Here is a 57,671-nt window from a genome sequence, read left to right on the forward strand (position 1 = left end):
GTGTGACTTCTCTGCGAAGCGATAAGAGATATGCTGGCTCGTCTCTTGCAAAGCAGTATCCCATTCAATATTAAACATTCATGCAAAAACCTGCAAGCCGATGGCTGTGGCCGCAGGTTTTGGTCAATAATGATGAAGTTAAACATAGGTTTGAAGCGTTTCATTCAGGCTGTGCAATTGTGTTCGTAGATAAAGGCTTCGCTGCAGGCTTTCCCTTCGTGGATTGATCCAGAACTGCACTGTCACATCCAATCGGAGGGCCAAGAATTGCATCATTTTTAATTGAAGCAACCGCTTTGGCGTAAGCCTCTTCATCCAGACAATATGCGCGATGAGCCACCTCAGGTGGTGTAGCAGCAAGAAAATCTGCCCCAAATACAATATCAGGCGTCGGCTGATCAAAAATGGTCAGCACATACACGTCATCTGTCTCTGCGATAAACCAGTGAAACCAGCCTTTGGGGAAAACACAAACCTGACCCGGCTTCAGATAATATGTAATGCGTTCGCGTGTGAAAGGATTAAACACTGAAGCTGTGATCTCTCCTGTGATCACGATCACCATTTCCGTTACATTGGTGTGCCAATGAGGCTGCACGACAGTGCCTTTGCTCAGATATACGTTAAAAAAACCATTAGCAATGGTTGGCAACTGTTCTCCAAAAAGCTGTGTGACATAATTCTGCGGGTCTCTTCGGTAGTTTACAACAGCATTGGAGTCTGCGGCTAGTGGAACGTTTGGGGATTGCAAGATCGGATTAATCATGAAGAAACATCTCCTCCTTAGGCATACATCTCGTTGTTGTACTGTATGCGGAGAAAACCACGATTAATACTGCATCCAAGCTGTACAACCTTAAAAGAAATTGCCTTGCCATAATCCATCGAGTCTAAACGATTTACGAAGCCTCAACTACTGTTCCGCAATATTCACAATCCGCTGATTGCTTCCAATCTGTAACCCTATGAAATTCTCATCGTTGTTCCACAATAGTCGCAATCCGCAGCCAGGTTCGGATACACCTTCACTTTCGCTCCGCATCCCGAGCAGTTAACTGAAACCGGTTCTTGTGGCTCATCATAGTCATCTTCATAATATTCGTCCTCGTAATACTCTTCTTCACGATCATAGTATTCATAGTATTGATCCGATTGCATTCTTGATTTTGGTCGAGCACACAGTTTAATTCCAGTAACGAGCACGACAACGCCAGGAATAAATAAAATAATCGTACTTATAATTGCTACATCTGCTCCCTGGGTTAACAACAATAAAGAGAGCAGTATGGTTAATGACGAGATAATGATTAGAATAATCCCGAAAAACTTTTTCACTCTTTTTCCTCCTTATGCCGGATTATGATTTATGGATTAGAATCTGTTGGTTTCTCTCCCGCAGTCGAGACTGTAGACGAGATATTTGCATTGCCAACCGCTCACTATCCATCACTTCTCCTGTCCCATACTGTGATGCCAATTCCTCATTCAACAATTCAATATCCATTAAAATTTGACGATCTGTTCGCTCCATCGAAGCAGGCGTTATTGGATCACTGTATTTCACCAGCTCGACCATCGACTCTACAGACTTTCTGTTTCTGTCATGATCTGCACTCAGATTCGATGGATTCTGCATCGTATTGAGCAGTTGCTCCAGCGCCTGTCCAATCGAACTCATATTAGCAGCGTTGAATTGCTCATGGCCCTCATGCTGGCTTGCCGACCGAATATAGATCAACAGAATAGCACACAACATGAAAGCGACAGCTGCTGTAACGACATGCAATAGCACAAACCAGCGCAGTCCTTGATCAGCAATCCCTGTGAACAAGCCATAGAAGATCACACATCCCACATAAATGACCAATACCGTGCCTATAGCGATGTAACCCGGGACGAACCTTCTAAACCGCTCCATATTTTGCATCACATAACGAACAAATAACCACAAAGCTGTAATCGCAGCATAAGACGCAACCAGATTAATCCAGAATGATATCCATATCAAGCCGCCAGCGAACACCGTAAATGAGACAAGAGAAGTCAGGACCAGGCATACGAGATAGATGACATCCAAAATAAATATATTGCTTCGTTTCATCATCCTAGGTCAGCCCTCCTTGTTGCAGATTGTTTCCGCATTCCAGGCAAAACTTCTGACCAGGCTTAACTTCATGCTGACATTGATTGCACTTTAGAACTAAAGCTTCCCCACAGTTACCACAAAATTTCGTATGAGGTGTGTTCATATGATTACAATGGGGACATGCGCTCGGCATCGGTTCTCTGCACTGAACACATTCAATCGCATGCTCTGCATTATCTGCTCCACATGAAGGACACGCATGGTACTTGTCACCACAATTCGGACAGAACTTGGTCCCCTTCTTCATCGATTGACCGCAGTTATTACAGTTGGTGGTAAAGGATTTAACAGCCAAGGACTTGCCACATTGACTGCAGAAGGCGCTTTGCTGCTGATTCGGATGATGGCAGTGCAAACATAAGTGTACAGAAGGTGTCTCTGTTGTCGACATCACTTTGGACATCTGAGACATCTCGCTGCTGAATGAACCACCCAAACCAACGCCCATGCCCATGCCAAGACCTGCGCCCATAATGTCGGACTGCATGCTTCCTTCATTTTTGGCTGCACCTTCAAGGGTATCAAAGGAACGCTCCTGCTGATACGTGTATCCGATAATATCCATCTCTGCTTTGCGAGCGAGGGCTTCCCGTAAACGAATGACGGATGGATCTTCTTCAGGCAGATTGACATTGTGAATGTATAAGTTGATCAGTTCGATGCCGAATTCTTCAAATGTAGAAGTAATCGTATCTGCAAAATGTCTGGATATCTCCGCAATATAAGCATTAATCTCTAACACACTTACTTTTCTATGTATTAAATAGGAGGATAACATCGAGTTGATGTTCATGATAATCAAACCACGGAAGTAATTGATTAGATTTTGCTGATTATACTCTGGCAGTGTGCCTACCAATTTGATTAGAAATTTTCGCGAGTCTGCAATCTTGATCCCCATCTGCCCAAAGGCTCTGACCGGAACGATAATATTATATTTGGGGTCCTGAATCTGAATCGGATTGGCCGTGCCCCATTTAACATCCAGAGCGTTAACCTGATTCACATACCATACTTCCGCTGCAAAAGGAGATTTCCCGCCGAACGGCAGATTAATCAATCGGTTCAGGATGGGGATGTTTGCTGTGCTTAACGTATGTCTGCCCGGCCCAAACAGATCAAGAGCCCTTCCATCCTTAAACAGAATAGCCTGCTGAGATTGATTAACAATCAACTGGGTCCATGTTCCCAATTCACTCTCTGGATGCTTCCAGGCAAACACATCAGGAGAGCCGTCATACTTGATTACATCAATAATAGCCATATGTGTGTATTCCTCACTTCAGATTTAATAACTTTTGCTTTGTCTTGTCTGTCTCTGATCACCATAAAATAACATTCTGCGTCAATTTTCACTATCTATCTTATTTTTTCATGTTTGAGCATTGCTATTTTACCATTTCTAACCTTCCTTCGCACTAGTATAGTTCATATTTAGTGAGAAATTTTTCCTATTTGAGCACCTTAAAGAGAAAACACGAAAAACCTCTTGCATTCCCAATGTTGTGAGGTAAGAGGTCTTCAAGTTATAGATTAAATTCCTGCTAATGCAGAAGACGTTCCACATAGACCGCAGGTTCGGCCAGAAATTGCTCAAACGAACACAAGGTACCGTGCTCTTTGTGTTCAATATCAGCGTAACCGATCATTTTTTTGCTTGGATTCCACACGATGAATAGATGAGAATACTGATCCAGGTTAGAGGATAACCGCAGCAGCTTCTGTCTACCCATCTTCATCTCAATCGTATCAGTCAATGAAAAAAATTCAATATACCCGACGCCAACCGGGCACTCCGGTAATTCCATTCTATGCGGACCTTCCGTTAAAAAATGGATCAAGGCCGCTGGCAGCTTATATGATTTTAACGTATACAGTTTATTGCTCAGCTCATGAAACTCTTCAGGCTCAAGCGCCTTCAGATACGTTGCCATTTCGCTGTTTTTCTGACTAACGGCAATCGTATAAGCCCGCTCCCCATCGGTTTCCTGCATCGTCACATCTGCCCCGTGTTCAACAAGATATGTAACCATTCGCATGTTATTCTGACGTACAGCTACGGTGAGTGGTGTTGCCTTGTATGGATATACCATATCCGGCTCGTTGTAGTTGACATCTACACCCTCGTTCAACAAATACTGCACGGTCTTCATATCATGATCAGACACTGCCTTGCGCAGCGTCTTGCCGCCATATTTTCGGATATCCAGCCCGAGTTCTTTCAGCACTGCAATATTCTTTTTATTGCCGTAGTAGGCTTCGTCATATGCACTTGATTTTACACGATTCAATCCGTTTAATTTGGCTCCTTGCTCATACAAATAACGAATTGTATCTGCCCCGCACCAGCGAGCTGCATAGAGTATAGCCGGATTATCTTTGGTATTAAGCTCAGCTCCACGCTCTACAAGCAGTCTGACCACCTTAGGCTGGTTACAGATCAATGCAAGTTCAAGCGGAGTAAGTTCAATATGATCGCTCAAAGATATGTTGTCTTCAAGGTCCATACTTTGATCTAAAAATTTTTCCACACCTGCAACATTCCCCTCATAGATGGCAAGAGCTTGGTCAGGCAATGTTTGGAACGTTCCTTGATTACCGATTTTATACAAAATTTTAACCTCCTTGTAAAATCACTTCGTCACATCACAACAATTCGCGTTAGATAAGAAAACTTTGAGATGCCTCACTGATTATGCTAACATAATGGGCAACGATTTCCATTTCTACATTCACAACTACACTTACAGGACCGCACAGAAAGGACCCTATGAATCTCTCAACTCTTCACCATACATTAGCAAAATCAATTCCACCGCTCGATCTGCGAAGCTGTCTGATCAGTATACGCAGCGAGATGGTCTACACGCATTATCGCAATACACAAGCGGAGACACATATCGCCAAAATCAACTCATGTACAAAGAGCTTTGTCTCTGCGCTCATCTGCATTGCTATGGATCAGGGCTTGCTCCCCGAAGCAAGCACACCGATATCCACCTTTTTCCCGCAGCTTGCCTCTGATCCTGATCCGCGTAAACCAGCCATTACACTGGAGCAACTGCTTACGATGACTGCCGGATTTAACTGGGACGAGTTCGGTGGTCAAAATTCGTTTCCACGTATGACACGAACCGGGCACTGGGTTGATTTTGCGTTAGAACAAAGCTTGCGTCATAAACCAGGTACACACATGGAATATAACTCAGGTGTCTCGCAAATACTTTCCGCCATCTTGATGCAGCATACAGAAATGAGCGTTGCCGCATATGCGGAGCGCTATCTGTTCGGCCCCCTCGGCATTCACGATTATGAATGGGAGCAGGACCCTCAGGGCGTGCATACAGGTGGATTTGGTATGAAGCTGCTGCCGGCTGATTTGCTCAAGTTCGGACAGCTTTTCCTTCAGCAAGGACGGTGGGAAAAAGAACAGCTCATATCCAGCGACCTAGTCCAACGTTCCACGCAGCCTTTTATCGATGTGTCCCCTCCCAACCGCGGCAGTTATGGCTGGCACTGGTGGGTGGATCAATACGAGCCTGCAAAAGTAAACGAGAACATTGCCGGAAGCCCGGCATTAGAGAACACCTCTGCAGAACAACATCGTCCGCTGCACTATTACTATGCCAGAGGATTCGGAGGGCAGTATGTATACGTTGTTCCCGAACTGGAGCTTGTAACCGTGCTGACCAATGATAAACGCAAAAAAGAAAAGCCTCCACTGGATGTATTTCCAAAATGGATCGTTCCAGAACTATGGAAGCTCGCTCGCTTATAAGGGGACAAATCTGCGGATTAGGGATACCTTTTCCAGCGATCTTCCCGGTAATTTACCGAGGATTTGCTAAAGCTGTATCCACGCTGCACTCGAAAGATATGCCCTCGCCTCACCCGTCATAGCTGTTAAGCTGGAACACGGGTAAGCGTGAGGGCCTTTTTATTTTTTCAGCATCTGCTCCACTGCCAGCGTTACCGGATATGGCCCCGACTCTTGATTAGATATGACTACAAGCTGCATGCCATGCTCCGGATATACACCCGACATAAACGACACGCCCGGATCGAAACCCATCACATGGTATTTAAATATCTTCTCTTCCTCAAGCTCCAGCCAGACACCCAGGCCATAATACTCCTCATCCTCATCATGCGCGTGTGGTGTTAACAAATAACTTGTCATCTTTTCACTTAATAATGTATGGCTCAGCAAAGCATCCCAGAAACGCATCATATCCGGTGCAGTCACATATGCCCCCCCATCTGCTCCTCCTTGTACGGGAATCGAAAAAATATTGCTCGTCCATCCCCCATCATCAGCGTCAATATAACCCGTAGCCGTATTACGCGGAAGCTGATCTGTGCGAAAATAACCTGAATCCTGCATACCGCATCGTTTGAAAATATGCTCCTGCACATAGCTGGCAAAGGAAACGCCAGCATGTTGTTCTACAATAAGCCCAAGCACGATAAACGCTGCATTGTTATAGTGGAATCGCTCCCCAGGCGCAGACTTCATCGGCAGCTGCTGGAACATGGGCAGAAAATCACGAAGCTGCTCCATTATGTATACCGGCCTGTCTTTCCACAGCTCCGAAAAATCTTGCATAACTTCCTCATCAAAGTAATCGGGTATGCCCGAAGTATGAGTCAATAATTGATGCACCGTGATCTGCGGGTCCCATGCCGGAAAAGTTACATTCAGAACATCCTTTAATCTGGACTCTAGTGAAAACTTCCCTTGTTCTGCCAACTGAGCTATACATACCGCTGTGAAAATCTTACATCCCGAAGCAATGCCAAAACGTGTATTCACATCATTCAGACGCTCATCGCTGCGATTTGCATATCCTCTCGCTAATTGAAACAGCATCTGACCATTCTGCTTGCACAGAACAACGCCTGAGAAATCGTTTTGCTCCATAACCTCTTTCACTTTTTCCACGGCCCTCTGATGATCCAGCATGTTGAATTCACCTGCACCTTCTTGTGATTAGTTGGTTCGTTCATCTCGCTGACCCGACTCTCTCGCATGAATCAAATAATATAACGAGAGATAGATTGTAATCAGGAACGTTGCAAAGAACATACAAAATGCCAAGGAAGACCGGCTAACACTTTCATGCATCAATTGCAGCAGCGTCTCGCGATTCGTTAGTGCATCCCAGCTGTTTAACCGATACACACGCCCAAGCAAAACGCCATAACTGGCAAGTGCCGTTCCTCCTAATACAAAAATCCAGGAAGCTGCACGCCCCAAGCGTTGATAGATCACACCCTGAAGCTGATACATGGAGAAAAAACCAATAAGCAGACCTGTCCATACAAACATCAGCACAACAACAAGATCATACCAGTAGTTGAAGCTCACACCGTTTCCAGTAACGTATCTTGCGCTTCTGGAGGACAGATGAAGCAAATCCGTAACGATATACGATGAGTTCGGGAAAAAGAGCAGCCACAGCATGCCGCTTGGAATCGCAAGCCATATCGCTAATTTCCATTTCAATCGGCTAAGCCCATAGGTTATGGATGAGAATACAAATGGAAGCCAGCCCAGAAACAGATTCCAGATCAGGAAGCGGAAATACCGCTGATTCAGCCAATCGGCCGCCACGTAGTATAAAGCCACCGTAACCACCGTGACTGCACTGAGAAAAATAGACATGTGCAACCCATTCAGTTTTTTCAAAGCCTACAACCTCACTTGTTGTAAAATCCAAATCATACTTCAAAATTTACATATATTTACCACCTTTAAATCTACTAGCATCATACCATATCTATCTGATCGATCTCCATTTTGTAAAAGACGCCAAAATAAAAGACACTCATCCGAGTGTCTTTATGCATGCATAATTTAATTTTTATAGCCAATGGTGATATAGACAAGACTCCAGTGAGAGGCGATGACGACGAACTTCACTTTTTCTGTGTTCTCATGTTCACAACTTTTCTGCTTGCGCTCTGACCGACACCAGTTTATCAGGGTTAACAATAAGATATATTCCCTTGATTCGCTCGCCTGAAGCATCCGTCTCCAGACACAGCACTTCGGTCAGCTTACCCTCTTTCATCAAGGCCAGTTGCAGCTCACCGTTAATCCAGGCAGGCAGCCATTCCCGTTCCCTTAATGTTTTAAGCACTCGTGGAGAGGTTAGAATGGCAAGTACCCCCTTGTGTACACTCATCGTTCTCATAATCGTACGCACAACGCCGCCTCCGTCCGCTGTAAACACAGGCTCGTCCGTCAGAAGCTCCAGCATCGCTGAAACGTCGTGCCGAAGAAAGGCCGTGGTGAAACGGCCAAGAAGATGCTGCTTCATTTTCCAATCCGCATTATACGACTCGGCTGCTGCTGCATGTTCAGGCAGATGACCTCTGGCACGACGATAGATTTGACGACAGTTACTCTCTGTTTTCCCCAGCCATTCCGCGATTTCCGCATAATCATACTGGAAGGCTTCACGCAGGACAAAAACCGCACGTTCCGTGGGAGATAGACGCTCTAACATGACCAGAAAAGCGTATGATATCATCTCTTTTTGCTCAAGCTCCTGCTCTGGTATATTGTTTGTCTCATACACACCCAGCGGCTCAGGAAGCCACTCCCCTACATAGTGCTCCCGTTGGTTACGGGCGGAATTTAATACATTCAGGCTGCGGTTCACCATCATTTTTCCAATATAAGTTTTCGGTTGCTTGATATCCTGATTTGTCATACTCTGTAATGTCATAAAGATGTCCTGAACAAGATCCTCAGCTTCTGTCACACTTCCGAGCATACGGTAGGCGATGGAAAAAGCGTAGTTTCTGTATTGCGAATACAACGCACCAACATCCAGAGAAGGCGCTTTTGTATTATGTTTATGTTGATCAACATAGAGTCTGGATTGCACATAATCGCCTCCTCTGGCTGAATCCGTTTTGAGTTCGGGTTAAAAACAACCCGGGTACATGCCTGTCGTAATCGCTATACGGTTCCAACTGTTAATCGAATTGATTGCCATAATAAGATCAACGATTTCATTTTCACTAAAATATTCTCGGACTTTATCGTACAGCTCCATGGAAACGCCTTGCTCCGATATTAACGTAATCGCCTCTGCCAGTTCAAGCATAACACGCTGTTGGTCTGTGAATAAGGGGACTTCGCGCCACACAGTGAGCAGAAGAATATGATCACCGTAGTCACCCAGCTTCATTAAATCCTTGGCATGCATGTCCAAACAAAAAGCACAGCCATTGATCTGCGACACGCGAATTTTCAACAACTCATACAACACCTTGTCTTCAAATTGCCCAGATACATACCGCTCCAACCCCATCATCGCTTTAAAAGCGCCCGGACTTACTGTCCTGTAATTCATTCGTACATTCATTTTTAATTCGCCTCCATCATTTGATCTACATGCTGAAGACAAACTGCAGATCAGGTTTGTGACATTGTGAGGGGAATTTGATATAAGAATTTTAAGAAAAGCACTCCACGTTATAAATGGAAGACATTTTACACAGACACTCCAATGGCAAAAAAACCTGGAGAGTCTCGCTTATCCCCAGATTTTTCTGTCTTCATCGTTTATGCTTTTTCTTCTGAATTCTGTTGCACAGGAAGCTCGGTGTAGTAAGGGCACCCTGGCTCATGGATAATACGGGGGTCAACCCACGTGCCCCAGTATGGGAGGCGATTTACATAAGGTGGTACATGGGGTGCGATGTTTGGCTGCACATTAGGCTGTGGATTAGGTTGCATGTTGGGTTGGATGTTGGGTAGAACATTAGGCTGCGTATTGGGTTGCACATTAGGCTGGATATTGGGTCCAACATTAGGCATCGGGTTTGAAGCAGGGGCCGTTTGCGTTTTGCAATCCGCGGGAGGGCCGATGATCACCGTTTTCTGTATGGGAGCGAGTGCCTCCTGAACTTTCTGTTCGTCTAGACAATACGTATGAGCCAGCACGTTGGCAGGAGTCAGCCGCAAAATATCGGAGCCAAATATCGCTTCAGGCACAGGTGCATCAAAAATGGCAAGCAGATGTGTTTGATCCGCTGTCGCTACTTCATAATGCCACCAGCCTTGAGGTACATTCGCGGTTTGGCCCGGTGTAATCTGGAAATGTAGCAGTTGGTTCGTAAACGGATTAATGAGGGAGACCACCGCTTCACCGCTAATACAATATACAAGTTCGGTTGCATTTTGATGAATGTGAGGTTCAACGACATTTCCTTTACTGAGAAAAATATCAAGCAGAGATGTGTTACCTAAAGTGTTCAGCTGGTTTACTGAAAGTGCGTTAATGTAGTTATACTCATCCTTCTTAAATAACGGATTTTTGCTTAGATCATAGGTGAATTGTGTGGTTGGTAAGGTGTAATCCATGTATGAGGTTGCCAAAATAAAACGCCTGCCCTTCGCTCTCGGTTTAGATGCCTATATCCTCAGCTTATGCCCATAGCCCATTTCTGTGAGCCCAATTCACTCCCTTGAATATTGCTGTGTCAGCTGCTGCCCTTGCCGCATAGGCTGATATCATCAATTCAGACATTGGAGGCTAGTTATATGTCGTATGTACCGGGTTCAACAACAACCCAACAACCTGTTACTTATGCGTATTATCCGCCACCACAGCCTTATCCTTATCCGTACCCTTATCCGTATCCACCGGTAGTTCCTGTTCCCCTGCCCTTTCCATATCCCATCGGGGGACCGGGGCCATGGTGGCATGGCGGATATCCGGGACACTACCCTGGGCACTATCCGGGATATCCTGGCGGCCCGCACATAGGCGGCCCTGGAGGACCTGGTGGTCCGGGCGGTCTCGGGGGACCCGGTGGGCCTGGAGGTCCCGGCGGGTTCCATGGTCATCGTTTTTTCCAATGGTAACATCTGAAAGTCCAAACGTTTAACCCAACAAAAGGCATCACGCAGGAGCTATGGATTAAGCTCCTACCGTGATGCCTTTTCATCTTCTTTATTTTCTAGCCACACCTCAATGTACAAGGTGCACTTAGTATTCAATAGCATCCAGAAGACTCAGGTTGCGGTTCGACATTTGAAGCAATTCTGTAAAGGAAGCAGCAGCATAATATACAAAGTCCGGATCATGGACATGCATAATAATCTGCCCGTATGTACCTTCCTCCGTCGGATCAAAATCAAACAACAGATAAATTGAACCGCCAGCCATCGCAGCAAAAGGAATCCAGGAGGTGTTGAATAAATACGGCTTGATCTCCGGGTCCAGCTCACGAATTTCTTCAGCCTTATAGTGCTCCTCCAGCCTCTCATCCACATCGCAGAAAAATCGCTTGGTCTCCTGCATCTCCTCCAGCGACATCAGATAAAACGGAAGACAGCGCCCCTGCTCCGCATCCCCTGGATACAGCACATGCAGACCGTAGCCACTACCATTGGTGTGACGGTAAAAAGCACGAAAATCCTCAGGCAGGCGAACATTATACTGCTGCTCGAAGCTTTCCAGTTCTTCCTCTGCCACCCCTTCCAGCTGAAGGTATTGGTCATATAACAGACGAATTTCTTCATCCTGAATTTTATCGTGCAACAGCTGATTCATCTCATCTCGTAATCTGTCCATCGTCATATGTAGCTCAGACTTCATACCCCTTCACCTTCCGTATTGCCTCTATTTTGTATATACTGCTCATATTCCCAGAAGGCCTCCTGCTCTCCGCCGTCTTCGACCAAAATCATGACTGCATACGAGAACATACTGAGCCACTGCTCCATTACAGCCACCTGCTCGTCCGAGATCAGATGATTACTGCGAAGCATGCCTGCCGGTTCAATCGCCCAGGCTCTCGCCAGATGAGTAATGCTCCATAAACAAGCTATTACCTCACGATTCAACGTCGAACGAGCAAGCTCCGGAGCCAGCACGCGTAATATGCCCATCAGCTCATGAAAGTTCTCTTCGATTAAATGACCGTGAAAGGGCCGAAGACTGCCCAGAAACCCATGCTCCACTTTAGGATGAGTTACATCATCACAAGCAAATGCATGGCATTTTAATAAAAAAACGGCCTCTTCGCGTTCCATTCTATCACCCTCCAGCCTGAAATCTCACATTCGACATTACCAGCGCAGCGGCTCCTCATCACGCCACAAAACATAACGCTCCAGTTCACGCAGTGTGCCTGTGCCTATGCCGTATTCATCCATACTTTGCGAACACAGATCAAGCAGATGCAGCATGCCGCCGTATGTTCCGACTGCAAGCTGTGATTGGTCAGGAGATACAGCCAGAGAATAGATCGTTGAGCCGACAAAATGCCGCCAAAGCTCCTGCCCTGCATTGTTGATGCAATATAAATAACCGTAAGCATCACCAATGATCATACCTGCTTCAATCTCAACCATCGTATAAACACGAGCGTTCTCGTCCATGATCGGCCATTCTTCCGAGTCCTCATGCCTCTCTATATCAGCTAATTGAACCTGAATGGTGACCCCGTTATAGAAATGACATGCATTAAACCAGACATGCTGATGATCCCGGCTGAATGCTGCACAATGCGGATAACTGGATTGCGGCTCAATCTGAACTATTTTGTTCATTTTCCGATCCATAACCGTATGGCTGCTCATTTGGCTACCCCATGCAATCCAGCGTTCGTCATACGAAACAGCAGCATGCCCCATGGATAAGCGGGTATCTTCATATTCGTACTCTTGAATCTCGGCAACATCCGGATGAAGAATCGTTGCCTTCGCCTGCTCGATCAGGTATATCCCCAATTCAGATTGAAGCAGTAACGTCCGCCCATGGTCAACAGGTATCAGCTTTTCTAACGTATATTCGGGATGCGTTGAGTCCGCAAGGGATTCAATTCCGGGTAAAACGGCCCTGATATTCTCCTGGATCTCACTCCAGTGATATAATGCCACCTGTTCTCCTTTCAGTCTGCGGTCAGGCTTACGGATGACACGGACCCCTTCGCTATTCGCGAGAGCAATGTACATTCCATCAGGCGAACTGCCTGCAAATGCTGCATTCGGGCTTCGCCACCAGCCTTGCTGATCCATCGTGTACACTTGACCTTTATTCGATGACAAACCTGTATTACAAAGGATCGTTCCCTCATTCAGATAACCTGCAACCTGAACCGCCTGCATCGAATTTTGAAAATGGTTGCTGAGCGGCCAGGTTGCTGCCGGCAATTCCTTGCGAAGCCGTTCCACTTCCCCATGAAGGTTGGCCTGCTTCACCATTTTCATTACTTTGGCACTGATCGTATGACGATTATCATCCGAAAGCTCGGATTCGTCTGGCTGCTCGCCTTGCAGCATGCTGCGGACAAATGTGTTAACATCGTCTGCATACCGCTTGCCTTCCATACGCCATTTTTCAGCAATCTCTGTATTAAGCCAGCTCATACCTCTTTTCCCCCTTATTCTGTTCGCTGCTTCACTTCCGCACAATAATGTGCCAGCAGAAACTGTCGTATCTCCCGGAGTTCCTTTATGTCCTGAGTTTCCTGCACTTCCTTTTTCTGATCCTCTGTCTCCTGTTGCCCTTCTGCTTCCTCAAAAAACAGTGCAATCTCTCGTCCATAGGCATAATTAAAGCGCACATACCCACCGATTGATGCTCGGAACAGCTTGCAGGTATATTCGTCTTCAATGACCAAATCCCACGAGAACTGCGATTGGCAAAGACCAGCCAGCTCTTTCATGGAAAGCCCGTATTCTTTACCCGCATAATGATAAAAAGTATACTTCCGCTTCTCATTCCATGGTTCATAATACGCGGGTCTGAAAGGCTTGTCCTTTTGATAATATCCGCAGTAGATTTGATCCAGCATTTCAGCGAAGGACTTATCGCCGCACGGCCACAGCGTTATCTGTTCATCATGCCGTGGAAGCCAGATCAGTCCCTCCACCTCTGCATGAACAGCCAGAAAGTCTCCATCCACCGAAGTCCCGATACACACACATTCCTGCAACTGCTGCTGGTTGATTGGTGTTTCGTCTGTATGCTCCCAAAGATCATATTCCACAAATGGCTTCAAAATCTCAGAATCGGGCCGTTGCACATTCATCCAGCCTGAATATGTACCCTCCCCATATTGCTGCATCCAACACTGATAGGCCAAAGGCAGACGAATGCTGTGCTTCTGCTCCACTTGCTGCAATTCTTGCATAGATACCGGCTTAATTAGATGAGACACGATATACATTCGACAATCGCTCCTAGCGTTGAATTTTCTGAGTTCCCACCAGCAAAATCAGAACCATAACCACTTAGGCCAGCTCTTCCTGAACAATTTCTGTTTCAATCCCTTTCCGATTACGAATACGGATCGCAAATGCATCATAACCGTTACGCTTGACCTCATTAAAATGCACACGTTCTCCTGTAATCAGCTCATACGTCCCATCTTCCTCGACATCCTCGCCAAACTCCTCATCCCAAGGCACGTTGTAGAACGCTGTCAGATGAACTTCAAAGGTATCCTCACCCTCAACGTCCAGATAAGGTCGAAGGGGGCGGTTGTTCACGTCTTTCTCGGGGTACGTCTCACACAGCATCGCATCATAGCCATGCTTCGCCGCATCAATCAGCAGATAACGTTCTCCTGTAACGGTATGTTCGGCATAAACCAACAACGGTGTCATATCATGCCATAAGATCAGATCATCCTCATCTAGGTTACCATAATAAAAAATATGAAACTGATCATGTCCATCACGTGCCTGGAGCTTGCCATTCCATTCCACCTCATGAGCCACACCTTCGTTTTCGCTTTTCGTCAGCCCATCCAAGTATGATGGTCCATGCAGTACACCATACATATTCATCATTTTTCCTCCATTTTGTTCATTCGAATCGTTACCACTTTATGCTCTTCGTCCACTGCCAATTTTACATCCACATGCAGCTTCTCGCGAAACAACGCCGTAATGTTCAGATACGGGTCACGAGCAGGTCCTGAACCACGGTTGCTTGTGCGGCTCATGCCTTGATGAATGATAGACTTTACCAGCTTGTCATCACCTTTGCCCGTTTGTTCATAGGTGTAAATCACGTCTCCCTCACGATCCACCAGTGTCAGGAGGGTAACAAAGTCTTTGGCATTCTCGTATTTATTCTCGGTTCGAACATACTTGTGCTCGGATTGCAGAAATTCCACTTGTCCGTCCAGAAACGGGTTATCTCCTCCGGGTTTAACCTCATATTCCCTGTACGCCAACTGGAACAAGTTTTCAAGTCCACTCGTATCCATACGATAGTAGAGCTGACGATCTTCTCCCTTTTTATCCATCGCTGCGAAGCTGTTGGTGATCAGCCATGTCTGATATGATTTCCCCTGCACATCTACAGCAATGGCATAATCGGATAACACCTTTTCTTTTTGAAATACACCATAAGTCTGCATAATAAAAAATCCAGGGATACACAACATAGCGATAATAAACAAAATAACACTGAACGTGATTCGTTTTTTCAATGCTTTCCTCTCCCCGATTCAACTAGTATCCACGATGTCTGATGCAAAGCTTAGAAGTTATGCTGCATTTTTGACAGCACACGGGTGACCGTTTCTCTGTTTTTGGCATCTTTAATATAAGCAGGAATGCTGTGCGAAGCTGTTTTGATCATTTTCCCTCCAGATTTCACCCGCAAATCGGCCGATACATATGCAATCAGATAATTCAGATGCTCCCTGTTTACAGCCCAAATCTGCTTGCCCCGTACATGATCCAGAAAATATAACTCCAGATCAAAGAGAGGATCTCGGCCATTTTGAATTTCACGATAATAACCTCGACTGGTTGGTCTTTTGTGCATCTCGGCCTGATTAACAGCTCCACAGTGCGGGCACGTAATATGTACCAGCGGATGGGATATCTGTTTCTTATCCGTTACCTCTACACTAATCCAACGCTCACATACAGCACAATATCCTCTGCCGATATATTCGTAGTCTTCTTCTTTGACCGCCTGAGCGTAGCACTGGCTGCATCTCCACTGCACTTCGCCATTAGCGCATTCGATATAAGCGTGCCCTCCACATTCAGGACATTTGACATCAATTCGTTCACCACGATGCAGTACAGCATAATAACTGTATTTATACGCCCCTTCATCCTCGAAACGTTTCAATTCAAAATCACCTCTTCTGTGAATCTGTTGCTGAATCAACCTCGTTTGCCCCATATTGTTCCATATAACCATCCCCCAAATTATATGAAACTCTCAACGCAAGCACAACAAATCCAGACTTGACCACTCAAAATAACATCCATAGTCCTACATAAGTGTGTGCCCTGTCACACCCATTACTACATTGATGTCGTAATCTGAATACAAGAGCAAGAGATTCATGCCTTGTGTATCCTCTTTTGTGAAAATTTCACTTTCGCGGCAGTTCCGGGAACACGATTCAGCCCAATGCGCAGAAAGATACCTTATTCCTCGACTGCGCCATAACGCATATCTTGTGAGGTGATTCTAACAATGATTTGTTCTCATGTGTCGAATGAAGCCTGCTTCGCCAAAGTGCCTTTATTTGAACATCTGGCCCCATCCGAGGCCAACTTGCTAACTTCCCTTTTGCAAACACGTCACTATCACAAAGGAGACTATGTCGTTCAGGAGGGTGAACGTTCAGACACACTTTATGTTATTCATCAGGGCAGTGTGAAGCTCTGTAAATACACCGAAGCTGGCAAGGAGCATATTATACGCTTTTTGTTTGCTGGAGATTTTTTTTGTCAGGACGCCCTGCTTCATCAAATGCCCCATCCATCGAATGCTGAGGTTTTGGAGAATTCAGCAATATGTTCTATACACAAGCATGGGTTTGATCAACTGCTCGCATACGATCCCAAGCTGGCTTATTCTTTTCTGCTGGCTCTATCGAAACGGTTACATGAAACAGATGAGTGGAACAGTTCTCTCCGTGCAATGACAACAGAACAAAAGATTGCCAAGCTGCTTCTGGACTTTCATATGCGTAATCACGCAAAACCCGAGATGCGCTTGCCTGTTTTCAAAAAAGACATGGCTCTGCTGCTCGGTATTACCCCGGAGACGTTAAGTCGAAAGCTGAGCAGCATGCAGCGTCAACGGCTGCTTCAAGTCAATGGCAGTGATATACGCATTTTGCAGTTGGAGCGTCTGCAAGGCATGATCTCCTGAACCTTTTATTCAGCAGTTTATGCAATATCCGGATTTAGCCTGCATTGTGAGCATCGTCACAGTGGGGATGTACCTTACTATATACAGTTATTACGATAGTACAGTTAAATAATATAGAATTATCAGGAGGTTATTTCTATGACTACCGTTGTTAAAATGGATAAACAAATCATTATGCATAAAATGCAGGAGCTGTGCTCGTTACTGCTTCAGGACCAAGGATATCAGGAGATGCGCAGTATGATCGATCAATTCGCCGCTGACGAAGAGGCCACTGCACAATATGAACGCTTTATGGAGCAGCATCAGGCTCTCGAAGAAAAAAAACGTCAGAATATCGAACTGCTTGAATCCGAGATCAAAATATACGAACAGGAAGAGCGTGCGCTCTATGATCATCCACTGATTCGCAGGTTTATCTACGCTCAGCGTGAGTTCAGTCAGCTTCATCAGCAGATCAGCCATTATTTTACCCAAACCGTAGAAATAAACAGGCTTCCTGAAGCCAAGGAGTCAGGTAAAGAAACATGCGGCTGCGGCGGAAGCTGCACCAATCATCATTAAGCTTTACAATTCGTTAACCAAAGACAGAGACATAAGCAAAGAGTATCCAGCGTTCAGAGCTTATCTGATGGTCGGGATACTCTTTTTGAGATACATATTAGGGACAATAGCTGTATAAACGACAGAAGGCTTATGAAGCTAAATATCCAGCAGCAGTGAAACCAGTAGCCCCATGGATGCGATCAGGCCAACAATCGGCCCCCCTTCCTCAAATGCCTCGGGCATCATCGTTGAGCAGAGCATGGCTATAATTCCCCCTCCCGCAAAAGCACCGATGGCTGCTCCCATCTCCTTCGGAAGCTGCTCCAGAAACAGGTATCCACCTAGTGCGGCGAGAGCAGAGATCAGCAGTACACAGACCCACATGAGCAGGATTTTCACCTTACTGTATTTGCTGTGCTGCAGCCCTACTGTACTTGATAATCCTTCAGGAATGTTGCTGACAAAGATGGAAACCACAAGCACAACGCTGACACCTTTACCTGCCAGCAAGCTGGCGCCTAGCATAATGGACTCCGGAATTGCATCCATGACAGTGCCCGTGAATATGCCCAGTCCACTTTGATTATCTGACTTTTTCTTGTTCGAGCGTTTGCGGTTCGATCCACCCTTTGCCGAAATGAGCAGATCAAATAACGTATACACCACAGCTCCCGCAGTAAATCCGACAGCCGTTGGCAGCATACCTCCATCATTCAGTGCATCTCCCAACAGCTCGAACGTGGCTGCACCGATCAACGTTCCTGTTCCGAAAGCCATAATCCAGCCGATTACTCTTTTCGGAATGTTCATAAACAATGCGGCAAGCGCACCAATCACAACCGCCGAGGCCGAGATGCCGCCCCACATCAATGCAGTCCACATTCAGGCAGCTCCTCTCTTATGCATATTATTCTATATCCCATTAACCCTGGCTGGCAGTTTAAAAACAATAACTGTATGATATAGTGACAGTCCCATGATGGGTGAATGTGGCGCAGTGCGGTCAGGTATGACGAGTGACTGTTTCGTGTGGCGAGGTTCTTGATTTTATGTGGGGTCGTGCAGTAACGTTTGGGATAGTATGTTGGAGATGTGGTAAAATGCGATGATATGTGACGAGGTACTGCAAGCCGGGTAACTTACGGGATATCTCGGCTTCACACAAGTAAGCCTGAAGAAATGTAAGTGAATGAATGTATCTTTCGGAGCTTGAGAGCGATTTCGTATATCCCCCACCTCTAACGATTCCCAGAAACGCTATTTGGGGCAAATCGCCCTTTTTTATTTTCTAACGATTTCAGGAGAGCCTATTTCAATCATTTGTTATGAAAATAGAGCATTTTATTCGATTTTGACCTAAATAAGCTCTCTGGAGATCGTTAGAATCTCAGAGAGCTTAAATTGGTCCAAATAAGCTCATCTGAGATCGTTAAAAAATCTATTGAGCATCCTCCCTGTTTAGCTACGCTTTAAATTATACGAAGGGGTATTCGTTATACTCTGGTGCGCTTCATATGTGGCTTATGGCATACTCCCATATTCCTCTGACAGTCTTGTACACCACTGATGCGTTCCTATTGGCTCCGATGTGCTTCATGCGTACTTCTGACATACTCCCTTATTCCTCTGACATCCTTGTTCACTGCTGATGCATTCTTATTGGCTCCGATGTGCTTCATGCGTACTTCTGACATATTCCCCTATTCCTCTGACATCCTTGTTCACTGCTGATGCATTCTTATTGGCTCTGATGTGCTTCATGCGTACTTCTGACATACCACAAGCTTCTGCCCACTCTAGTGCACTCTTAATGTGTTCTTTGGGATTTGCTGTACTCCAGACACACTCCCACATGCTTCTGCCACCTTTGTGCCCTACGATGTATCCTTATTTCTATAATTGCATATGAAGCACTCGGATGTGACTATGATGTTCTCTTGTTTATTTCTGTTGTGACCTATGTCACCTGACATGTACCAAAATCACGTTATGATAAAATGATGAATTCACAGCAGGATGAACCATATTCTGCACGACTCCAACTATTTCAACAATTCCCACCTTCATGGGACGCAGCAAGCAACCAGTAACAATCCGAACCATATCGCCAATAAAAAGATAAGCATTAACGGAGAGGATGAATATGAATGACCCGAGTAAACAAGGATACAGCCGCAGAATTTCTGCAGCAGTTCCCCATTTTCCAGGATCTCAGCCTCGAGGAATTGAAGCAGGTTGAAGAAATCGCTATATCCCGAAACATGAATCGAAAAACCGTAATTTTTAGTGAGGGCAGTGAGAAAGAGGCGGTTTTCTTTATCCGTACTGGCATTGTCAAAGCGTATAAAACCGATGAAAATGGGCACGAGCAGATTGTATCCTTTCTTAAAACAGGAGATATGTTTCCGCATACCGGCTTTTTCAACGCGCATCCCTATCCGGCCACCGCTGTAGCCATTACGGCTACAAGTCTGCTGGCAATTCCCGTCCGGCATTTTGAACGGCTCATGCTGAGCACGCCCTCCATTGCCATCAAAATTATGCGTGTGCTGGGTGATAAAATTCGGGAATTACAGGATAAATTACAGGTGCTCTCCGGGCAGGATGTCCGTAACCGAGTGCTCTCCTTTCTTCTAATGCTTGCAGAGCAGCATGGACAGCAGCAGAAGGATAAGGTTATCATCAACCTGCCGATGACACATCAGGAATTCGCCAATTCCATTGGAACGACCAGGGAAACAGCCAATCGACTGCTGAACCAGCTGGCAAAGGATGAATTATTGGAGGTTGATCGCAGCCGCATCATCATTCATGACCTGCAAAGCTTGAAGGAACAGCGGGATACCTGAGCTTGAGCCGTACATATTTTTGATATATTTGTGCAGAAAAGACCTTAACCTGATCCACCTGATTTAAGGTCATTTCGTTTACCTAAATAAGGCCAGATTATGACAAAACGAAAGGTGTGACCCGGCTCACACAGACACATACCCCGCTTTTTTATAATCAAATTGCATCATCATACACCAATCCAATCGGGAGGAATGACATATGAATACCTACACGGCAACCATTAATGCCACAGAGTACCCACCGCATTTGAAACATAAAGTGATCTTTGAGACGTTCGAGAGTCTTCAGCCTCAGGAATCCATGCTGCTTGTCAATGATCATGATCCCAAACCACTTCGCTTCCAGTTTCAAGCTACACATCCTGATGGGTATGACTGGGAGTATATTGAACAGGGACCTACCACATTTCAGGTCAAAATTACAAAACGATAGAATGGAGCTGAGCAGAAATGGCGCATGTGAGATCATGAATGATACCACACTGCGTCTCCTTTCTCATAACATTCACTTCAGCATAGAAAAAAGAGATCCCTGGCGGAGCCTGCAATTTCCAATAATCGATCTATTTTATTTTTTATATTAAATATCCTTCGCGTACGAAGCTTCCGGCACTTTGCTCAGTACCACAAATAACCGAACCTCCGCATCACTCGTATTATGGAACGCAAATTCAGTCTCCCCTCCGCAGGACACCACATCTTCTGATTGAATCTCGTACTCCTTTCCGTCCAGCATCAGAGTGCCTTTACCTTCAACAACGAGCAGCGTAAGGTCTGCATCGGGATGTTTGTGAACAGGAAGCTGTTGCCCTGGCAGAAAATGAAGCACGAACGTTACACCTCCTCCTGGTTGAGATAACACCCGTTTCGTGAAACGTTCTGTACTGTATGCTTTAACTTCTTGTAATGACGTGATACTCATGTTCATCTTCCTCCTGTATTTGTTCTGGTGATGTATTCATCTTAACGTGAAAAAACCTGCATCTCCTTGATTCAAATCAAGAAAACGCAGGCTATGGTGCACCAATTGGTTTACCGTCTTTTGATATATTCGAAAATATAGTACAGATCCATATTATAATAGAAGAAACATGTTCATATTACGAGACGCCCTCTCTTCTCGGCCAGGCCGATCGTGGCATGCACACCAGAGTTGAACTCCAGAAAATCCTGCTCCACACCGTCACTGAAAATAACTCCATCCTCCGGCATCTGTGAAACAATGTGCAGCGGCTGCTTGGCATGAATCTGTCCAAATACGAGACTTGCCGCAGTGGTGCGGCTCGGAAACGGCTCCCTGACGGTATAGTATAAATACGGGGCATCCCACGTAAATCCGCTCGTATTCGTGCTTCCTGCTGACTCTGCTGCCGATGCCGCTTCACCGCTCCCGGTACGGCTCAGCTGCTGCCAGGCTGCAGAACCTACAATGCCTGAGGCACCTGCGAGCACACTTTTGAACCATCCTGTCGATCCCATGCCTGTGGACACGATAATGCCGCTGGAGGATTGATGTTCACTTCTTGCTCCCAGACGCACTTCATAACGTGCCGATACATGTGTCTTTCGTCCAATAAACAGGTCATTGACACCGTACAAAACCTGTCCGTCATTCAGCTCAACCTTGGCAAGTGTCACCTCTCTCAGCGCACGCTGCTTGCGCATCACATCCGGCACGATGAAGCTTAGATCCTCCACTGTAAAAGGTAAAAGCACCCCATCCCACCGCATCGGGTCTGGATTCACACCAATCAGCGGCTGCTCGGTAACATATTTCAGTGTATTGGCAACCAGGCCATCCTGCCCGACCACCACGACAATATCTTGCTCTCCAAATATAAAATTCGGCACATGTTCCCGGTCAATCATCTGGACACGTCCAAGCTGACTCAATTGCTGCTGAGCAAGATGTATCGATTGTCGGTAACGCCGGTCTTCTTCGATGTAATCGCTAAAATCCGCACCAAGACGTTCGATGTAGAACTGGGCCTGCTGTACGGTATTGTACCGTACAATCAGCTCCTCCAGCCGGGTTCTGCGTTTGACCAGAACTAATTTGTGCTCACTCATGGGTTCATTTATCTTAACCATCTGTGATTTCTCCTCCCGCTTTCCCTTTGACTTGAGGATGATCTTTGTTTATTTCTTTGACTTCTTGACTGGTCTCACTGACTTGTTTCACCAGATTAGCTTGATTGTCTGACACGTTCTGACTTACTCGACTGGATCGTGTAAGCCTTGTTCTGGAAGCGGATAGATTCGTTTGTTTGCCCCATCCGAGAATCATCGTGCCGCACCTCCTTTGCCTCTGCCTTCTGCTGGTGCCATCAGACCCTGCAGCAGATCTGGCGAGATGTTAAGCTGTCCGATCTTACCCGCATTTTCGGCCAGTTCCTGGAACGCAAGTGCAATTAATTTATCCGAATTCATACCCATATTGGTCATGGCCTGCAATACATTCGGCTGCACATGCTGGAGCGAATTCATCACTGCCGCAATCTCATAGGCCTTCGCATCTGCCTCGGCATTCCGGTTCGCTATGGTGAGCTCAATCAGCTGCTGCTTGCGTTCCTCCATCGCGGTATTAAACTGGAGCTGCTCCTGCTCCATCTCGTTCTGCTTCTGCTTCACCGAGCGCTCTGCCTGCAATTGCGTTTCCCGAATCTGCTGTCGCTTCGTCTCCACAGCGATCTCGGTGTTCAGTTCATTTTCCTTCACTCGCCGCTCCTGCTCAATGGAAGCATTGCGCCGCACATACAACGCCTCGTCTGCCTGACGCAGAATTTCCTCTCTCGCCTGTGCTTCCAATGCACGCATCGTTTCCTTGTTGGGCAAAATCGCCAGAATCGACAGATTCATAAGCTCAACACCCAGCTTCTCCAGTTCCTCATGCTGCGTAACCTCACGCTTCATGCTGCTGGCGAGCCGTTCACTCGACTGAATTGCTTCTCTCAGCGGTAGCTGCTCCAGATATTTTTTGGTGAGCACCTTGGCGATCGTAATGACACGCTGATCCAGCTTACCGGGATCGTCCGACATATATTGATTTTTGCGTAAATTATACGTGTAATTCAGGCTCTGTGTAATTTTGCTGTAATCCATAATGCGATAGCTGAGCTGACCCTGCACAGTAACGGTCTGATAATCCGCTGTAATCTCTTCAAACATAAAGGGTACATCGACCGACGATACAGGCAGCACAACCACCGAAGTCGTCGGCTCATAATAATAAAAAGATAACCCTACGCCCTCGCGCTGCACTCTGCCGTTCTTTACCTTCATTACATATTCACTGGGTTGAAACTTTACGAATCGGAATCCAAACATGGCTCATTCCTCTTTTCATAATAATGTCGTTTTGATATTATCGAAATGATAACAAATGATTTTTATATTGTCAATATGACATTAACGACAATTATAAAAAAAGAGACCGAATCCGCGATTCGATCTCTTTTTTCTTACGGTTAAGTTATTTTGATCAAGCTTGAATCAAAATTCTTAGTATAACTTTTCCAGCAGCCTCGCTACCGCAACAGCTCCCTGCGCACGATTTGCGGTCTGTTTTGGACCAAAAGTGCTGTCAGGCAGCCCGTTTAATACGCCAAGCTCCAGCATGGAGACCACAGCCTCATGTGCATATCCGGCAATTGCGGTTTGATCTTTAAACACAGGCTGTCCGGCATCTGTTGCAGAAGCGATATCGTTCACGTCATTTGCTGCCAGCATCGCCCGATGCAGCATAACAGCCATATCCTGACGTGATATGCGATCATTTGCACCGAATGTCCCGTCCGCTCTGCCCTGAACAATGTTCATCGCAAGACCTGCGCGAACGGCATCCGCATACCATTGATCTGACTTGACGTCTGTCGGTAGCTTGGCTGAAGAATCAGTGTGATTCCCTTTTCCAATCCCTTTAATAAGCATCTGTAAAAATTGGGCACGGGTGAGTTCACCCTGCGGCTCAAAACGAGTATCACTCATACCTGCAATGATACCTTTGCTATAGAGATGTTGAACCTCTTGAACTGCCCAGGCATGCTGCTGCAAATCGGTTAAAGGCACTTTAACATTGGTAATGACGTAACTGCCAGGCTTGGATGGCTTGAATGCCATCGTAGCTGTAGTCTGCTCATACTTGGTATATGTCACAGGTTGCAGTTCACCATTCGTTGTGATGGAATTGACAACCATGACCGTATGATCTGCTTTGACAGGCTGCACATCGGACAAAAGCACTTCAACCGTTTTGTCAGCCCACTGGATCGACTTGTTATTGAGCAACATTTGCACATCAACCACAGGATAACTGCCGATATTTGCTCGCTGGGCAGCAGTCACTTGCTCTGCTGAGCCTTCTGCAACCACAATGTCAAACGTGCCTGCGGTCTCCGCAATCGTGAGCGGCAGGGACCGAAGCGGGATACGAACTGTCGTTTTGCCCACGACAACATTAATGGACTGTACTTCCGCCGATTTAACCCATGAAGCCAGCTGACTCGATGAAATCTGGAACGTCACTGCTTTGGAACTGTCAGGCACATCGGCCACCAGCTTCAAGGTACGTTTGCCTGCGTCCATTGATTTCAAAGCCTGAGCAAGCTCGGCTGCACTTGGACGCACTGCAAATTTGCCCTCTCCTGTGGCTGTTCCTTTTACGGTAATGGAACCACTCGTTGTTTCGTTACCAGGCGCCGGCTGCGGTGTTGCTGCCGGATTATTCGTACCCGCCGAAGATGAAGGCGAACCGGACGAACTGCCTGGCTGGGACGGCTGTCCCGTGCCCGGGTTTGCAGCCTGGCGTACGAGCTGCGCAGTGGCATCCTTCAGCTGTTGGTCCGCACTGGTTAACTCTTGCTCTGTAGCTTCTGCATCCAGCATCAGCTGCTGGGCTTGCTTCAGCACTTGGCTGAAAACATTCCAGCTGGAAGCCGTGTAATCGGCTTGTTTCAATGCTTCTACAGATGCTACGGTTGATTTCAAAGCAGTTCTGTCCGCCGGGATGGTACCATAAGCTTCAAATTCCATGAACCCGACCCATGAGGAACCTGCAGTAATCGTCACGCGAACGTAACGCCCCTCTGTTCCCTCGGGGAGAACGTGACTTGGGGATGTAGATACGACAACATCGCTGGTTGTATCAACAACCGTTTTGAAATGCTCATTATCATCGGATACATCAATTCTATATTTGATGCCACCGCTCCACATCGACATTTCAATTTTCCTTAGATCGGCAACCTGTTTAAGGTCCACTGTCCACCAGGTGTTCTCACCCGGTCCCTGATCTGTCCCCCAGGACGTGGTTGAATCATTGTCAATCGCGCCTTCCGGCGAGTTGTCCTTACCGCCACCATTTCCTGCACTGCTTGAAGCTGTAGCTGTTTTACCTGTTGTCAAGGCTTCCAGTTTGCCCAGATTCGTAAATGCTTGTTTCAACGTATCCAGTGCTGCATTTACCTGAGATTGCTTAGCATCTGTATTGTCTCTCACCTGGATAGCTTCCTGCAAAGCTTGCTGTAGAACAGACCAGCTGCGATGTGTATATGATGATTCATTTTCCAACTGCATCAGCTGAATATATTGGTGCAGTTCTGTTTTATCCACATCAGACAAGCCCTCGATAGCTGCTTCAAGATGCTCTGCTGCTTGATTTACATCTGTTTGTGTAGCTCTTGAATCAGCCACAATGGTTTTTGCATGTTCCAGCGCTTTGCTGAATACAGCCCATGTGGCTGCCGACCAGCTATTCTGTTGAATCTTCTCTGCTTCTGCAATTGTCGCTTTAAGTGGTTCAAGTTCCGGTTTAATCACGCCAAGCTGTGACATCACACTTTCCAATGATGCTGTCGCTGCATTGGTCTCCTCTTGACTCACACCACCTGATGTATACGCTTTAGCGTAAATCCCTTCAGCTGCATGAATTGCAGGAGCAAGATACCCCCACGTTTCTGGTGTAAAATCACTTTCGACAAGGGAGTTTGCCCGTGTCAGTGCTGCTGCAAGCTGCTGCCGATCTGTTGGCATCTGCACAAGCCCTCTTTTGAATACGTCGAGAGACCACAGAGCTCTGCCTTCTTTGGAATATCCGCCATTTGCCGGAAACTCATCATAATCAAACATGCCCTGGTTTTCCCACGCATCACCTTCGGTATCAATCCAGCCTACACCTGCCGGAATCCAGGCCGGCTCCCAGTAGAAGAAACCTGCCCCGCGATTATCAGGCACGTTTGCAATCAGATCCATAATTCCCGCAATCGCATCGTGCTGTCCTTGAATCGTGGCTGGGAACGTTGCCCCTCCAACAAGGGCTTGATCCGAGCCAATGATATTTCCATGCTTGTCCCCGTTTTTATAAGTGAACGGATAGGACGTTTCTGCGATAATAACATCTTTACCAAACGCTGCGGATACCTCATTCATCGTTCGCTGCACGTCGGCAAAAGTACCATGCCAGAACGGGTAATACGACAGTCCGATAATGTCATACTTCAATTCTGGTTCTGCTTTTTCCAGCTCTCCGAAGTACCATTTGATATCATTCGTCTTGCCGCCTTCAGCCAGATGAATCATAATTTTCGCCGGATCACCGCTGTTCCCGCCTGCTGCTTCAACTGCGCGTACAGCGTCAATTCCACTTTTCAGCAATGCTGCGTTTTCGGCAAAATTAACAGTAAGGTTTTTGCCGTTTAAAAGCCCGCTATTAATCTCGTTTCCAATCTGTACCATATCCGGCATGGCGCCTTCATCCTTTAAATCCCCAACGACTTCAACCGTATAATCGTACACGGCTTTCTTAAGCCCTTCGAAATCCAGATTCTCCCACGCTTTTGGAACGAGCTGCTGACCCGGGTGTGCCCAATCATCCGAATAATGGAAATCGAGCAGCACCTTCATGCCTTTTTGTTTAGCACGTACAGCCATGTTGATGACATCTTCCTTATCGTTATAACCACCCGATTGCTGTGGATCATTCCACAGGCGCAGACGTACATAATTGACACCGCGATCCTTGAGAATATCAAGCAAGTCCCGTTCGGTGCCGTTGCTGTCCAGATATTTTCCACCCTTCGCTTCAATCGCCGTGAGTGTTGAAATATCAACGCCTCTGACGTAATCGGAACGATACCCTTGTACAACAACCTTTGCTTCAGGTTTACGCTCTGTACCATATACAGCACCTGTTACAGTGAATTCACCTGCTTTCTCATACTGCGATGGGTCGATGCTGTCCCAGGTTACGGGAACCAGACCTGACTTTTGATTTGCGTAGTTGGCTTTGACCTCCGCAGGCAGAACCGGCGCACTTCGCGGCAGTGTGCTCACTTGAACCGAACCAAAACTCGTAATGTCGGCTGGCTCCAAGACTTCCGATTCTCCCCAGACTTTCAGGTCGGCTATTCCAGGCCAATAATTCTCTCCCAGATAAAATGGAATCGTTACTTTCACATATTGCACCGCTGTGCTCGTATTAAAATCGAGACTGATCGTTTTTTCCGCAATTTGATCTGTGTTGCTGGCGACTTGAGACCACGTGTTTCCATCTTCGGATACCTCAATCACATATTGAATAATTTTATCTTTTTGGTCATCCTCGTCTTTCCATGTGATTTCCGCTCCAGACAACACATATGGCCCTCCCAGATTAACCATCAACCAGTGAGGATCATTTGCTTTAGTTGGACCAGGCGCACTCCAATGTGTATTCACGTCGCCATCCACAGCTTTTTCTCTTTCTCCGTGATAATCCAAGTCTTCCGCACTCACCGTTACCGTTTTGTTCAGCGCCACATTATTTTTCGCTGCTTCTGCCGGCCTGGCGATCAGACCCAGATCACAGAACAACAACAATAAAACAAGACAGCCGCTTATGTACCTTTTGTTCACCCTTGATCTCCCCCTTTTAGTGTTTGTTTATGCTTGGATCAATGAATGTCATGAATCCTCCTCATTGTAAGCGCTTCATGATCATCAGCAATACGGCATTTTCGAAAGGAAACAGCAGTTTTTTTAACAATGTAGAATTTCCCATGCTTCTGTCCGCCTAGGCCTACCCTGATTTTCCAGCTGCAGGCAGGAGAAAAACAAAAAAATCTGCTCGTCCACCCTAAGGCAGAATCGAACAGATTTCAAATTTCGCTGCATAAATAAAGGACACTTTACTTCTAATGAAGTAGATCCTGCTTTTAATAAACGTCATTCTACTTCTACATGAAATGTATTCTATTTCTATAGAAGAAAAACGAATCTATTTTGCCAGCTTCAGCTCCAGGCGTACCTGAATATCATTTTCCGTGGAGAGTACAACCGAGTGTGGATTTTTCATGCCAAAGTCTTCAAACGTGACCATCGTTGTGCCTGACAACAGCACTTGATTATCTTGATAAGCGGCTTTGGCATCAAAGGTTACTTCCTTTTCAATGCCCTTGACCGTCAGGGTGCCCTTCATTTTCAGATCAACCGTCTGTCCCTCTGTCCATTCAGCAGGCATGCCTTCAAATGACGTCGCTTTAAATGTTGCCTGTGGATATTGCGCCATATCGAAGAAATCTGCGCTCTTCACATGCTCATCCCGCTGACCGTTGCCGGAATCGATGCCATTCATCTCGATCTGTCCCTCAGCTGTTGACTTCGCTGGATCTTGATCGTTCAGTGACCATTTCCCGCTCACCTGCTCGTCCACAAAGTTCACTGTTTCCTGAGAAGTCGTTACTGAAAAATAAACCTTCGAGCCTTCGCTGATGTTCCAGTCCCCGCTCAGCTTTTCAGCACCTGCTGCTGTATTCTCCACCGTTGCTGACGAGCTGCCGTCCGACGTTGTCGCTGAAGCTGCTGTGCTTGCAGGAAGTACCTGCTCAATCTCCACATTATTTCCCAGATAACTATTCGTAAAGTAATAACCGCCCCCACCAATAATGGCTACTGCTGCTACTCCTGTAATGATCCATGTTTTTGTCTTTTTATTCATCTCTATAATTCCTCCAGTACAGTATGGTATGGTTAATGGCTCTTCATTGATATGGATCATACCAGTCTAATGTGTCAGGAAGAAGTCAAGATGCGATTTATTTACAACTTTTTTCAAAAAGTGAAGACAGCATTGGCTTTATGCCTCACCTCATGTAAAATCAGTACACAAGCTTCATGTGAAAGGAGAACACCCCGTTTGAAATCTATACTCATCGTAGAGGATGAGCAGGCAATCGCACGCGTTCTGGCTGCTTATCTGCGCAAAGCTGAATTCGAAGTACATCATGCAGCAGACGGCCAGTCGGCCTTAACTCTTTTTGACACCGTAGCCCCTTCTCTCGTCTTGCTCGACGTTATGCTTCCGGGGATGGACGGATGGGACCTGCTGCAGCTGATTCGGGAAAAAAGCACATGCCCTGTCATCATGTTAACTGCACTAGACGATATTACACACCGGCTGAACGGACTTAATTCCGGTGCCGATGATTATATGAGCAAACCTTTTGTACCTGAAGAAGTGGTCGCAAGGGTTAATGCCGTGCTGCGGCGAAATCCGCACTGGACCTCCGGGGGCGAGGACAAGCGCTCGTTTGGCAACCTGGTCATTGATCTTGCGGCCAAGCAAGTGCTCCTGAACGGTGCCGAAGTGGCATTAACACCACGGGACTTGTCCCTGCTTATTTTTCTGTCCGAATACCCCAATCGTACGTTCACCAGAGAACACCTGATCGAACAGGTATGGGGCATGGATTACGAAGGCAGTGATCGGGCAGTAGATTTATCAATCAAACGACTGCGTCAGGCACTCTCCCACTGGACGACCGATACAGGAGAGATACGCACGCTGCGAGGAATGGGGTATCAATTTTGGGTCGCCAATTAACTTCGAACAAGCGTAAACGCACGATTTCTATTTTGTCACACTGGACGCTGCGTTATTTTCTGATTTTATGTATCGGCTTTTCGATTATTGCGGCGGGTGCACTCTATTGGATACGCACAACATCGATCGAAAAAAGTTTGAAAACAGCTGAGCTGCTCGGTTGGGAGATTGCTGATCGAGTGGCCGTCAAGGGCAATCAGCTTTGGGTTCCACCTGATCTCAATACGATCGTAAGCAGCCGTGAGAAGCTGTTCAATACGGATCATTATTTCTGTGTCATGGTGCTGGACAATAATAACAAGCTGATTTTCTCCCAGCCTAAAATGAAGCAGGAAGATGTACACTACCGGCTCTCCGATGACTATCTTAAACCACGTAACAGTAAATACGCTGGAGTAACGGTTGATATTACAGACGGGAATCAGACATTGGGTAAAGTATGGGTCATGCAGTCCAAACAATCCATCACGTTTAGCCCTGAAACGATAGGGTTTGTTGCACTCATTTTTGGCGGTCTGATTCTATGCGGCTGGTTTACCATCTACCTGTTATCCAGGAAGCTGTCGAGACCGATTCGTCAGGTTGCTTATGCAGCAGAGCAAATACGTGGCGGCAATTATAAGGTAAGCCTCGATATTGACACCAGGGAGCGGGAGATTAACGAGCTTGTAGGTTCTTTTGGTGATATGGCAGCACGTCTGCGACAGCTTGAAGAGTGGCGAACACTATCACTGGCGGGTGTAAGTCATGAGCTCAAAACCCCCGTTACGTCTATTAAAGGACTTGTAATGGCTGTGCGAGATGATGTAGTCAGTCCACAGGAGGGCAAGGAGTTTCTCGATATTGCCTTGAAGGAATCAGAACGTATGGAGCGTATGATCGCCGATTTGCTGGATTACAATGCAATGACTGCAGGCAGTGTTGCTGTTCGAAAGGAACGAACCGATCTCAAGCTGCTTGTTGGCGAAATTCTCTACCAATGGAAGATTGCATATGAAGATCAGATGCCGGAGGTTCAACTGCAGACTCCGCCTGACTCTCTGTACGTTGTCGGTGACGCTCTTCGCATCCAGCAAATTGTTGTCAATCTGCTTAATAACGGTCTTCATGCCACAGCTCCCGGACAACAAGCCCGGTTCCATATCGTTTTGCATGCAGATGAGCGTCTTTTACACGTGGACGTACAGGACAATGGTACGGGCATTTCGATGGAGGATCAGCCGAACATTTTCGAACGCTTCTATCGTGGTGAGCTGAAAAAACGCCGCAATCGCGGCTTGGGTCTCGGGTTAACCTATAGCCGCCTTCTTGCTCAGGAGCAAGGCGGTGAGTTAACCTTGGTATCCAGCAGTCCGGAAGGCAGCACATTCCGCTTGAGTCTGCCGCGCTGGGTCGCACTGCCTGAAGTGCTCACATCTGAAAAAACATATCGTTCCCCGGTCAAAGCTTGACCGCAGCTCACAAGAAATAGCCCGGATTTCCTGTTTCCTAAGGAAAACCGGGCTATTTTCTACCCTTGAAGCACTCGAGGCCTGTACTCATCATAAGCATCAGCGATCAGTTGTTTTTGCAGCGGCGTGCTGCGAATGATCGCTTTACGCTTCGCTTTTAAAACAATCTGCTCTACGTCTGCATAACTGCAGCCAGCCAGACGTTCACAGATATAATCCTCCAGACTGTTCTCCTGCTCGAAGGTGCCAACCAGCTTGCTGATATATAGCCTGCGGCTGTCCTCATCCGGCATGCTGTACGTCATCTTCGTATCAAAGCGGCGCCAGATCGCATGATCCAGCTGTGTCTCCAGATTTGTCGCAGCAACCAGAATGCTGTCTCCTTCAAATTCATCCAGACATTGCAGCAGTGTATTAACCACTCTGGCCATCTCTTTTACTTCATCATTACTTTCACGTGTACGGCCAATCGCATCAAATTCATCTAGAAACAATACACAGGGGTTGAGACGTGCATATTCGAACAATTTGCGTACGTTACTGCCTGTTTCCCCCAGATGACTTTGAATGAGCGCGTCCAGCCGGACGAGCACCAGCGGCAGCTCCAGACGTTGAGCGAGATATGAAGCGGTTAATGTTTTTCCTGTGCCTGGAGGGCCAAACATGACCATTTTATTAGGAATCGATACATCATGCTCTCTAAACTTTTCCTTCATGCCCAGAATCGTAATAAATTCCTCGACAATTCGTTCATTTTCAGTGCATTTTATTTTCTAAGAAGGAGTGTTTAGTTGCATGCATTAGCCAAATTTGCTATTCTGAAAGTGCATCGTTGTGTATAACGCAAAAAAGCCCTCTAATTTCATGAGAGCGTGAAAATTTTTCCAGATATGCAAGCGGCAACTTGCTTATCCGGACGATGTATACCAACGAATGTAATCCCATTCAAAGTGAGGTTAACAATCATGGCAAAAGACGTACTGTGTGAAGTAAACTCCTGTCGTCACTGGGCTCAAGAAAACAAATGTAACGCTACCTCCATCTACATCGTGAGCCATGCTTCCAAAGAAGCAAGTGAGTCTGCTGAAACAGACTGCAAAACGTTCGAAGTTAAATAACGGTTGATTGTGTTACCTAAGGAGCCCCTCGGGGTTCCTTTTCTTTGTTTATTGTAGCAAGAATGATAATTATTATCAAGCTTTAAAATCAAAATTCCCTCTCTGGTCATCTGCACATCGGACAGCACCTTCACGTAGACTATGTTTAGAAGTGAATATGCCCATGAAACATGAACCAAGAGGTGAATAACGATGCCCGCTAAAACTGGCACGCAGTATTGTGAACGAATTAACGCCCAAACCGTCCCCTGCTGGTACAAGGGAGAACTGCTGAACGGTAAACGTTCAGAGCATATCGCCTTTTCCGGCCTAATGAAAACCCAGAAGTTCATGTATGATATGCAATCTGATCTACAACTGGCAGAGCGCTTAACGTATGCCTCTCCATCCGATGGCAAACCTGTAGGCATGTCCTTCCTGCCTCCAACAAGCAGCGACGATCTTCGCAAAAGACGGGAAGCGATGACACTGTGGGCTCAGGTCCATCACGGCTTTTTGGGACGTTCACCCGATTACATGAACACGGCGATCATGGCTTTTTACACAGCAGCTGATCTGCTCAACGAGCTATCTCCCCAATACGCTGAAAATCTGAGAAATTATTATGCCTACTGCCGTGACCACGACATCACACTATCCCACGCGTTCATTCAGCCGCATGCAAGCAAAATTTCAGGACAGCTTGACGCAACAGAAGATGCCATTGCAGCCAAAGTTGTTGAACGGACAGAAGAAGGATTAATTATTAATGGTGCTTTTATGATGGCTACACAGGCAGCCACTTCGGACGAGATTTTCGTCTACCCTTCCCCTTCACCCGCACCTTTTGATGATGAGAATCCGTTTGCTTTTTCTTTTGCCGTTCCCAATGATCTGCCAGGCATCACCCTGATCTGCAGAGATACGTATGCCGCATCCTCAGACTATAACTATCCTTTGAGCTCCAAATATGAGGAAATGGACAATATCGTCATCTTTGACCATGTGCTTGTACCCCATGAACGCATCTTTTTTGCGGGTGATGAGCAGATGTCCTCAACTCTTTTCAGTGGAAGCAATTTTCACATCCACGCCGGACACCAGGTTTTATGCCGTTATATAGCCAAAACCGAATTTGTCCTGGGTACGATTCAGCTGCTTACTGACACACTTGATCTGAAAAGTGAAGCGCATGTTGTAGAGAAGACAGCTCGTGCCCTCGCCGGTCTTGAGTCATTAAAAGCGCTCGCGATCGCAGCTGAGGCAGGTGCTGTACCCGACGGTAGAGGTTATGTATTGCCAGCACCCAAACCACTCATGGCTGCTAATCTGTTATATCCGAAGCTGTACCCCGAGATGATCGAAATTTTGCAGCTTTTAAGTTCCAGCGGCATGATCATGGTGCCTCAGGAAGAGGACTTTCAATCCGGGGCCGCAGAATCATTGAACATTTATCTAAGGGGCACAGACATGAGTTCGCCGGAGCGCAACGCGCTCTTCCGCTTGATCTGGGAACTCGGGGCAGGTTCGTTTGGCGGCAGACAGACACAGTTTGAACGCTTTTTCTTCGGTAACGCAATTACCGTGTCTAACCGCTTGTATACTGCGAGTGCACAGGATCAATCACAGCGGGAACTTGTTCGTCAATTCCTTGCCTACTCTACGAAATAGAAAGACTGCTTAACGTATAATACATCGGGTAGCGGAGACAATACTGTCCTTTATACCAGATGGTCGTATACCGTCATGAGTTCAGAGGCGGGTCTGCCTGCTTCCATATGGCGTGGTTCAGACTGGTCTCCGTAGCCGATGTGAAACACACCGAGCACCCGTTCTTTCGCGGTTAATCCCATTAAATTCATAAATACCGGATGCTGTTGATAATCATTCATTTTCCAGACCGCATGTAACCCTTGCTCTGCGGCCAGCATACAGAAGCGCTTGCTCCACGCCTTGGCAGGTATCAGATCATCGTCGGGTGTATCAGCCGGGACAGGAGCAACCACGACAAGATGCGCCGGTATAGCTTCTGTATATTGATACGCGGCCCAGCTTCCGTGACAATCCGCAAGATGAGGAGGAAAGCTCTGTCTGACGGCTTCCATATAAAGCTGCCGCCCTTCACCGGAGAACAGCATATAACGCCAAGGTGCCGGGCTCATAACATACAAGGATGGATCTGCCTCATCCAGAAGCTTCCGGATCAAGGATTGAGGTACGGGCATAGGGCTGAATTCATAGGTTCCTGGTCTTCTTTTGCCAATGCTGTTCTCTTGCCTGTATAACGTTGTCATCTTCGTTCCCTCCTCTGCAATAGCCACTGTCATACAACTGGAAACCTGCGCTACATCAACCATGTTTTTTTGGAGTCTGCTCCTTCGGCTCTCCACCGATCCACTTCTTCATGTACACGGCTTTTGTCTTTGGCTGTAAAACGTTCAGATTCGGTCTCCTTCGGTCTCGGCAGACTGTCCCGCAGAAGACGAAGATAATCCATTGAACGCTGTAACGATTTACGGCCTGGCATGAATCTGATCTTGCGGCCTTCAAGCAAGCTGTAAACCTCGATCATACCGGGCAGCTTGCCAAACGCCTCCCAGCAGAACACGCTGACCATATGCTGGAAAGCCTCCACAACATTGGCATCATGAACGACTATATATTTCTGTACGAGCAGTTGATCCCAGCCTTCAGGCTGCCAGACTGCCTGGAAAATGATCGACATATCCAGTGTTAAGGAAGGCACCTCTGTTTTCCATTGTTCGAATAAAATAACGGGATGCTGAAGATCCTCATTAGCTGCAATGGCGAGTGACAATTCATCAATCATTTTGTGTTTGACATCCCAATAGTGAAGTACGGAATCAAAGCCGTCCGTTTTTCTGGGCCACCATTTTTCAAGTACATACTGAATCGGAATTTCTTTGCGAATCTCGGGGTCTACACTATAAAAATAATTGATGGCATGACTGACAGCATACTGTACACGATGTCTCCATTGCAGTGCAGGCTGCTGCTCAGATGCAGGTTCAGGGCGGATGAACCTGTAAGGGCTGCGCAGCATTTCTTCCAGCTTGTAGTCTTCAAGCAAACGTCCGGGAAGCTCACTGCTCCTTGCGGTCACTGCTGCTTGAACATCACGCTGTAACATCTGATTTAGGATACCTTCTCACCGGCAGCAACGAAACGTTTGCCAAAATCCCGGCACGTTTCCTTCTCCTGCTCCAGCGGACTATATTCAATCTTGAGCGTCTCTGGTGATACTTCCGCCCCGCGCTCCTGCAGCTTCTCTGCTGTCAAATCCACTGCCTTGCAAAACTGTTCATAAGAGGTGTCGCCGCTGCCAAATACGGCAGCTCTTCTTCCGCTCAGATCAAGCTCATCCAGTTCTTCATAGAAATCCAGAAACTCATCAGGTAATTCTCCATCTCCCCAGGTATACACACCTATCATAAATCCGTCGTAATCCAGCACATCGGCTGCATTACAATCTGTAACAGACTTGAGGTCCACCTCATGTCCGCTCTGTGTTATGCCTTCCGCAATCAGCTCCGCAATCTCTTCTGTATTTCCCGTCATACTGGCAAAAGCAACCAACCATTTAGCCATCTATTGTCCCTCGCTTTATCTTTGTCATATACATCATATCCCCAAGATGTTCTTCGGGATTTACTAACATATTGTAATATCAAAATCATAAGTGATAATGATTATCATTGTCAAATTAATTTTTAATCTTTCAATTTTAATTACATGTCGAAATTCGTCATGATCCTGCCTCATTACCAGGAGCCTTGCTGGCGTAGAGCCCCTTTTTTGTTGTACAATAGTATCCAAATGAATTTTGAAGGATGGATAAACCACTATGTACGTAGCAAAGAACTGGAAAGACTATGAAGTAATTGATACAGGAGGCGGCGAAAAGCTGGAGCGCTGGGGCGATGTCATTCTGCGCAGACCTGATCCACAGATTATCTGGCCGCTCGAACATGAAACCCATGAATGGCGCCAAGCTCATGGTCACTACCACCGCAGCTCCTCTGGCGGAGGCAGCTGGGATATGAAAAAGCCTATTCCCGAACGTTGGACGATCGGGTACGAAAACTTGAAATTTCATATTAAGCCGACCAGCTTCAAACATACAGGTCTGTTTCCTGAACAAGCCGCTAACTGGAGCTGGATGATGGATAAAATTGCAAATGCAGGACGTCCGATCTCGGTACTGAATCTGTTCGCTTATACTGGCGGTGCAACTGTAGCTGCCGCTTACGCCGGTGCTTCCGTCGTTCACTGCGATGCAGCCAAGGGCATGGTTCAGTGGGCCAAAGAAAATGTGCAGCTATCCGGCCTTGCTGACCGTCCGGTTCGTTTTATTACCGATGATGTGTTCAAATTCGTGCAGCGCGAGCAGCGCCGCGGCAACAAATATGATGCGATTATTATGGACCCTCCTTCCTACGGACGCGGTCCGAACGGCGAAACATGGAAACTGGAAGAGAATCTATATCCTTTCCTGAAATCCTGTATGACCATTCTGTCGGACAACCCGCTATTTATGCTGGTGAATTCGTATACGACAGGCATCTCCTCCACAGTACTGCGCAACATGCTGACAATGACGATGTCTGCCAAGTACGGCGGACAGATCACAGCAGGAGAGATCGGCCTGCCGATTACACGCAGCGGTCTGGATTTGCCATGCGGTATTCTGGGCCGCTGGGAGTCCTGATGATGTCTGCTCATCGGCAAGGCGGAGAGATTGACATTCTGTTTGAAGATAATCATCTGCTCGGAATCAGCAAACCTGTGAATGTGCCTACACAAGAAGATGCATCCGGTGATCCCGATTTGTTGACTTTGCTCAAACAGGACCTGAAGGAACGATACAACAAACCCGGCAATGTTTATCTGGGCCTGGTGCATCGTCTGGACCGTCCGGTTGGAGGTGCGATGATTTTTGCCAAAACCTCCAAAGCCGCCTCCCGATTATCCGAAACGGTGCGCGGACGTCATTTTCGTAAAATCTATGCGGCTGTTGTACACGGAAAAATGCCAGCACGCAAAGGCACGTTAAAACACACATTGTTGAAGAATAGCAGAACCAATACCGTCACCGCTGTACCCCAAGGTACGCCTGGCGGCAAGGATGCAGTGCTGGACTATCAGGTCATCGGAGAAACGGATCTGTACAGCCTCGTTCATATTGAGCTGCATACCGGACGCTCCCACCAGATTCGTGTTCAGATGAAAGAAGCCGGGTGTCCGCTGTTCGGAGACCAGAAATATGGTGCTAAGCTAAACAAACCAGGGCAGCAGATCGCGCTCTGGTCTGTCATTGCTGCATTTCCACATCCGGTCACCAAGGAAGACGTCGTGCTTCGATCTCTGCCAGCACGAGAATTTCCATGGGCAGAGTGGCCTTCACAACTTTATGAGGAAGCTTTTGCGGAGAATAGACTTTAAACTCTACCCTTCTCTTGCAAGCTCCAAACAGGCAGAACGCGTCTGAGCCTGCTATGTGTCGTTCAGATCCGATATCTGAACGACACGTTTTTATTTTAAAGTATCTTGATCTTGTTGATCTGTTATTTTCAGTTCAAAGACAGGAGTCGATTATCATAACCCCGTTTACGAAACAGGTTGTCGCTATTATTGCAGCGATCCCCGAGGGCAAAGTCATGACTTACGGGCAGATTGCAGCCCTTGCAGGGAGCCCCAGAGCGGCAAGACAGGTTGTCCGCACCCTTCACTCCATGAGTCGTAAAGAACGTCTGCCCTGGCATCGTGTCGTCAATGCCAAGGGAGAAATCGCTATACCAGACGATGAATCCCGTATGATGCAGGAGAACGAGCTGATTAGCGAAGGAGTCGAGTTTCAAATGGATGGTACCATTGACCTCATACGCTTCAGACATGAACCTGATCCCGATTGGCTGCTGCATCATTTGGCTTCAAATGAGAATGAGGATGAGTAACAATGTATTGTAATTCGTTAAATGGGCAATGTCCTGTTTGCAAAAAAAAGAGAACTCTCCCTGCCTCAAGTAGGTGCATCCTACTGGCAGTGGAGAGTTCTCTTTCTCTTTTAGGAATCATTTCAAATCAATTAAGCTGTCGCAACCTTTTTGGCTTTTTCCTTCTCCGCGTTTAGCGGTTCGGAAGCCGGTTTCGTTTTCTGGATAAAGAAGGCCAGAATCAGGGCTGCAATCGTCATATAAGTTGCGACTGTAAAGGCGTAGTTAACGCCATAGATCGTTGCATCTGCTGTAGCAGCCAGCATCGCTGTTTTGTTATTCGGGTCAACTGTACCCGTAGCCATCGTTTCGGCCAGATGCGACTTCAGCTTGCTGCTCATGATCGTTACAAGAATGGCTGTACCGATCGCCCCCGCCACTGTACGCAGTGTGTTCGACATTGCTGTACCATGTGCATTAAGTCGTTGAGGCAGCTGATTCAGACCTGCGGTCTGGATTGGCATCATCAGCATGGACATCCCGAACATACGAGCCGTGTAGATAAACATCATGTATCCATACGTCGTGTCAATGGACAGACGACTAAGTCCCCACGTTGTGATGGCTGTAATCGCCAAGCCTGCAACCGACAGCCAGCGTGCACCGACTTTATCGAAGATGCGGCCCGTGATCGGAGACATGATACCCATCAGAATGGCACCAGGCATCATCAGCAAGCCGGATTCAATAGGCGAGAACCCACGAATATTTTGCAAGAAAATCGGAAGCAAAATCATACCCGCAAACATGGCCATCGTAACAAGCATATTAATGATGGTGGTTAAGGTGTACATATTGTATTTAAAAATACGGAACTCAAGCAGCGGATGATCTGTTGTCAGCTGGCGGATAACGAACAAAATGAGGGAAACCGCACCAACGACTAGACAGCTGATCACGACAGTACTGCCCCATCCATCTGTTCCAGCATCACTGAATCCGTACAGTAAGCTGCCGAAGCCGAGTGTAGATAAAATAACGCCGATCGAATCCAGTTTCGGTTTGGACTGACGTGTTACATTTTTGACAAAAGCAATACCAATCGCTGTTGCAATGACCGAGAATGGCAGAATGATGTAGAACAATAATCTCCAGGAGTAGTGCTCAACGATATAACCGGACAATGTCGGTCCAATCGCTGGTGCAAGAATCATGGCAATCCCCATCGTACCCATCGCCTGACCGCGCTTCTCAATCGGGAAGATGGTCAGAAATACAACCGTCATCAACGGCATCAAAATACCTGCACCGCCGGCCTGAATCACACGACCAACCATTAGAATAGAGAAATTTGGACTAATTCCACATACCAATGTACCTAATGTAAATAAGGTCATGGCTGTTATAAAAATTTGCCGTGTTGAAAACTTGGCGATCAAGTACGCCGTAACCGGGATCAGCACCCCGTTCACCAGCATATAACCCGTGGTCAGCCACTGGGCTCTGTTCGGCCCGATGCCGAGGTCATCCATAATTTTAGGAAGAGCCACGTTCATCAGGGTCTGGTTCAAAAATGCCACAAAGGCACCAATTAACAAGGCCGCTACAATCGGGCCTTTCTTGATGTTGTCCATTCCGGAGGACGGAGCTGTAGCAGTTGTTGTGCTCATAAGTTGTTCATCTCTCTTCCTTGTAACTTTTCAATCATCAGACTATGAATGCGAAGCAGGTGCTCAAGATCATCCTTCGGAATTTCCAGTATAGGTGATACACGCTCCATCCATAGCTGCTGTGTCTCCTGCTGGGCCTTTTCCCCTTTGGCTGTAATCTGCAGCACTACAGAGCGGCGATCCGCATCAGAACGAGTACGCACAATGTACTCGCCCTTAACGAGACGCTCAACAACAGCGCTCATCGAGCTGCTGCCCACATGACAAAGATCAGCAATCTCGTTAATGCCCAAGGCTGGTCGCTCTTTAAGGATGGATAACACCATAAACTGAATCGAAGTCAACTCGATATCCTTGTTTTCATTCCAGAATGCCCGGAAAAGCATCTGATTCACTTGTCGAAATGAGTTGATAATGTAAAATACTTCGTGCGAGTCCGTCATTGTTTCACCCTTTTACTTATGGAATATAATATTTCGTACACGAAATATCAGGGGAACAATTACTTATTATAACAAAAAAATTTACATAGTCAACTCTTTACATATTAAATTTGAAGAAAATAATATCAGTACATACTAATATGTATTATATAAGCTTTTTTCGATATCTCTAACCTAGGATCAGCAATGTTTTTCCATACTGCACTTGAAGGTCGTCAAGGGAAAGTGACACAGCAGGGGGCGACAAGGCCGTAAAAGATGCACTTCAGTAGGTTTCAAGACACGCTTTAAATTGTAGCCTGTCCCGAAATGATGAGATTATTCAATCAAAAGACCTCTGCTCCACTAATATGGCGGAACAGAGGTTGGCCTAAAAATCGAAAAGCATGAATTCAGTTATGTTTAGATAAACAAATTATGATTCGCCTGATCCGCTTGACCTAGGTAATAACCCACTCCGCCAATGACAGCTTCATTGATCAATTCTTCATGCTGTATGCCCATCAGATCCATCGACATCTGGCAGGCCACTATCTCTACCCCTTGTGCGATCGCCGATTGCATCAGCTGCTCCAGCGAAGCTACATTATTTTTTTTCATCAGTCCTCGAATCATCTTGGGTCCTGCACCAAACATATTCATTCTGGAGAGTCCAAGCTTCAAGCTATTTTTGGGCAGCATCATATCAAACATGCGAGCCATGCCAGTTTTCACAGGCGCCTGCTGCAGCTCTTGCTTACGGATGATATTCAGTCCCCAGAAGGTGAAAAACATCGTCACTTTGCGACCGCTCGCAGCTGCTCCGTTAGCAATGATGAACGACGCAATTGCTTTATCCAGATCACCGCTGAATACAACCATCGTGCTTGCTTTGTCAAATGGCTGTGACTCACTTCTGACAGGTGCTGTGTTTTTGGACAAAACAGCCTCGATCACCCCGCCCTTCTCACGCTCAAGCTTCAGCACATCCGACCCGGACATACTTGCCCAAGCCTTGACATCCTCATAAAATCCGGGATCCGAGGCTTTAACTCGAAGTGTTTGTCCATCCTGCAACTGATCCATCTTCTGTTTAACCTCAATAAGCGGCCCAGGGCAGCTCAAACCGCATACATTCAGCTCATTATCAATTCGAATTTCCTTGGAGGACTGGACTTGCTTGTCATTCCGTGTATTCACTTCCGTCATCGTGCTCCTGTGCCCCCCCTGTGTTTCTGCATCTGTTTTACCACTATTACTGCTAGTCAAACTGTTGTTATCTGTCCCTGACACTGGTGCTGGTTTGAATTGAGCTTGACGATAGGTCTTGTAACCCCCGCTTAAGTTCTTCACCTGATAACCATGCTGGCGCAAGATTTGCGTAGCTGTATACCCCCGCAGCCCTACCTGGCAATAAACCCAGATTTCCTTGGATGCATCCAGCTCGGCAAGACGATGGCGAAGCTCGTCCACCGGAATAGACAGTGAGCCTGGAATGTTCCCGTTGCGGTGCTCCAGATCACTGCGTACGTCCAGCAAGATGGACCCCGCAGGATCACGCTCAGCAAGCTGATCATACGTGAATGAATTCACTCGTCCGTCCAAAATATTTTCCGCAGCGTAACCAATCATGTTCACCGGGTCTTTCGCTGAAGAGTAGGGCGGTGCATAGCTTAATTCCAGTTCTGTCAGATCACGTACATTGCCGCCATAATGGATCGCCACAGCAATATCATCAATCCGTTTATCCACACCTTCATAACCTACCGCCTGTGCGCCCAAAATCTCGCCCTCTGGAGTGAATAACAGTTTCAATGTCACTGCACTGGAGCCTGGATAGTAGGACGCATGAGAAGCCGGGTGAACCGTTACGGTGCGATAATCCTTATTCAAACGTTTCAGCGTTTTTTCGTTGGTGCCCGTAGAGGCTCCCGTCAACCCGAAAACTTTGATAATGGACGTTCCCTGAGTTCCTTTATATGTCGTTGGAAGCCCCGCAATCTGATCCGCTACAATTCTCCCCTGCTTGTTTGCTGGACCCGCAAGCGGTATCGCTGTTTGTGTCCCGTGAATGTAATCCTTCACTTCAATGGCATCACCCACCGCATAGATATGCGGAACACTGCTCTCCATCTTTTCATTGACGACAATGTGCCCGCGTGGTCCAAGAGCTACCCCACTATTCTGCAAAAAAGCGGTATCCGGTGTAACCCCGATAGCCAGAATGACCATGTCCGCCGATAACACAAGGCCATCTGACAGTTCTACGCCAATGCCTTGATCGAGAGCACGGAAGCTTTGCACACGTTGTGAAAATAACAGATGAACACCATGTTGCTGCATCTCTTGAGCAAGGGCAGCTGCCAGTTCAGGATCAAACGGAGTTAACAGCTGATCATTGCCCTCTACCAGAGTGACATCAAGCCCGGCTTCCTTCAAATTTTCAGCCATTTCTACCCCGATAAATCCGCCACCAATGACGATCGAACTTTGGTTATTACGAGAACTAACCTGTTTCTTGATTCGATCGATATCAGGAATGTTCCGCACCGTATAGATTAGCGGGTTATCCTTGCCCGGCAGATCAGGCACAACGGGACGAGCACCCGGGGACAGAATCAACTCATCATAACTTTCCTCATATACACCACGTTCCACACTCCGTACTTGTACAATACGTTTGCTGGAATCAACCGCAATAACCTCACTCTCTGTACGTACATCAATGTTGAATCGATCCTGCATGCCTTTAGGCGTCTGCACAAGCAGTCGTTCACGCTCTTCAATCGTACCCCCGATGTAATAAGGCAGACCGCAGTTCGCAAATGATATATAAGGGCCTTTCTCAAACATAATAATCTCTGCTTGTTCGTCCAGACGGCGGAGGCGTGCGGCGGCGGAAGCGCCACCTGCAACACCGCCTACGATTAACACTTTTTTACGTTCATTCATCTTCGCACTCATCCTTTGCAAATAAAATATTCACCAGTTGTTCCACACGTGGATCAGCGAGTACATAATTCACCTCAAGACCATTACGCTCGGTAGCTACAATGCCTGCACTGCGAAGCTTTTGCAGATGCTGCGACACGGTAGATTGCGGAAGGTCCAGGCATTCCTGCATATATGAAACATTACATTTCTTCTTGCGCATCAAGCCCCGTACGATGCATAGCCGTATCGGGTGAGACAACGCTTTGAGAAATTCAGCGGGTTCGTCAAACTGCTTTAATTGATTCCGATCAAAAGCAGGGAAATTCAAAAGCAACTCCTCCTCAATCGTTATATCGTAATATTACGTTATAGCGATACAGTTGTCAACTTGCATCTGTTTTTTGCCTCAAAATAAAAACAGACTCCCGCTCAAAAGCCAGAAGTCTGTTCAAAGGCATCGTTACTTCTCCCCCTCGGTCGTAAAGAACGAGAGCATGTTCATCACAGTACCGCCATGTGTAGAGTGTACCTATCTGTAATTGATTTTAAACCGAGCTGGTTAAAGCTGGCTCCTGTACTTGAGTTTTGGGTGTCGTCATTTTTCCAAGCAAATACACTAACAATTGTTGATTGTGCATCGAAATGTTGCTAAGAACCGAATTCATAAACTCATTGCGAATGGTAACGCCTCGTTTCGTTTCCATTCGGCCCTTGTCCGAGAGAGAGACCCAGACAATCCGTCTGTCCTGATCATCCCGATCCCTGCAAATGAGGCCGTTTTTCTCCATACGATCAAGCAGCATCGTTACTGCAGCCGGGGTAGTCGCCAGAAACGGAATCAGATCGGACGGTTTCATCTTCTCATGATCCTCCAGCACTTCCAATACTGCGAGCTGCGCCTCTGTGAGAGAAGGCGCCAGTTCCTGATCCATATGCAATTTATAATCCTTCGTTAATTTTGACCAGCATTTGGCAAAATCAGAATAATACATTGAACATCACTCCTCCTGGCAACGATTTATCTGTTCATTAGCTTAACTTTTCGCGGTTTGAAGCCGCATTCCTGCTGCATTTTTTCAATTTCCCAGCGATCGACCGCAATCGACGAAGGTTGTTAAACTTCGCTTGAAGACGCGCTTCAAAGCCGCCTTGGAACAACAAAAAAAGACTCTTCGCCCGACATAATAAGCGATGTCTGCGAAGAGTCTTTCTGAGATTAATTTATACTGCAGCTTCTGGCTGATTTTCATTGAAGTCCGGGATCAGCTCGGTAATTTCATCCTGCTTATCCACGGATACGAGTAATTTGCCTATATGCTTCCGTTCAGTCAGTGGCACACTCTCCGAAGAGATGGAATGAGCATGCCCTTCTCTGGTCATGACAGTCAGCTGGCGCTGTTCTCTGCAATAGAATGCACCTGCTATTCGGCTTCCATTCGGCTTGACACGTTTGCCTTCCTTGAATTCAAACGTAGCCAGACCTTTACCTCCACGGCTTTGCAAGGCATAGTCAAGCAGCAAGGAACGTTTACCATAGCCCAGATCAGACAATACAGCAATTTCGCCCTCTTCTCCTTCGACCCACAGCGCGGAGACAACTTCATCCGTGTCTTTAAGCTGAATACCGCGAACACCGCCAGAGACACGTCCCATCGGATTGACTTCATCCTCACGGAAACGAATGGCCATCGCTTCTTTGGTGATCAGCATAATATCTTTACCACCTGTGCTCAAATGTACAGAGAGAACTTCATCGTCCTTGCCCACCTTACAGGCAGCAACTGCACCTGAACGTTTCGTAACGTACTCCTTGAGTTCGGTTCGTTTCACCTGTCCCTTACGTGTCACAAATACAAGGCTGTGATCCGGCTCTTCAAAGGATTTGACCGCCAGTACACTGGCAATCCGATCATCCTTCGCCAGCGGAATCACATTGACAATCGCTGTGCCAGGATCTTTCCACTTGAATTCCGGCACCTGATGAACCGGCAGGAGGAAGTATTGCCCTTTTTGCGTAAACACAAGCAGGTTCTCCAGTGTATTCACATCCAGCACCTGAGAGATATAATCCCCCTCTTTAACACCGCTGGCGCTTCGTTCGCCGCCGGACCGTGTGAAGGACTGCATGCTCGAACGCTTCACATACCCCTCTTTGGACAGCGTCACCAATACATCCTCTGCATTGACCAGAACTTCAAGATTCACCTTGAGCTCTTCTACCTCGCCCTGAATTGCAGAACGACGGTCAATCCCGTACTTCTCCTTGATCTCCAGCAATTCCTTGCGAATGACTCCAATCAGCTTGCGATCACTCTCCAGAATAGAACGCAGCTGTGAAATTTTCTTCATAAGCTCATCCAATTCCTTTTGCAGCGCATTAATCTCGAGATTCGTCAAACGATACAGCTGCAAGGTAAGAATGGAGTCGGCCTGACGCTCCGTGAAACCAAACATCCAGGTGAGATTGTTCTGGGCGTCCTGACGATTCTTCGACGCTTTAATTGCCGCAATCACTTCATCCAGAATGTTAAGAGCCTTCACAAGCCCTTCAAGCACATGAGCGCGATCCTCTGCCTTTTCCAGCTCATACTTCGTCCGGAAGGTCACAACTTCACGCTGATGAGCAATATACGCTTCCAGAATGGCCTTCAGACCGAGTTGCTGTGGCGCTTTGTTCACAATGGCAACCATATTGAAGTTATAGGTAACCTGAAGATCGGTTTTCTTGAGCAAATAAGCCAGAATGCCTTGGGCATCCGCATCTTTTTTCAATTCCACCACGATTCGCAGACCTTCACGGCCGCTCTCGTCACGAACCTCTGCAATACCCTCAACCTTTTTCTCCAGACGGATGTTTTCCATTGTGGTCACCAGCCGTGATTTCACAACCTGATACGGAATCTCGGTAATGACAATCTGCTGCTTGCCGCCGCGCATATTTTCGATATCGGTTTTGGAACGTATGTAGATTCGTCCTTTACCTGTCCGATAGGCATCCAGAATGCCGTCGCCGCCCATAATTAATCCACCTGTCGGAAAATCGGGACCTTTCATAAACATCATAATTTCGTCCAGCTCAATAGACGGCTTTTCCATTACAGCTATGCAAGCATCAATCGTTTCCCGCAAATTGTGAGGCGGAATCTCCGTTGCAAAACCGGACGATATGCCGCTTACGCCATTGACCAGCAGATTCGGATAACGGGAAGGCAGCACCACGGGTTCTTTGGCTGTATTATCAAAGTTATCCTTAAACAGCACCGTGCGTTTTTCGATATCACGCAGCATCTCCATCGCAATGGACGACAAGCGGGCCTCCGTATACCGCATTGCCGCAGCCGGATCATCATCCTGTGACCCCCAGTTACCATGTCCATCCACAAGCATGTGACCCATTTTCCACGGCTGAGCCATACGTACCATGCCCTCGTAGATAGAGGAGTCCCCGTGAGGGTGATAATTACCCATAACATCCCCGACGGTTTTGGCAGACTTGCGGTATGGCTTTTCAGGTGTATTGCCCGAATCGTACATCGCGTACAATATACGGCGCTGTACTGGCTTTAATCCGTCCCGTACATCGGGTATTGCCCGGTCCTGAATAATATATTTAGAGTAGCGACCGAAACGGTCACCCACGACCTCTTCCAGAAAGGCCGGCATAAATTGTTCTGATAGACTCATTCCAAGCACCTTCTATTCTTCGTACTCTGTAAAGTCAACATTTTCTACGATCCAGCGTTTGCGCGGGTCCACTTTATCCCCCATCAGCGTGGATACACGACGCTCTGCTTTGGCCGCATCCACGATCTCCACCTTCAGCATCGAACGTGTCTCCGGATTCATCGTTGTTTCCCACAGCTGATCCGGGTTCATCTCACCCAAACCTTTATAACGCTGCAGCTCGACATTATTGCCGAATTCTTTCATGTAGTTGGCAAGCTCCTCATCCGTCCACGCATATCTTACCGTAGCCATTTTGCCGGATTTGCGAGTCAGTTTATATAAAGGCGGCTGCGCAATATATACTTTACCTGCATCAATTAACGGTTTCATGTAACGGTAAAAGAACGTAAGCAGCAGCACCTGGATATGTGCACCGTCCGTATCGGCATCCGTCATGATAATGATTTTAGAATAATTGCTATCTTCTACAGCAAATTCCGTACCAATGCCAGCCCCGATAGCGGCTGTAATTGCACGATACTCTTCATTTTTCAAAATATCCGCCAGCTTGGATTTTTCCGGATTTAGCGGTTTTCCCTTCAACGGCAAAATAGCCTGAATTTTGGAATCACGCCCTTGCTTGGCCGAACCGCCCGCAGAGTCTCCCTCTACGATAAACAGCTCATTACGTGTAAAATCCTTCGACTGCGCTGGCGTCAGCTTGCCGTTCAAGTTGGAGCTCTCGCTGCGCTTTTTGCCCGAACGCATCTCGTCACGTGCTTTACGTGCAGCTTCTCTCGCCTTGGACGCCTGCACAGCTTTCCGAATCAACGTTTGTGCTACCTGCGGATTCTCTTCCAGAAAACGCTGGATATTGTCAGACACAACCGAGTCCACTGCGCTCCGTGCCGTAGCACTGCCAAGCTGGTCTTTGGTCTGGCCGACAAATTCGACCTCCGACATTTTGACACTGATCACAGCCATCATACCTTCACGCAGATCATTGCCTTCCAGGTTTTTATCCTTTTCCTTAATCATGCTGGTGCGGCGGGCGTAATCGTTCATCACACGGGTATATGCCGCTCTGAATCCGGTCTCATGTGTTCCGCCGCCGCGGGTAGGAATGGAGTTAACAAACGAAGCAATCGTCTCGGTATAACCGGCGTTGTACTGAATCGCAATCTCCACCTCGATGTCATCCTTCTCCGCATAGAAGTGAATGACATCATGCAGCACATCCTTGTTTTCGTTCAAATATTCGACAAACTGGCTTGCGCCGCCCTCATACATGAATTCGTCCTGATGGCCCGAACGCTCGTCTTTTAACACAATTTTCAGACCTGAATTCAGAAAAGCAATCTCCTGAAGACGCTCAGCAAGCGTATCGTAATTCAGCTGAATACCGTTTTGAAAAACACGTATATCCGGTTTAAATGTTACTTTTGTTCCGGTTCGATTCGTATTTCCGATCACTTCAAGCCCCGAAACAGGTTCTCCAACATGCTCGACACCCTTTTTATCCTGCCAATATTCGAAACGCTGACGATGAATTTTGCCGTCCCGGAAAATTTCGACTTCAAGCCACTCCGACAACGCATTGGTGACCGAAGCCCCTACGCCGTGCAGACCCCCGGATTTTTTGTATCCTGATCCGCCGAACTTACCGCCTGCGTGCAAAATCGTAAACACGACCTGGGGAGTAGGAATCCCTGTTTTATGTATGCCTGTCGGAATTCCCCTTCCGTTATCCTGAACCGTAACAGAACCGTCCTTGTGCAGCGTGATATCGATTTTGGAGCAGAATTTGGCAAGGTGCTCATCGACAGCATTGTCCACGATCTCCCATACCAAATGATGTAGACCTGAAGTACTGGTGCTGCCGATGTACATCCCTGGCCGTTTCCGAACCGCTACCAGTCCTTCAAGTACTTGAATGTCGTCCGCGTCGTAGCCCGAGGCAACTTGCCCTCCGCCTGTCGAACCTGCCGACACATCGATTTGCTCGACCATTCATGCTCCCCCTTCTTAACTGAAACTACAAACTTGCCTGAAATGCAAACAGATGTTTTCTTATCCTTGTCCATTTTAATTCAAGATATCCCGTTTCGTAAAGACAAGGAATGATACGATAAGTGATGCAGCACCCCAAACACCAAGTACAATCAGGGAAAAACCGAGATTCATGCCTTCAATTGGCGGCAGTCCGCCGGACAAATAATCAGGCAGCTCAAGGTTGACCATAAATAAATATTTGGCTGATTCCCATGAGGCTGCCATGTTCGTCAGAATAGTTCCAGCGATGAGCGAAGCCATCATAATGACGATACTTGCGGCTGTACTGCGCACCAGCACCGAAACCATAAATGCCAGCATCGCCACAATAATGCTCACAAACCAGATTAACCCCGCCTGCATCAGCATATACTGCCACTGACTTACCGCATGTACTGCCGACATATCCACATCCGTGCCAACGACTTTGAAGCCCGTAAAAACAGGCATTCCAAAGCCCTTGTACCCAAAGACAGCCCCCGAAATCGCGTAACAGATCACATAGGCGGATACAACGATTATGGAAACAAACATAATCAGCGTGATCAGCTTGCTGAGAAGCACCTTCCAACGTCTGACGGGACGGGTCAGCAGCATCTTGATCGTGCCTGTTGTTCGTTCACCCGATACAAGGTCCGAAGCAATCGCCATAATCAAGAGAGGAATAAACAAACCTACTGCATTGTTCATAAACTCCCTCGTAAACGTTACACCACCAGGCTCTTTAGGATTTATATCGTTTTCCAGATAATATTGCATCTGCTGAATATAAACCGTTCTGTACTTTTTATATTCCTCAGGAACACGATCACTTCCCAGTGAGTTCTGGTTGTCCGTAATCGCCTGCTGCAATTCAAGCCGCCAGTCACCGCCGAACTTGTCACGGTTATTTTGAGCTGATTTCATCTGGGCATACGTGAACATTGGTACAAGTATAGCCAGAACGATGAAAATAATATAAAGACGTTTCTTCTTCACCATCTTGATAGTCTCGTTACGGATCAGCGGCATGATATTATTCAATGGATTCACCTTCTGTCATTTTTAAAAATAATTGCTCAAGGGTAGGCTGAATCCGCTGCACGCCTTCAACCTGAATGCCTGCTTGTACCAGCTGCTGCACCAGTTCGGGAATCAGCTCTTCGTGCATCTCGGCAACAACCGCATTGGGCCCGAGTCCTGCAACAATGGTGTCATCCATCACATCACCTGGCCGCTCGATTAGTGTGATTCCTTGATCGACCAGCATCTGGCGACCTGATTCAAGCGGCGTAAGATGCCAGATTGCCACTTTGGAATGATCCTCGATCAGTTCGTTGACACCGCCAACAGCCAGCACACGGCCTGCACTGATTATGGCAACTCTGTCACACAGGAGCTGAATCTCGCTTAACAAGTGGCTGCTGACAAACACCGCCATGCCCTCACTGGCAAGCTGCTTGATAAACACCCGCAGTTCTTTGATTCCCTTCGGATCAAGGCCGTTCGTCGGTTCATCCAGAATAAGCAATCGAGGTCTGCCAAGCAAGGCCTGTGCAATGCCTAGTCGCTGACGCATACCAAGAGAATACGTTCTGACCTTATCATGAATACGTTGATCCAGACGTACAATGTTAACCACTTCCTGAATACGGTCATGGTCCACACCAGGCTGCATCCGGGCAAAATGCTCCAGATTCTCCCACCCGGTCAAATATGTATACACCTCGGGATTTTCAACGATGGAACCAACATACTTCAGCGCCCGCTCGGGATCGCGGTTTACGTCGTAGCCGCAAACTGAAATTTTGCCCTCCGTAGGTTTGATCAGATCAACAAGCATACGAATCGTCGTTGTTTTCCCTGCTCCGTTTGGTCCAAGAAAGCCAAAAATCTCACCGGGCTTCACATCAAACGTAACATCTTTAATAATCCATTTTCGTCCGATCTTTTTCTTCAGATTTTGTACGGACAGGACCGAATCATACTGCTGCTCTGCCATCTATTTCGAGCCCCCTTTTGCAGGTTTTTCTCCCTGATATTCCTGTGCAATACGCACCGCCATCTGCTGATATCCTTGTGCATTAGGGTGAAAATGGTCTGATGACAGATACTCATCCAGATGATTTTCAAACAGATCAAAGGTCGGTACAAGTGTCATTTTATCTTCACTATTCAAAATACTCATCGCCGCTTCGTTCCAGGCAGCAACTACTGCGTTACCCGGCTTCTCCAGCTCTTTTACATTGCCAAACGGATTGTATAATCCGATATACAAGATCTGTGCTTCAGGATTAATTGCCTTCACCTTCTTCAAAATTTCCTGCAGCCGTTTCGATGTTTCGGGCAGCGCAGCAGCCAGCTTTTCGGCAGTTGGCGGGTCCTCACCCTGAAGAACCTGTCCGCCCTGAAACAGATCATTTGCACCGATCGAGAGCAAAATAAAGTTGGATTGCTGCAGCACATACTTGACGCCTTGCTCATCCAGCTTTTTTAACAACGCATCTGTTCTGAGCCCGTTCACACCCAGATTATTAAGCACCTGTACATCGTAACCCTCATCTTTGAGCAGATTACCCGCCCTTCTTACGAAGCCAAGCCCTTCATCATCCCCTGTACCTCTGGCAAGAGAATCACCGATGACGGCCATGCGAATTTTCCCATCCTCAACAATCGCTTTGCTGCCATCATTTTGACCTTCGTTAGCCGGACTGGCAGCCTGCTGTCCATCATTTAATTTTGAATCCCCTTTAGGGTAAATTACATCTTTTATGGCGTAACCAAATCCAAACAGCAACAGCAGCGTTGCCAAGATGGATATGGTGCTCACACTTCGCCAGATCCAGGGAGCTGAATCCAGATTTTTGTTCTTTTTCATGCATCACATCTCCAGTCAGGTGTGTATAATGTATAATAGCTTTACTCTAAAATGACCCTATTCTAAATAACATAAAACTTCTGTCGTGAATTTGCAAATTTTGCCGCAGTATTCAGAAAACCATACAGATTTCTGGTCGAAAACTGGTAAAAAGCCATATCCCACAAAGCATTCGCTGAGTGAAGACATGGCTTTTTATTATGACGTTATTTATAGAATATTCATTTCCAGCTCTTATTTACCGATAAACTCTTGAGCCCAGTATCCGTTGTAATAACCCACACCGATATGCGTAAAGTTTGCATTCAGAATGTTTGCACGGTGGCCCGCACTGTTCATCCAGGCCGTAACGACTTCTTGCGGTGTTTTTTGACCTTTGGCGATATTTTCACCTGCATAGCTATAAGTTACCCCGAACTGTTTCATCATATCAAACGGAGAACCGTAAGTTGGAGACTGGTGATCAAAGTAGTTGTTGTTGCTCATATCTTTCACTTTGGCTACAGCAACCTTGTCCAGAAGCGCGTCGGAGGACAGCGCACCTAGGCCTGCTTTGGCACGTTCAGCGTTGACCAGTTTCACCACTTGTGCAGCAAAATCGGACTGTGTGCTTGTTGTACCGTTATTGCCCGTGCTTGAAGGATCTTTGGCAGGTGTTGTTGTTGTCGGTTTTTCTTGTTGTGCTGGTGTTGCAGGTTTGCTTGGCTGAGCAGGCGTTGATGTTTCAGGCTGTTTAACAGGTTTCTCGGTTGTTGTTTGTCCATCAGCAACAGTGTAACCATTCTGCTTGAGCCACGCCTCAATATAAGCTTTCAGACTATCCGCATTCAAAACTTTATACGAAGTTGTCGTAGTTGCCGTCTTATATGTTGAATCTGCAGCAGACGCGGAGGCAGGAAGCATAATCCCTACGGCAAGCACAGCTGTCAGACTGCCTGTCACAACAGTTTTCATCCAGTTCTTCTTCAAATTCATTCATCTCCTCAAAAATTTAATTGTTACAACTTTGTAATCATTACTCTTGCAGTATAGCAAGCTATGAGGAGAATGTGAACCCGCAAATACTGGAAAAATGACTTTTTTGTAATAAAAAAAGACACTCAGTCAGGTTTGAACCCTCTGAATGTCTTGTCATCTATTATAAAAGAACTTTACTGAAGCGATAACCTTTCTTCTGGAAGCCAATATGCTCATAGAATGAATAGGTTGTTGAGGTCACTTCGCGATTGGCACCTGTGACAAATAATTGTTTACCGCCTTGCTGTTTACCCCAATCTTCAGCACGAGCCATCAAACGACGAGCAATTCCACTGCCGCGATGCTCCTGACCAACAATTAGAGATGTTATCTGTGCAGCAGGCTCAGGGTAGGCATGACTTTGAACACATTGCAAACCAATCACACCAATAATCTGTTCATCCACTTCGGCAACAAGCATGCACGCGTTGGGATTGCTCTCCAAACCTTCAATGCGCTCTTTCATTACATTGGTTGTTGTCGGATAGCTGACCTCTCGCATTAATCCCGTTACCGCTTCAGCATCTCGCAGCTCACACTCTCGGATCATCAATACAGGGGCCTCCACATTATTGGACATGATTTACCTCCACTTTCAGCATATTTGCGGCTTGAACCGCTGTTTTACGAGCTTCTTCCACATCTGTTCCAGCACTTAATGCTACAGCCATCCGGCGTCCGGCTTTCGTTTCAGGCTTGCCAAACACACGAACCTGAGTACGAGGTAAAGCCAGTGCCTCATCCATTCCACCAATGGTGAAATCCGTTGTTTCAACATCGGCCTTCAGCGTTGCTGAAGCTCCCGGTGTCAGCAAATGTACTTCTGTGACGGGAAAACCAAGAATTGCACGCACATGAAGCGCAAACTCCGAGCTGTCCTGCGTTACCATTGTGACCATACCTGTGTCGTGCGGACGCGGTGAGATTTCACTAAATACAACACCATCAGCAGTCAGGAAGAGTTCAACACCAAAAAGTCCATATCCTCCGAGCTCATCGGTCACCGTCTTCGCAATATGACAGGCTTGCGTCCATTGCTCCGATGTCATCGCATGAGGCTGCCATGATTCGACATAGTCCCCATCCTTCTGAATGTGACCGATGGGCGGACAAAAAACAGTTCCTGATACCGATCTGACCGTAAGCAGTGTAATTTCACTCTCGAACTTCACAAAGCTTTCCACAATTACACGCACGGATTTGCCGCGAGCTCCTGAAAGTGCAAGATCCCAGCACTTCGCTGCGTCTTCCGGTACGTGGCAAACACTCTGCCCTTTACCGGATGAACTCATGAGTGGTTTAACAACACATGGTGTTCCCAATTCACGAATAGCTTCCTGAAGCTGCTCCAGACTATCCGCAAAAAGATAGGCTGCTGTAGGAAGGTTCAATTGTTCGGCCGCCAGACGACGGATGCCTTCGCGATCCATAGTTAAACGGGCAGCACGGGCCGTTGGTACGACACAAAAGCCTTCTTCCTCGAGTTCAAGCAGTGCCTCTGTTGCAATGGCTTCAATTTCAGGTACGATGTAATGCGGTTGTTCCTTACGGATCAATTGTTTCAATGCATCGCCATCCAGCATGTCGATACAGTGAGATCGATGCGCGACCTGCATCGCTGGAGCGTTCTCGTAACGATCAACAGCAATCGTCTCCACGCCCAGACGTGCAGCCTCAATCACGACCTCTTTACCCAATTCTCCGCTGCCAAGCAGCAGCATTTTTTTGGCTTGAGCCGAAAAAGGAGCACCCCACATGTTCTTTCCAATCCTCCCAAAGAGAAATCTTCTATATCTGTCTCTCTATTTTCGGGGTTTTGGTTAAAGATTGCAAGAGTGCTCCCTATTTTTCTTGTGAATTTTACAAGATTTTTTGTGTTTTTTCGATCAATTTTTACAAATTACATTTCTCGATTCGTTACTCCTTCCATTACTCCCAAAATTAAGGATATAAAACAAATAGACTCATCATTCGAATATACCTGTTAATTACAAGATTACGATGAACTAGTCGGTTTGTTATGCAAAGCGCGATTTTTCTCCCGGAACAGCTCGTTATGCGAGGATACGTAGGCCATTCCCGCTGCGGCAGGCTCCAGAAACTTTTTTGCACTATTGACCGCAACAATCGCATCATTAAAAGCACCGGCAATCAGACGTACTTTGCCCTCCCGCACCGCACAGTCTCCCGCTGTAAAAATGCCAGGCACACTGGTTTCAGCCCACTGATTCATGACAAGCATACCTTCGTGCATATCCAGACCACAACGGGCGAGATTGCTGACATGACTTGTATATCCGTGACTTACGATCACTTCGTCCACATCAAGACGGACGGTTTCTCCTGTCGCTGTGCTCACTATGCCAACCTGGTGAATGCGTTGACCGTTGCCGTAGAAACGTTCAATGTGACAGGGTGTATATACCTCTGCTTTTCTCCTCATCTGACTCACATTGTGCTCCATAGCGCGAAATGAATCCTGTCGATGCACCACAGTTACCGAGCAGGCCCGTTCCGCAAGCTCAAGTGCCCAATCCACGGCACTGTTGCCACCGCCGGAGATTAGCACTTTTTTTCCTGCAAAATAATCCAGGTTCTGAATTGTATAATGCAAATTGCTTCTCTCATAGTCCTTAGCACTGTGGATATCCAGCCTCTGTACTTCGGCAACACCTCGGCCAATGGCTATAATGACCGTGCGAGTATAGTGCGATTCACCCGTATGAGTCTGTAACTCAAAAACTCCATCATTCAGATGATTAAACGTATCTATCGTTTGCTTCAACACCACCGTTGGTTCAAATGTACCAGCCTGCTGCACAAGGTGCTCAATAAGTTTGGCGCATTTCATAGGCGGCAGTCCGCCGACATCCCAGATCGTTTTATCCGAATACGTCTGCAAAAATCCGCCCAGTTCGTCTTTACCCTCAATGAGCTTCACTTTCATCTCGCGCATGCCAGCGTAGAACGCCGCATACAATCCTGCCGGACCCCCGCCAATAATCGTTACATCATATAAGTCCTGATTGTGCATTACAGACACATCCTGTTCCTGTTTTCATCGTTATATCCACTGTTGTAATATCAGCTCGTATGCTGGTCAGTTCTTCTCTTCAAATGCAGCAACAATATCATCAATCACATAATTGTCAGCCAGCGGGGCCATGCCCAGATTAAACCACTCCTTACCCCCTACGAGGTATACGTGATTTTCTTTGACAGCCTTCAGATTTTTCCAGATGGATGTGCTTAACAATTCCTCATACTTTTTCTTGATCTGCGGGTTTTCGTTATCATCCAGCTGAATAATCAAATGATCCGCATCATATTCAGGCAGCACTTCCATTGAGATCGATAGTGAAGCTTCACTTTCAGGGAAATTACTCAAAGGTTTCAAACCGAGCTTTTTATGAATGAATGCTCCGCGAGAGAGATTGGGGCCGTTCAGAATGATTTCCTTCTCCATTACTCTTACATACAGCACCGTCTCGTCCCCAATCAGGCTGTGCAGCTTGTCAGCCCCCTGCTTCTCATGCTGCTCCAAATCTGCCATGACCTGTTTCGCTTCTGCCTCCTTACCAAGAACGGCGGCGATATCCTGCAGCTCCTCCGGCCATTCCTCACGCTCAGGCAGCAGTACGGTGGGAGCGATGCGGGAAAGCTGCTCATAATCCTTCTTCGACCACCATGCAGGGGCAAGGATCAGATCGGGGTTTGCGGCAAGAATCATTTCAAAATCCGGGGTCTTGGCAATGCCCATTTTTACGGTGTTAGCAAAAGGCTCCTGCAAATATTTCGGAAACTCTTCATGATAATTTTGTACAGCTACCGGCACAATACCAAGCGAATACAGCAGCTCCGGATAAACAACAGACAAGCCAACCACACGCTGGGGTGACGCAGGAATTGTAATCTCACCCATCTCGGTTTGTACTACCTTGACCTGATCCGCATTCGACTGTTCAGAGTTACTTGTACTTGTATTGG

At 46.9% G+C, this 57,671-nt stretch carries 56 protein-coding genes (1 of these 56 only partly in view); 13 read left to right on the plus strand and 43 right to left on the minus strand.

Annotation, left to right across the window (positions count from 1 at the left end; all coding sequences use genetic code 11):
* Positions 1–160: 160 nt before the first annotated feature.
* The 5 genes from ACQSGY_RS10670 to ACQSGY_RS10690 form a co-directional block, all read right to left on the minus strand.
* Positions 161–766, minus strand: a complete 606-nt coding sequence (locus ACQSGY_RS10670) for a cupin domain-containing protein (RefSeq protein WP_427051875.1) — start codon at positions 764–766, stop codon at positions 161–163.
* A gap of 197 nt (positions 767–963) precedes the next feature.
* On the minus strand, positions 964–1,335 hold the full coding sequence (locus ACQSGY_RS10675; protein WP_427051876.1) for a hypothetical protein: 372 nt from the start codon (positions 1,333–1,335) through the stop codon (positions 964–966).
* Between the two features lie 22 nt (positions 1,336–1,357).
* On the minus strand, positions 1,358–2,104 hold the full coding sequence (locus ACQSGY_RS10680) for a hypothetical protein (RefSeq protein ID WP_427051877.1): 747 nt from the start codon (positions 2,102–2,104) through the stop codon (positions 1,358–1,360).
* A gap of 1 nt (position 2,105) precedes the next feature.
* Entirely contained in the window at positions 2,106–3,410 is a 1,305-nt protein-coding gene (locus ACQSGY_RS10685; RefSeq protein WP_427051878.1) for an SPFH domain-containing protein, read from the minus strand.
* Positions 3,411–3,690: 280 nt separating this feature from the next.
* Complete coding sequence (locus ACQSGY_RS10690; RefSeq protein WP_427051879.1) at positions 3,691–4,758, minus strand: ankyrin repeat domain-containing protein; 1,068 nt, start codon at positions 4,756–4,758, stop codon at positions 3,691–3,693.
* Between the two features lie 158 nt (positions 4,759–4,916).
* Here ACQSGY_RS10690 and ACQSGY_RS10695 point away from each other — a divergent pair, with 158 nt between their 5' ends.
* Positions 4,917–5,924, plus strand: coding sequence for a serine hydrolase domain-containing protein (locus ACQSGY_RS10695; RefSeq protein WP_427051880.1), 1,008 nt, complete (start codon positions 4,917–4,919; stop codon positions 5,922–5,924).
* 159 nt (positions 5,925–6,083) lie between these two features.
* Here the strand turns inward: ACQSGY_RS10695 and ACQSGY_RS10700 are convergent, their stop codons facing one another.
* The 5 genes from ACQSGY_RS10700 to ACQSGY_RS10720 all read right to left on the minus strand — a co-directional run bounded on the left by ACQSGY_RS10700 (position 6,084) and on the right by ACQSGY_RS10720 (position 10,541).
* Positions 6,084–7,109: a serine hydrolase domain-containing protein gene (locus ACQSGY_RS10700; protein ID WP_427051881.1), complete on the minus strand. Its 1,026-nt coding sequence runs from the start codon at positions 7,107–7,109 to the stop codon at positions 6,084–6,086.
* Positions 7,110–7,136: 27 nt separating this feature from the next.
* Complete coding sequence (locus ACQSGY_RS10705; RefSeq protein WP_427051882.1) at positions 7,137–7,835, minus strand: DUF1361 domain-containing protein; 699 nt, start codon at positions 7,833–7,835, stop codon at positions 7,137–7,139.
* A gap of 253 nt (positions 7,836–8,088) precedes the next feature.
* Entirely contained in the window at positions 8,089–9,042 is a 954-nt protein-coding gene (locus tag ACQSGY_RS10710; protein ID WP_427051883.1) for a sigma-70 family RNA polymerase sigma factor, read from the minus strand.
* Positions 9,043–9,081: 39 nt separating this feature from the next.
* Positions 9,082–9,525, minus strand: coding sequence for a carboxymuconolactone decarboxylase family protein (locus tag ACQSGY_RS10715; protein WP_427051884.1), 444 nt, complete (start codon positions 9,523–9,525; stop codon positions 9,082–9,084).
* Between the two features lie 200 nt (positions 9,526–9,725).
* Positions 9,726–10,541, minus strand: coding sequence for a cupin domain-containing protein (locus tag ACQSGY_RS10720; RefSeq protein ID WP_427051885.1), 816 nt, complete (start codon positions 10,539–10,541; stop codon positions 9,726–9,728).
* Between the two features lie 165 nt (positions 10,542–10,706).
* Here ACQSGY_RS10720 and ACQSGY_RS10725 point away from each other — a divergent pair, with 165 nt between their 5' ends.
* Positions 10,707–11,030 carry a hypothetical protein gene (locus ACQSGY_RS10725; protein ID WP_427051886.1) on the plus strand — a complete coding sequence of 108 codons (324 nt, stop codon included), beginning with the start codon at positions 10,707–10,709 and terminating at the stop codon, positions 11,028–11,030.
* A 124-nt stretch (positions 11,031–11,154) separates the two neighbouring features.
* Here ACQSGY_RS10725 and ACQSGY_RS10730 read toward each other — a convergent pair whose 3' ends face one another.
* From ACQSGY_RS10730 to ACQSGY_RS10760, 7 genes are all read right to left on the minus strand, one after another.
* Positions 11,155–11,742 carry an SMI1/KNR4 family protein gene (locus ACQSGY_RS10730; protein ID WP_427051887.1) on the minus strand — a complete coding sequence of 196 codons (588 nt, stop codon included), beginning with the start codon at positions 11,740–11,742 and terminating at the stop codon, positions 11,155–11,157.
* Positions 11,743–11,762: 20 nt separating this feature from the next.
* Positions 11,763–12,203 (minus strand): hypothetical protein, encoded by a 441-nt coding sequence (locus tag ACQSGY_RS10735; protein WP_427051888.1) that lies wholly within the window; start codon positions 12,201–12,203, stop codon positions 11,763–11,765.
* A 36-nt stretch (positions 12,204–12,239) separates the two neighbouring features.
* Positions 12,240–13,541, minus strand: coding sequence for a hypothetical protein (locus ACQSGY_RS10740; protein ID WP_427051889.1), 1,302 nt, complete (start codon positions 13,539–13,541; stop codon positions 12,240–12,242).
* 14 nt (positions 13,542–13,555) lie between these two features.
* Positions 13,556–14,344, minus strand: a complete 789-nt coding sequence (locus tag ACQSGY_RS10745; RefSeq protein WP_427051890.1) for an SMI1/KNR4 family protein — start codon at positions 14,342–14,344, stop codon at positions 13,556–13,558.
* Positions 14,345–14,408: 64 nt separating this feature from the next.
* A complete protein-coding gene (locus ACQSGY_RS10750) occupies positions 14,409–14,969 on the minus strand; it encodes a hypothetical protein (RefSeq protein ID WP_427051891.1) in 561 nt (186 codons plus the stop codon).
* Positions 14,966–15,616, minus strand: coding sequence for a hypothetical protein (locus ACQSGY_RS10755; protein ID WP_427051892.1), 651 nt, complete (start codon positions 15,614–15,616; stop codon positions 14,966–14,968). Before ACQSGY_RS10755 ends, ACQSGY_RS10750 begins: the two co-directional genes overlap by 4 nt.
* 50 nt (positions 15,617–15,666) lie before the next feature.
* The gene (locus tag ACQSGY_RS10760; protein ID WP_427051893.1) at positions 15,667–16,311 is read right to left on the minus strand and encodes a hypothetical protein; all 645 of its coding nucleotides are present in this window, start codon (positions 16,309–16,311) and stop codon (positions 15,667–15,669) included.
* 315 nt (positions 16,312–16,626) lie between these two features.
* On the opposite strand from ACQSGY_RS10760, the gene ACQSGY_RS10765 reads away from it, so the two are divergent.
* Both ACQSGY_RS10765 and ACQSGY_RS10770 read left to right on the plus strand, forming a co-directional pair.
* Entirely contained in the window at positions 16,627–17,310 is a 684-nt protein-coding gene (locus ACQSGY_RS10765) for a Crp/Fnr family transcriptional regulator (RefSeq protein WP_427051894.1), read from the plus strand.
* Between the two features lie 138 nt (positions 17,311–17,448).
* Complete coding sequence (locus tag ACQSGY_RS10770; protein WP_427051895.1) at positions 17,449–17,874, plus strand: YlbF family regulator; 426 nt, start codon at positions 17,449–17,451, stop codon at positions 17,872–17,874.
* A 138-nt stretch (positions 17,875–18,012) separates the two neighbouring features.
* Here ACQSGY_RS10770 and ACQSGY_RS10775 read toward each other — a convergent pair whose 3' ends face one another.
* A complete protein-coding gene (locus tag ACQSGY_RS10775) occupies positions 18,013–18,738 on the minus strand; it encodes a ZIP family metal transporter (protein ID WP_427051896.1) in 726 nt (241 codons plus the stop codon).
* Between the two features lie 1,265 nt (positions 18,739–20,003).
* Between ACQSGY_RS10775 and ACQSGY_RS10780 the strand changes: the two genes are divergently transcribed.
* Together ACQSGY_RS10780 and ACQSGY_RS10785 are read left to right on the plus strand one after the other, a co-directional pair.
* The gene (locus tag ACQSGY_RS10780) at positions 20,004–20,705 is read left to right on the plus strand and encodes a Crp/Fnr family transcriptional regulator (RefSeq protein WP_427051897.1); all 702 of its coding nucleotides are present in this window, start codon (positions 20,004–20,006) and stop codon (positions 20,703–20,705) included.
* A gap of 202 nt (positions 20,706–20,907) precedes the next feature.
* Positions 20,908–21,141, plus strand: coding sequence for a DUF2249 domain-containing protein (locus ACQSGY_RS10785; RefSeq protein ID WP_427051898.1), 234 nt, complete (start codon positions 20,908–20,910; stop codon positions 21,139–21,141).
* A gap of 147 nt (positions 21,142–21,288) precedes the next feature.
* On the opposite strand, the gene ACQSGY_RS10790 is transcribed toward ACQSGY_RS10785, so the two are convergent.
* The 6 genes from ACQSGY_RS10790 to ACQSGY_RS10815 form a co-directional block, all read right to left on the minus strand.
* Entirely contained in the window at positions 21,289–21,630 is a 342-nt protein-coding gene (locus ACQSGY_RS10790; RefSeq protein WP_427051899.1) for a cupin domain-containing protein, read from the minus strand.
* A gap of 173 nt (positions 21,631–21,803) precedes the next feature.
* Positions 21,804–22,799 carry a sugar kinase gene (locus ACQSGY_RS10795; RefSeq protein ID WP_427051900.1) on the minus strand — a complete coding sequence of 332 codons (996 nt, stop codon included), beginning with the start codon at positions 22,797–22,799 and terminating at the stop codon, positions 21,804–21,806.
* A complete protein-coding gene (locus ACQSGY_RS10800; protein ID WP_145401267.1) occupies positions 22,792–22,995 on the minus strand; it encodes a hypothetical protein in 204 nt (67 codons plus the stop codon). Before ACQSGY_RS10800 ends, ACQSGY_RS10795 begins: the two co-directional genes overlap by 8 nt.
* On the minus strand, positions 22,992–24,035 hold the full coding sequence (locus tag ACQSGY_RS10805) for an SPFH domain-containing protein (protein WP_427051901.1): 1,044 nt from the start codon (positions 24,033–24,035) through the stop codon (positions 22,992–22,994). The genes ACQSGY_RS10800 and ACQSGY_RS10805 overlap by 4 nt, the downstream gene beginning before the upstream one ends.
* A 174-nt stretch (positions 24,036–24,209) precedes the next feature.
* Positions 24,210–28,598, minus strand: coding sequence for a glycosyl hydrolase 53 family protein (locus ACQSGY_RS10810; protein ID WP_427051902.1), 4,389 nt, complete (start codon positions 28,596–28,598; stop codon positions 24,210–24,212).
* Between the two features lie 361 nt (positions 28,599–28,959).
* On the minus strand, positions 28,960–29,679 hold the full coding sequence (locus ACQSGY_RS10815) for a YceI family protein (RefSeq protein WP_427051903.1): 720 nt from the start codon (positions 29,677–29,679) through the stop codon (positions 28,960–28,962).
* 198 nt (positions 29,680–29,877) lie between these two features.
* On the opposite strand from ACQSGY_RS10815, the gene ACQSGY_RS10820 reads away from it, so the two are divergent.
* Both ACQSGY_RS10820 and ACQSGY_RS10825 read left to right on the plus strand, forming a co-directional pair.
* On the plus strand, positions 29,878–30,564 hold the full coding sequence (locus ACQSGY_RS10820) for a response regulator transcription factor (RefSeq protein WP_427051904.1): 687 nt from the start codon (positions 29,878–29,880) through the stop codon (positions 30,562–30,564).
* Positions 30,549–32,015, plus strand: a complete 1,467-nt coding sequence (locus tag ACQSGY_RS10825) for a HAMP domain-containing sensor histidine kinase (RefSeq protein WP_427051905.1) — start codon at positions 30,549–30,551, stop codon at positions 32,013–32,015. Before ACQSGY_RS10820 ends, ACQSGY_RS10825 begins: the two co-directional genes overlap by 16 nt.
* A 59-nt stretch (positions 32,016–32,074) precedes the next feature.
* Here the strand turns inward: ACQSGY_RS10825 and ACQSGY_RS10830 are convergent, their stop codons facing one another.
* Complete coding sequence (locus tag ACQSGY_RS10830; protein ID WP_427051906.1) at positions 32,075–32,731, minus strand: AAA family ATPase; 657 nt, start codon at positions 32,729–32,731, stop codon at positions 32,075–32,077.
* Between the two features lie 249 nt (positions 32,732–32,980).
* Between ACQSGY_RS10830 and ACQSGY_RS10835 the strand changes: the two genes are divergently transcribed.
* Both ACQSGY_RS10835 and ACQSGY_RS10840 read left to right on the plus strand, forming a co-directional pair.
* Positions 32,981–33,133, plus strand: coding sequence for a DUF1540 domain-containing protein (locus tag ACQSGY_RS10835; protein WP_110894143.1), 153 nt, complete (start codon positions 32,981–32,983; stop codon positions 33,131–33,133).
* A gap of 192 nt (positions 33,134–33,325) precedes the next feature.
* Positions 33,326–34,783, plus strand: a complete 1,458-nt coding sequence (locus ACQSGY_RS10840) for a 4-hydroxyphenylacetate 3-hydroxylase family protein (RefSeq protein WP_427051907.1) — start codon at positions 33,326–33,328, stop codon at positions 34,781–34,783.
* Between the two features lie 50 nt (positions 34,784–34,833).
* Here the strand turns inward: ACQSGY_RS10840 and ACQSGY_RS10845 are convergent, their stop codons facing one another.
* From ACQSGY_RS10845 to ACQSGY_RS10855, 3 genes are read right to left on the minus strand one after another with little or no spacing between them, the layout of a single operon-like run.
* Positions 34,834–35,406, minus strand: a complete 573-nt coding sequence (locus tag ACQSGY_RS10845) for a nitroreductase family protein (RefSeq protein ID WP_427051908.1) — start codon at positions 35,404–35,406, stop codon at positions 34,834–34,836.
* A gap of 50 nt (positions 35,407–35,456) precedes the next feature.
* The gene (locus tag ACQSGY_RS10850; RefSeq protein ID WP_427051909.1) at positions 35,457–36,263 is read right to left on the minus strand and encodes a hypothetical protein; all 807 of its coding nucleotides are present in this window, start codon (positions 36,261–36,263) and stop codon (positions 35,457–35,459) included.
* A gap of 5 nt (positions 36,264–36,268) precedes the next feature.
* Positions 36,269–36,721 carry a flavodoxin gene (locus tag ACQSGY_RS10855; protein ID WP_111271327.1) on the minus strand — a complete coding sequence of 151 codons (453 nt, stop codon included), beginning with the start codon at positions 36,719–36,721 and terminating at the stop codon, positions 36,269–36,271.
* A 256-nt stretch (positions 36,722–36,977) separates the two neighbouring features.
* On the opposite strand from ACQSGY_RS10855, the gene ACQSGY_RS10860 reads away from it, so the two are divergent.
* The 3 genes from ACQSGY_RS10860 to ACQSGY_RS10870 all read left to right on the plus strand — a co-directional run bounded on the left by ACQSGY_RS10860 (position 36,978) and on the right by ACQSGY_RS10870 (position 39,087).
* The gene (locus ACQSGY_RS10860; protein ID WP_184187445.1) at positions 36,978–37,841 is read left to right on the plus strand and encodes a class I SAM-dependent methyltransferase; all 864 of its coding nucleotides are present in this window, start codon (positions 36,978–36,980) and stop codon (positions 37,839–37,841) included.
* Positions 37,841–38,575 carry an RluA family pseudouridine synthase gene (locus ACQSGY_RS10865; protein WP_427051910.1) on the plus strand — a complete coding sequence of 245 codons (735 nt, stop codon included), beginning with the start codon at positions 37,841–37,843 and terminating at the stop codon, positions 38,573–38,575. Before ACQSGY_RS10860 ends, ACQSGY_RS10865 begins: the two co-directional genes overlap by 1 nt.
* Before the next feature lie 155 nt (positions 38,576–38,730).
* A complete protein-coding gene (locus tag ACQSGY_RS10870; RefSeq protein ID WP_145403631.1) occupies positions 38,731–39,087 on the plus strand; it encodes an MGMT family protein in 357 nt (118 codons plus the stop codon).
* A 131-nt stretch (positions 39,088–39,218) separates the two neighbouring features.
* Here ACQSGY_RS10870 and ACQSGY_RS10875 read toward each other — a convergent pair whose 3' ends face one another.
* The 15 genes from ACQSGY_RS10875 to ACQSGY_RS10945 all read right to left on the minus strand — a co-directional run.
* A complete protein-coding gene (locus ACQSGY_RS10875; protein WP_427051911.1) occupies positions 39,219–40,736 on the minus strand; it encodes a DHA2 family efflux MFS transporter permease subunit in 1,518 nt (505 codons plus the stop codon).
* On the minus strand, positions 40,733–41,122 hold the full coding sequence (locus ACQSGY_RS10880) for a MarR family winged helix-turn-helix transcriptional regulator (protein WP_253299067.1): 390 nt from the start codon (positions 41,120–41,122) through the stop codon (positions 40,733–40,735). Before ACQSGY_RS10880 ends, ACQSGY_RS10875 begins: the two co-directional genes overlap by 4 nt.
* Positions 41,123–41,581: 459 nt before the next feature.
* Complete coding sequence (locus ACQSGY_RS10885) at positions 41,582–44,110, minus strand: FAD-dependent oxidoreductase (RefSeq protein ID WP_427051912.1); 2,529 nt, start codon at positions 44,108–44,110, stop codon at positions 41,582–41,584.
* Positions 44,103–44,420, minus strand: coding sequence for an ArsR/SmtB family transcription factor (locus tag ACQSGY_RS10890; RefSeq protein WP_111271334.1), 318 nt, complete (start codon positions 44,418–44,420; stop codon positions 44,103–44,105). The genes ACQSGY_RS10885 and ACQSGY_RS10890 overlap by 8 nt, the downstream gene beginning before the upstream one ends.
* Positions 44,421–44,637: 217 nt before the next feature.
* Positions 44,638–45,084, minus strand: a complete 447-nt coding sequence (locus ACQSGY_RS10895; protein ID WP_184187428.1) for a MarR family winged helix-turn-helix transcriptional regulator — start codon at positions 45,082–45,084, stop codon at positions 44,638–44,640.
* A 229-nt stretch (positions 45,085–45,313) separates the two neighbouring features.
* Positions 45,314–47,776 (minus strand): DNA gyrase subunit A, encoded by a 2,463-nt coding sequence (gene gyrA / locus ACQSGY_RS10900; protein ID WP_427051913.1) that lies wholly within the window; start codon positions 47,774–47,776, stop codon positions 45,314–45,316.
* 12 nt (positions 47,777–47,788) lie between these two features.
* Positions 47,789–49,768 carry a DNA topoisomerase IV subunit B gene (parE, locus tag ACQSGY_RS10905; RefSeq protein WP_111271337.1) on the minus strand — a complete coding sequence of 660 codons (1,980 nt, stop codon included), beginning with the start codon at positions 49,766–49,768 and terminating at the stop codon, positions 47,789–47,791.
* 75 nt (positions 49,769–49,843) lie between these two features.
* On the minus strand, positions 49,844–50,833 hold the full coding sequence (locus tag ACQSGY_RS10910; protein WP_427051914.1) for an ABC transporter permease: 990 nt from the start codon (positions 50,831–50,833) through the stop codon (positions 49,844–49,846).
* On the minus strand, positions 50,826–51,791 hold the full coding sequence (locus tag ACQSGY_RS10915) for an ABC transporter ATP-binding protein (protein WP_145401234.1): 966 nt from the start codon (positions 51,789–51,791) through the stop codon (positions 50,826–50,828). Before ACQSGY_RS10915 ends, ACQSGY_RS10910 begins: the two co-directional genes overlap by 8 nt.
* Positions 51,792–52,667: a GDSL-type esterase/lipase family protein gene (locus tag ACQSGY_RS10920; RefSeq protein ID WP_427051915.1), complete on the minus strand. Its 876-nt coding sequence runs from the start codon at positions 52,665–52,667 to the stop codon at positions 51,792–51,794.
* A 234-nt stretch (positions 52,668–52,901) separates the two neighbouring features.
* The gene (locus tag ACQSGY_RS10925; protein ID WP_427051916.1) at positions 52,902–53,636 is read right to left on the minus strand and encodes a CAP domain-containing protein; all 735 of its coding nucleotides are present in this window, start codon (positions 53,634–53,636) and stop codon (positions 52,902–52,904) included.
* A gap of 169 nt (positions 53,637–53,805) precedes the next feature.
* Positions 53,806–54,264: a GNAT family N-acetyltransferase gene (locus tag ACQSGY_RS10930; RefSeq protein ID WP_216514733.1), complete on the minus strand. Its 459-nt coding sequence runs from the start codon at positions 54,262–54,264 to the stop codon at positions 53,806–53,808.
* Positions 54,254–55,441: a formate-dependent phosphoribosylglycinamide formyltransferase gene (purT, locus tag ACQSGY_RS10935; protein ID WP_427051917.1), complete on the minus strand. Its 1,188-nt coding sequence runs from the start codon at positions 55,439–55,441 to the stop codon at positions 54,254–54,256. Before purT ends, ACQSGY_RS10930 begins: the two co-directional genes overlap by 11 nt.
* 239 nt (positions 55,442–55,680) lie before the next feature.
* A complete protein-coding gene (locus ACQSGY_RS10940; RefSeq protein WP_427051918.1) occupies positions 55,681–56,718 on the minus strand; it encodes an NAD(P)/FAD-dependent oxidoreductase in 1,038 nt (345 codons plus the stop codon).
* A 66-nt stretch (positions 56,719–56,784) separates the two neighbouring features.
* On the minus strand, positions 56,785–57,671 hold the 3' portion of the coding sequence (locus ACQSGY_RS10945; protein WP_427051919.1) for an ABC transporter substrate-binding protein. 133 nt of this gene lie beyond the right edge of the window; only the last 887 of its 1,020 coding nucleotides appear in the window; its start codon lies off the right edge, out of view — the gene reads right to left on this strand; it ends in the stop codon at positions 56,785–56,787.

The organism is Paenibacillus sp. TC-CSREp1, assembly GCF_050171015.1.
Taxonomy (GTDB): Bacteria; Bacillota; Bacilli; order Paenibacillales; family Paenibacillaceae; genus Paenibacillus; species Paenibacillus silvae.

Coding starts and splice junctions, on each gene's coding strand:
- ACQSGY_RS10670 (WP_427051875.1), bottom strand. CDS start 766: ATGATTAATCCGATCTTGCAATCCCCAAACGTTCCACTAGCCGCAGAC.
- ACQSGY_RS10680 (WP_427051877.1), bottom strand. CDS start 2,104: ATGATGAAACGAAGCAATATATTTATTTTGGATGTCATCTATCTCGTA.
- ACQSGY_RS10685 (WP_427051878.1), bottom strand. CDS start 3,410: ATGGCTATTATTGATGTAATCAAGTATGACGGCTCTCCTGATGTGTTT.
- ACQSGY_RS10695 (WP_427051880.1), top strand. CDS start 4,917: ATGAATCTCTCAACTCTTCACCATACATTAGCAAAATCAATTCCACCG.
- ACQSGY_RS10700 (WP_427051881.1), bottom strand. CDS start 7,109: ATGCTGGATCATCAGAGGGCCGTGGAAAAAGTGAAAGAGGTTATGGAG.
- ACQSGY_RS10715 (WP_427051884.1), bottom strand. CDS start 9,525: ATGAATGTACGAATGAATTACAGGACAGTAAGTCCGGGCGCTTTTAAA.
- ACQSGY_RS10725 (WP_427051886.1), top strand. CDS start 10,707: ATGTCGTATGTACCGGGTTCAACAACAACCCAACAACCTGTTACTTAT.
- ACQSGY_RS10730 (WP_427051887.1), bottom strand. CDS start 11,742: ATGGACAGATTACGAGATGAGATGAATCAGCTGTTGCACGATAAAATT.
- ACQSGY_RS10735 (WP_427051888.1), bottom strand. CDS start 12,203: ATGGAACGCGAAGAGGCCGTTTTTTTATTAAAATGCCATGCATTTGCT.
- ACQSGY_RS10740 (WP_427051889.1), bottom strand. CDS start 13,541: ATGAGCTGGCTTAATACAGAGATTGCTGAAAAATGGCGTATGGAAGGC.
- ACQSGY_RS10745 (WP_427051890.1), bottom strand. CDS start 14,344: ATGTATATCGTGTCTCATCTAATTAAGCCGGTATCTATGCAAGAATTG.
- ACQSGY_RS10750 (WP_427051891.1), bottom strand. CDS start 14,969: ATGATGAATATGTATGGTGTACTGCATGGACCATCATACTTGGATGGG.
- ACQSGY_RS10765 (WP_427051894.1), top strand. CDS start 16,627: ATGATTTGTTCTCATGTGTCGAATGAAGCCTGCTTCGCCAAAGTGCCT.
- ACQSGY_RS10770 (WP_427051895.1), top strand. CDS start 17,449: ATGACTACCGTTGTTAAAATGGATAAACAAATCATTATGCATAAAATG.
- ACQSGY_RS10775 (WP_427051896.1), bottom strand. CDS start 18,738: ATGTGGACTGCATTGATGTGGGGCGGCATCTCGGCCTCGGCGGTTGTG.
- ACQSGY_RS10780 (WP_427051897.1), top strand. CDS start 20,004: ATGACCCGAGTAAACAAGGATACAGCCGCAGAATTTCTGCAGCAGTTC.
- ACQSGY_RS10785 (WP_427051898.1), top strand. CDS start 20,908: ATGAATACCTACACGGCAACCATTAATGCCACAGAGTACCCACCGCAT.
- ACQSGY_RS10790 (WP_427051899.1), bottom strand. CDS start 21,630: ATGAGTATCACGTCATTACAAGAAGTTAAAGCATACAGTACAGAACGT.
- ACQSGY_RS10795 (WP_427051900.1), bottom strand. CDS start 22,799: ATGGTTAAGATAAATGAACCCATGAGTGAGCACAAATTAGTTCTGGTC.
- ACQSGY_RS10800 (WP_145401267.1), bottom strand. CDS start 22,995: ATGATTCTCGGATGGGGCAAACAAACGAATCTATCCGCTTCCAGAACA.
- ACQSGY_RS10805 (WP_427051901.1), bottom strand. CDS start 24,035: ATGTTTGGATTCCGATTCGTAAAGTTTCAACCCAGTGAATATGTAATG.
- ACQSGY_RS10815 (WP_427051903.1), bottom strand. CDS start 29,679: ATGAATAAAAAGACAAAAACATGGATCATTACAGGAGTAGCAGCAGTA.
- ACQSGY_RS10830 (WP_427051906.1), bottom strand. CDS start 32,731: ATGAAGGAAAAGTTTAGAGAGCATGATGTATCGATTCCTAATAAAATG.
- ACQSGY_RS10835 (WP_110894143.1), top strand. CDS start 32,981: ATGGCAAAAGACGTACTGTGTGAAGTAAACTCCTGTCGTCACTGGGCT.
- ACQSGY_RS10840 (WP_427051907.1), top strand. CDS start 33,326: ATGCCCGCTAAAACTGGCACGCAGTATTGTGAACGAATTAACGCCCAA.
- ACQSGY_RS10845 (WP_427051908.1), bottom strand. CDS start 35,406: ATGACAACGTTATACAGGCAAGAGAACAGCATTGGCAAAAGAAGACCA.
- ACQSGY_RS10850 (WP_427051909.1), bottom strand. CDS start 36,263: ATGTTACAGCGTGATGTTCAAGCAGCAGTGACCGCAAGGAGCAGTGAG.
- ACQSGY_RS10855 (WP_111271327.1), bottom strand. CDS start 36,721: ATGGCTAAATGGTTGGTTGCTTTTGCCAGTATGACGGGAAATACAGAA.
- ACQSGY_RS10860 (WP_184187445.1), top strand. CDS start 36,978: ATGTACGTAGCAAAGAACTGGAAAGACTATGAAGTAATTGATACAGGA.
- ACQSGY_RS10865 (WP_427051910.1), top strand. CDS start 37,841: ATGATGTCTGCTCATCGGCAAGGCGGAGAGATTGACATTCTGTTTGAA.
- ACQSGY_RS10875 (WP_427051911.1), bottom strand. CDS start 40,736: ATGAGCACAACAACTGCTACAGCTCCGTCCTCCGGAATGGACAACATC.
- ACQSGY_RS10880 (WP_253299067.1), bottom strand. CDS start 41,122: ATGCTTTTCCGGGCATTCTGGAATGAAAACAAGGATATCGAGTTGACT.
- ACQSGY_RS10885 (WP_427051912.1), bottom strand. CDS start 44,110: ATGAATGAACGTAAAAAAGTGTTAATCGTAGGCGGTGTTGCAGGTGGC.
- ACQSGY_RS10895 (WP_184187428.1), bottom strand. CDS start 45,084: ATGTATTATTCTGATTTTGCCAAATGCTGGTCAAAATTAACGAAGGAT.
- gyrA (WP_427051913.1), bottom strand. CDS start 47,776: ATGAGTCTATCAGAACAATTTATGCCGGCCTTTCTGGAAGAGGTCGTG.
- parE (WP_111271337.1), bottom strand. CDS start 49,768: ATGGTCGAGCAAATCGATGTGTCGGCAGGTTCGACAGGCGGAGGGCAA.
- ACQSGY_RS10915 (WP_145401234.1), bottom strand. CDS start 51,791: ATGGCAGAGCAGCAGTATGATTCGGTCCTGTCCGTACAAAATCTGAAG.
- ACQSGY_RS10920 (WP_427051915.1), bottom strand. CDS start 52,667: ATGAAAAAGAACAAAAATCTGGATTCAGCTCCCTGGATCTGGCGAAGT.
- ACQSGY_RS10930 (WP_216514733.1), bottom strand. CDS start 54,264: ATGTCCAATAATGTGGAGGCCCCTGTATTGATGATCCGAGAGTGTGAG.
- purT (WP_427051917.1), bottom strand. CDS start 55,441: ATGTGGGGTGCTCCTTTTTCGGCTCAAGCCAAAAAAATGCTGCTGCTT.
- ACQSGY_RS10940 (WP_427051918.1), bottom strand. CDS start 56,718: ATGCACAATCAGGACTTATATGATGTAACGATTATTGGCGGGGGTCCG.